This is a genomic window from Aliivibrio sp. S2TY2 (assembly GCF_028765525.1).
Classification (GTDB): Bacteria; Pseudomonadota; Gammaproteobacteria; order Enterobacterales; family Vibrionaceae; genus Aliivibrio; species Aliivibrio finisterrensis_A.
On record NZ_JARACS010000004.1, the window covers coordinates 115,344 to 173,014 of the forward strand.

Genomic DNA, 57,671 nt, shown 5'->3' on the forward strand with positions numbered 1-57,671 from the left:
GTGAGGTTCGCCAGCTTTCTATTTTTATTAATTTAGAAAATGACCCAACAGAAACATTGAAGATGAAGCCTGAACGTATGAATCAGACGGATGCGGATATTTTCAGTTGTGGTAGTGGGCAGAACAATTTGATCGGCAGTGTCGATTTAGTGTATCGCAACTCATGGCATGAAGTGAGAACGCTTAACTTTAGTGGTGAAACGGCCATTCTAGATGCGCTTAAAACCGTACTATGTAAAATGCACCAAGACGCAACACGTCCCGAATCGGTTGATGTTTTCTGCTATAGCAAACAGATGCGCGGTATTATTCGTAATAATATTTATCAATTGCTGGCTGAGTGTATCGAACTGCGTCTAAAACCAGTTGAAAATAACGAAAAACGTCGTCGTTTTAAAGGCATAAAGATTGGCTCGACCATGTATGGCTTATTCTTTGAGCGTCGTGGGGTTTCGATTCAAAAGCTGGAAGATTCGGTACAATTCTACTCGAGTATTTCAACCAATAAAGCGATTGGTTCAACGACTATTCCTCTTGGCGATAGCTGTGGTATCGTTATTCCAGAAGCGGTGGATTCGTTTGCAAGTGAAGGTTTAATTCAGTTTTTCTTTGATGACAGTCAGGATGAAGGCTTTAATATCTACGTCTTAGATGAAGAGAATAAGGTTGAGATTTACCATCAATGTTATGGCAGTAAAGATGACATGGTAAACAGCATTAACCATTATTACACCTCAAGCCGTAATAATGTCGATTTAGCGAATCCAGATAAAGTGAACTTCAATTTACCTCAATTTTATGAAGTGGTCTCTAATGGTGAGCAAGAGACCTCTATTTTGCCTTACCGTAGTGGGCAGCAGCAATGTAAGGCAAAACCGCTCTAAGCTTTCTTATAAACTAAAGCGAGGGTACATAAGCTAAGTCGAAGTCAGTCTTAGCTTTGCTCAATTAAAGGTAAATCCCCCCTCGGCGTTTGGGTCTCACTTCATTTCAGTATATACTTCACTCACATGTATAAATAACCAGTGTGATGTGATGGACGTTTCTTTTCTTCTTGATGGTCTTAATGACAAACAACGCGAAGCCGTAGCCGCTCCGTTAGAAAACATGCTTGTGCTTGCGGGTGCCGGTAGTGGTAAAACTCGAGTACTTGTGCATCGTATCGCATGGTTAATGCAAATCGAACAAGCGTCTCCTTTCTCAATCATGTCAGTAACCTTTACCAATAAAGCCGCCGCTGAAATGCGTGGTCGTATTGAAGAGTTAATGCATGGCAGCGCTGGCGGTATGTGGAATGGTACTTTCCACGGTATTTGCCACCGCATTCTTCGCGCTCATTATCTTGATGCAAAATTGCCTGAAGGCTTTCAAATTATCGATTCGGACGATCAACAACGTTTATTAAAACGCTTGATCAAAGCCCAGAATCTAGATGATAAGAACTGGCCAGCTCGCCAAGCTGCATGGTTTATTAATGGCAAAAAAGATGAAGGTTTGCGTCCGCATCAAATTAACACCTTTAATGATCCTATCGCTCAGACTTGGCTAAAAGTGTATACCGCTTATCAAGAAGCGTGTGATCGTGCTGGTTTAGTCGACTTTGCTGAAATTCTTCTTCGTGCTCATGAACTACTGCGTGATCACAAGCATATTCGTGAGCATTACCAAGCGCGCTTTAAGCATATTTTGGTCGACGAATTCCAAGATACCAACAACATTCAATATGCGTGGTTACGCATGATGGCGGGCTCTGATTGTAATGTGATGATCGTGGGTGATGACGACCAATCGATTTATGGTTGGCGTGGTGCGCAGATTGAAAACATTCAAAAATTCTTAGATGAATTTGTTGGTGCAAAAACCATTCGCTTAGAGCAAAACTACCGTTCAACTGCCAATATCCTAAATGCTGCCAATGAATTGATCAGTAACAACACTGAACGCATGGGCAAGAAATTATGGACTGAAGGCGTTGAAGGCGAGTTAATTTCTATTTATTCGGCGTATAACGAATTAGACGAAGCACGCTTTGCTGTGGGTAAGATTAAAGAGTGGCGTGATAACGGTGGAGCATTGGAAGACTCTGCTTTCCTATACCGTAATAACGCCCAGTCTCGTGTTCTTGAAGAAGCGTTAATTCAAGCAGGCTTACCGTACCGAATTTACGGAGGTATGCGATTCTTCGAACGACAAGAGATCAAAGATGCTTTGTCTTACTTACGTTTAATGAATAACCGTAATGACGATGCTGCGTTTGAGCGTGTTGTTAATACGCCAACGCGTGGTTTAGGTGATAAGACATTAGAGACGGTTCGTTTTGCTGCTCGTGAGCGTGGTGCAACCATGTGGCAAGCGAGTATCGCTTTAATTGAAGAGCAAGTATTACCGGGTCGTGCTGCTGGTGCATTAAGCCGTTTTATCGAGCTAATTAATGCACTAGAAGACGATACTCGTGACTGTCGTCTGCATGAACAAACTGACCAGGTGATTAAAAGCTCGGGTCTGTTTGCTATGTATGAGCAAGAGAAAGGTGAAAAATCAAAAGCACGTATTGAGAACTTGGAAGAGTTGGTAACCGCAACTCGTCAGTTTGATAAGCCAGAAGAAGCAGAAGAGATGACTGATCTCACTGCTTTCTTAACTCATGCAGCATTAGAAGCGGGTGAAGGTCAGGCGGATGAGTTTGAAGATGCCGTACAACTGATGACACTGCACAGTGCCAAAGGGCTAGAGTTCCCGCTTGTGTTTATGGTGGGTGTTGAGGAAGGCATGTTCCCAAGTCAAATGTCAGCAGAGGAAGCGGGGCGTTTAGAAGAAGAGCGTCGCCTTTGTTATGTTGGTATGACACGTGCAATGGAGAAGCTTTATATTACGTATGCAGAAATGCGTCGTTTGTATGGCCAAGATAAATACCATAAACCATCGCGCTTTATTAAAGAGATCCCAACGGAATGTGTTGAAGAAGTTCGCATGAAAGCGAAAGTTAGCCGTACCGGCTCATACGGTAGCTATGGCTCGCAGGGCGCGTCTTCAGACAGCCGTTTTGGTCAAAAAGCGGTGAATAATAACTTTAATGAAACGGGTTATGCGTTAGGTCAGCGAGTGAAGCATCCTAAATTTGGCGAAGGAACCATTATTAACTTTGAAGGTGCAGGTCCACAAGGTCGTGTTCAAGTTGCTTTTAATGGCGAAGGGATTAAGTGGTTAGTCACTCAATACGCTAAATTAGAATCGCTGTAATTTAAGTGATTTAAAAATAAAAAAAGAGAGCGAATTCGCTCTCTTTTTTATTAACGGAATATCAAACTAATGCCTGATCTTCTTCTTTTTCTTTCTGAATAAGATAGTATCGGTAGTAAATACAATCAGAGCCCCCCAAATAAAGACAAAGGTAATTGCCTTATCTGCACTGAACTCCTCTCCGTAAAGCCCTACCGCAAGAACAAACATTAAACTTGGTCCTATGTATTGGAAAAAACCTAATGTCGACAGTTTTAATCGTGTAGCAGCGCCGGTAAAGCAAAGCAGAGGTACCGTGGTAATAATGCCCGCAGCAATGAGTAATAAATTTAGAGTCATTGGGTTTGCTGCAAAGTTTGAGGTTGGGGAGTTTGCAATAAATAATAAATAAACAGCAGCAATAGGTAGCATGACTAAGGTTTCAATAAATAAGCCAGATTGTGCATCCATCGCTACTTTTTTACGTAATAAGCCATAAAAACCAAAACTACAAGCTAGTGCTAATGCAACGATAGGGATAGAGCCAAAAGTGACTAGCTGAATAACCACACCAATGACGGCAAAAGTAACCGCAAGCCACTGTAGTTTGCGTAGCCTCTCACCCAAGAAAACCATTCCTAGCATGACGTTAAAAATAGGGTTGATAAAGTACCCGAGACTGGCATCCAACATATGATCGGCGGTAACAGCCCAGATAAAGATGAGCCAGTTAGTCCCTATTAATAATCCTGTAGTTGCCAGATAAGCCATTTTTTTCTTATCTTTTAACGTGTTAGAAACGGTTTTCCAACCTTTAGATAGAAACAGTAATCCAGCCAGAAAAAAGAAAGACCAAATTACACGGTGGCTTAAAATCTCAAAAGGCGAAACTTCACTGATGGTTTTAAAATAAATAGGTGCAATGCCCCACATGGTGTAAGCACCAAGAGCAAAAAAAACACCCTGGCGAGTGCGCTGTTGTTCGAGTTCTGTGGCTGGCATAAGCAAATTCTTAATGAAGTATTGTAATAGATAAGGTGTTTTTATGATCACACCTTGTAGGCGTTATTATGCGACGAAGTATAGAGTGGAGTGTCGAATGTGCCTAGTATTTTCCTATTGCTCTTTTCCTCACCAATAACCATAGGTAGAATGAGCCTCCCATAGTATTGATGAGTTTTTTATGTCCAGCATTATCGCAGAGCAGTTAATGGAACAGGTATCGCCAAGTTATACGGTTTTAAAAGACGTGTTTGGCTACCAAGAATTCCGTGTTGGACAAGAAGAAGTCATTAATGCCGTCCTGGATGGTAAAGACAGCCTCGTTATTATGCCAACGGGTGGTGGTAAGTCGCTGTGTTATCAAATTCCCGCGTTGGTTTTTGACGGGCTAACCTTGGTTATTTCTCCTTTAATCTCATTGATGAAAGACCAAGTTGATCAGCTTAAAGCCAATGGGGTAAGAGCGGAGTGTTTAAACTCAACCATTGATCGCGAAGAACAAATAGCGATTTGGAATCGTGTGAATTCGGGTCAGGTGAAAATGCTGTATGTTTCTCCTGAGCGCGTGATGATGCGTGATTTTATGGATCGTTTAGAGTCCTTAAACCTATGTATGATCGCTGTTGATGAAGCGCACTGTATTTCACAATGGGGGCATGACTTCCGTCCAGAATACGCCTCTCTTGGCCAAATCAAACAACGCTTTCCTGCTGTTCCTATTATGGCCTTAACCGCGACAGCTGATGATGCTACGCGTAAAGACATTTTAAATCGTCTCTCTTTACCGAATCCTCATGAATATTTGGGCAGTTTTGACCGTCCAAATATCCGATATACGGTATTAGAAAAACATAAACCCGTAAGCCAAATTGTTCGTTATCTTGCCACACAGAAAAACCAGTGTGGTGTGATCTATTGTGGCAGTCGTAAAAAAGTAGAAATGCTGACGGAAAAGCTCTGCAACAATCATATTCGAGCGGCGGCTTATCATGCTGGTTTGGATTTGGATGAGCGCAACTACGTACAAGAAGCGTTTCAGCGAGACGATATTCAGATAGTAGTCGCTACGGTTGCTTTTGGTATGGGGATTAATAAATCAAACGTCCGTTTTGTCGCACACTTTGATATCCCTAAGAACATTGAATCTTACTACCAAGAGACAGGACGAGCTGGGCGTGATGGTTTGCCTGCTGAAGCGGTAATGTTATACGATCCTGCCGATATTGTATGGCTAAGAAAGTTGGTAGAAGAGAAGCCTGAAGGTCCTCAAAAATTGGTAGAAAGCCATAAACTGAATGCCATGACCGCTTTTGCTGAAGCCCAAACTTGCCGTCGCCAAGTACTATTAAACTACTTTGGAGAATACAGCGCTAAGCCTTGCGGTAACTGTGATGTATGTTTAGATCCACCAAAACAATTTGATGGTACAGAAGCGGCACAAAAAGCATTATCTTGCGTATATCGAGTAAACCAAGGTTTTGGTGTTGGCTATGTGGTGGAAGTATTACGAGGGCTAAAGATCGCCCGTATTCGTGAACATGGTCATGATAAGTTATCGACTTATGGCATTGGTAAAGAACACAGCCATGAGTATTGGGTGAGTATCATTCGTCAGCTGATCCATAAAGGATTATTAGCGCAGAATATTACGCGAAACTCGACGCTTCAATTAACCGAAGAAGCGCGCCCTATTTTAAAAGGGCAAGAAGCCTTAGAGCTTGCTGTTCCACGATTAGATATTGCGGCGAAAACAGCAAAATCAGAGAAACTCAATAACCGTAATTACGATAAGCAACTCTTTGCCAAGCTGCGTAAATTGAGGAAATCGATTGCAGATCGCGATGACTTACCACCTTATGTGGTCTTCAGTGACGCGACCTTAATGGACATGGCTGATATCACACCGACATCCTATGGTGAAATGCTTGCCGTAAATGGCGTAGGTCAGAAGAAGTTAGAGAAATACGCCGATCCATTCTTGGATCTGATTGAAATGCACATTACCGGACAAGGATAAGTCATGAGCTTATTTTCTGTGATTGAGTTTGATAAAGACGCCGGGCGGATCATTTTTTCTATTCCAGAGTTTGATTTTGATTCGTTTGAAATGATAGGTAAGCAGCTAGTGAGTGCCATGGATGCTACAATTACAGAGCAGCAAATGGATGCGGATTTACATTCTTGGTTAATCGACTTTGAAGGCGCACAATTTATGCTGCGTGCTGAGCATTACTCTAATTCAGTTTGGCTAGAAGCCTTAGCTCGTACCGAGAATCAAGAAGAGTTAGCGTTTATCGCAGGTTTGTTTTAAGCGCCTCTTGTGATCAAAAGCGGTTAATGTATAATCACCGCCCTGAAAATTGGCTAGAGTTATTACGTAAATAAACGGTAATTTTAGCTTTGTGTTTAATTTGGGTTCCCTCGCCCCCAATGACAAAAAGGTACTTATATGAGTACATTTACGCCCGCGCAACAGCGCAACGCTTTATCCTTCCTTGTAGTGTTCCACCTTGTAATTATTGCATCAAGTAACTATTTGGTTCAGTTACCCTTTACTATTTTTGGGTTTCATACCACTTGGGGTGCATTTACCTTTCCTTTCATTTTCTTAGCGACAGATTTAACGGTTCGTATTTTTGGTGCCAAAATGGCAAGAAGCATTATCTTCTTTGTTATGTTGCCAGCATTAGCGGTATCGTATTTCTTATCTGTTGTCTTTTTTGAAGGCCAGTATCAAGGTTTTTCCCAGCTTGGCGAGTTTAATTTATTCGTTGCGCGTATTGCGATAGCAAGCTTTATGGCTTACCTACTTGGGCAAATTTTAGATGTGCACGTATTTAATCGTCTACGTCAGCTAAAACAGTGGTGGGTCGCTCCGACGTGCTCGACATTGTTTGGTAACGCATTAGATACGCTTGCTTTCTTTAGCATTGCTTTCTATCAAAGCCCAGATGCTTTCATGGCAGAGCATTGGACAGAGATCGCATTGGTTGATTATGGCTTTAAATTGGTGATCAGTTTAGGTCTATTTGTACCAATGTATGGCATGTTATTGAATTATTTAACTCGTAAGTTAACTTCTGAAGGCCATCAATTAGCAACGCAGCCTTCACAGGTTTCATAGTTGCTTGTGTTTTAAGAAGAAGAAGGTCAGCATTTTGCTGACCTTTTTTATATCTAATCTATTGAAAATAATAGAATTAATAATTTTGTTGAGATCTTTTCTCATTTAACTATTGCAATTCAAATGAGAATGGTTATTATTAACTTGTCTTCAGGGAGCTACGCACTATGGTTTACCCCGTATTGCTCCAAGAAGGCACGACATTGCTCACATTGCTTCCAGTGTAAATCAGCTCCATGAGTAGTGGTGACGTTTCTAAGTTAACGGTTATCATTATTCTCTTTTGCTGAGCGGCGCTTCTTTTCGAAGACGCCGCTTTTTTTTGTTTATTTTTTGACATGTTATTCAGATTTTTAATCAATTTTCAGGGTTATAAATTGAGTGTTTTTTCGCAAAAAAAGAGCGGATTTAATATTATTGTCCACAAAGCATGATCAAGTAAGGATCTCTTTTGGGATCGCCGTATGTGATCTAAGTTTTTGATTTTTTAGTTTTAAATGTACTTATTTTGAATTGATAAAATAGTTATTAATTAAGCAAAAAATAATTACAAACAGACTTATCCACAGAAAGAGTGCTTGTGTGAATTGCGGTTTTTTCTCAAAAGATGGAGAAAAGCACGATCTATTTGTAGAAGATAACGAAGCAATTATCGTGGAAGCTAGCATCTTGAAGTTACTTGGGTATAAAATGAAACTTACAGTTCATCAAATCTCTGGATAATACCGACTATGGCAAACATTCCTGATAACCCATTTATTTTAGTGGATGGATCTTCATACCTTTTCCGCGCTTATCATGCGGCACCTAACTTTACTAATGGCGATGGCCAACCAACAGGGGCGGTGTATGGTGTTATCAATATGCTGCGTAGTCTGTTAAAGCAATTTGAAACCGATCGTATTGCGGTTATTTTCGATGCAAAAGGAAAAACCTTCCGTAACGATATGTACCCAGAGTACAAAGCAAATCGTCCGCCAATGCCGGATGATCTGCGTTGCCAAATTGAACCACTGCATAAACTAATTAAAGCAATGGGTTTACCTTTAATTTCAATTCCGGGCGTAGAAGCGGATGATGTTATTGGTACATTGGCATCTCAAGCGTCAAAAGCGGGTATCCCAGTACTGATTAGTACGGGTGATAAAGACATGGCACAGTTAGTTGATGAAAACGTCACGCTAATTAATACCATGACCAATGTTGTTATGGGGCCTGAAGGCGTTGTTGAGAAGTTTGGCATTGGCCCTGAGCTTATTATTGATTACCTAGCACTGATGGGCGATAAGGTCGACAACATTCCGGGTGTTCCTGGCGTGGGTGATAAAACTGCGACAGCATTATTACAAGGCATTGGTGGTTTAGATGCGCTTTACGCTAATCTTGATGATATTGCACCCCTTGGTTTCCGTGGTTCAAAAACCATGGCGAAGAAGCTGATTGATAATAAAGAAGGGGCTTACCTTTCTTATGAATTAGCAACCATTAAACTTGATGTTGAATTAGATCAACGTCCAGAAGAATTAGTGAAACAAGAACCAAATGTGGATGAACTGATCCAAATGTTTGGTCAAATGAATTTTAAACGTTGGTTAACAGAAGTGTTAGACGGCGGTGACGGTAAGATCGTTTCACATGAAACATCGGCAAACCGTGCTACCAAAAATACAGCAAAAGAAAGTACTGATCCTGAAGATGTGATTATTGCCGCTCAGGTTGATCGTTCAAAATACGAAACGATTTTAACCAAAGACGCATTTAACGTGTGGCTAGAGAAACTTACTAATGCGGATGTTGCTGCATTTGATACTGAAACCGATAGCCTAGATTACATGGTGGCTAATTTAATCGGTTTATCTTTTGCTGTTGAAGAAGGTGAAGCTGCTTATGTACCTGTTGCTCACGATTATCTTGATGCACCAGAGCAACTTGATCGCGATTGGGTTCTAGAGCAACTAAAGCCGTATTTAGAAGACGACAGCAAACCAAAAGTAGGTCAAAACTTAAAATACGATGCAAGTGTATTAGCGCGTTACGATATCGAAATGAAAGGCATTAAATTCGATACAATGCTTGAGTCTTATGTGTATAACAGTGTTGCTGGTAAACACAATATGGATAGCCTAGCGCTGCGTTACCTTCAACATAACACCATTTCATTTGAAGAAATTGCGGGTAAAGGTAAAAAACAATTAACCTTTAACCAAATCGCGTTAGATGAAGCGGCCCCTTATGCTGCTGAAGATGCAGATATCACATTACGCCTACACCATGTATTAAACGCTAAGCTAGAAGCTGATGAGAAACTAAAATCAGTATTTACTGATATTGAATTACCTCTTGTTTCAGTGCTTTCTCGTATGGAAAGAAAGGGCGTATATATTGATGATATGCTGCTGTCTGCACAGTCGCTTGAAATTGGTCAACGCCTTGATGAGCTAGAAAAAGCGGCGTATGAAGTAGCAGGTCAAGAGTTCAATATGAACTCACCAAAACAGCTTCAAGCGATTCTATTTGAAAAAATGGAACTGCCAGTCATTAAGAAAACCCCATCAGGTGCGGCATCAACTAACGAAGAAGTACTGCAAGAGCTAGCATTAGATTATGAATTGCCTAAGCTGATCTTAGAGTATCGTGGCTTAGCTAAATTGAAATCCACTTACACTGATAAGTTACCTAAGATGATTAACCCATCTACGGGGCGTGTACATACCTCTTATCATCAAGCAGTAACGGCGACAGGTCGTTTATCATCGACCGATCCAAACTTACAGAATATTCCAATTCGTAATGAAGAAGGTCGTCGTATTCGCCAAGCGTTTGTGGCTCCTCATGGTTGGAAAATCTTAGCTGTCGATTACTCTCAAATTGAGCTACGTATCATGGCGCACTTATCTCAAGATAAAGCGTTACTAGAAGCTTTCTCAGCAGGTAAAGATATTCACTCAGCAACAGCAGCAGAAGTGAAGGGCGTATCTATTGAAGAAGTGACCTCTGAAGATCGTCGTCGTGCAAAAGCGATCAACTTCGGGTTAATTTATGGCATGAGTGCCTTTGGTCTTGCGAAGCAAATTGGTATTTCTCGTGGTGAAGCGCAAGATTACATGAATGTGTATTTTGAGCGTTATCCTGGCGTTATGCAGTACATGGAAGAGACTCGTTTACTAGCAACAGAACAAGGCTATGTTGAGACGCTATATGGACGTCGTCTGCATTTACCTGAAATTAATGCTCGAAATGGCATGCGTCGTAAAGCGGCAGAACGTGCGGCTATTAACGCCCCAATGCAAGGCACAGCGGCTGATATTATCAAAAAAGCTATGATCCTAGTGGATAACTGGATTGAAGCGGAAGGTAATGGTCGAGTTAACTTGTTAATGCAAGTACACGATGAATTGGTATTTGAAGTGCAAGAAGATGCACTCGATGAAATCACCAATAAGGTGAAGGCATTGATGGAATCGGCCGTTGAACTCGATGTTCCATTAGTCGCAGAAGCTGATGCGGGCAACAATTGGGATGAAGCACACTAATTGTGATGTACTATGCATCATTTGATGTAACTGATTAAGTTGTAATTTAGTTACATTGAAAATAAAAACTATGAGCCAGCGCACGCGTTGGCTTTTTTTTATCTAAAATAAAGTGAAGTTTGTCAGGTATTTGTTGTGTTTTTTGATACGAAACTGAAAAAAAATTACAAATAAAGGTTTTCAAAACTGCTCGTTTGTTGTACATTTATCTGCGTAGGGTACAGAGGTAAAGATGTTCTATCTTTCAGACCTTTTGTTTCACGTTATTGAATTTGGCTAAATTCAGCCGCCTCAGTCAACCTTTTTGACTGGGGCGTTTTTTCTTTCTGGGCCTTATAAAACTCATTCCCCTCTCTTTTTCTGTGTTTTTCTCTATATCTTCTTATCTTTCATTCTATGTAATTTTACTACAAGTTATTTTATTGATAATTAATTCACATAAATATCTTAAGTTATTGTTTTTTAATTGTTTAATTGTGTATTGAATGGTTTTTAAGGTGAATTTTTTGCTTTGAAGGGGATTCGTAATTTTAATTGGCAGTATTGGCTTTGTGGCGGTTTGTTTACAGCGAGGGTTTGTAGCATGATGCGCAGCAGAAAAATAATAACACCTCTTTATCTCTCCCATTTCCCCACCTGTTACGGTGGGGTTATTTTTTGTCACAGGCTGAAGCTGAATCACTCTATACGGATAGTGTTTATATAGATTGATATTAGATGTGATTACTCTGCATCTAATTCTTCAATGAATTCGTCATCGATTTCAAAAGCCGGTGCAAACCATGTGTCTAATTTAGCGCGAAGAATATCCACACCAATGCCTTTTAATGAAGAGAAGGCATCAACTACGACTTCACCACCAAAATCGACAGCAGCTTCACGTACTTTTAGCACTTGAGCTTTACGCGCGCCACTTTTCAGCTTGTCAGCTTTGGTTAACAAGATTTGTACTGGAATATTTTGGTCAACAGCCCAAAACACAAGTTGCTGGTCAATGTCTTTTAGTGGGTGACGAATATCCATTAATACCACTAAGCCTTTTAAGCACTGGCGCTTCTGTAGGTATTCACCTAAAGATTTCTGCCACTTCTTTTTCATCTCAATCGGTACTTGAGCAAAGCCGTATCCTGGTAAATCCACGATATGGCAGTTTTCATCCACTTTGAATAAGTTAATTAATTGCGTACGGCCAGGAGTCTTAGACGTTTTCGCTAAGCCTCTTTGGTTTGTTAAGCGGTTTAATGCGCTTGATTTACCCGCATTCGAACGGCCAGCGAAGGCAACTTCAATACCTTCATCCTCAGGTAGATGGCGAATATCTGGTGCACTCGTAATAAAGTGCGTATTTTGGTAGTGAATAGTTTTGCTCACTGTTAACTCCGTCTCGAAGGAAACCAAGCTGTAGATAATGATCCAAGTAGGATTATTGTAGTCAGCTGATTACTTTTTTGTGAAAATGTGTAAAATAACCGCATCAAGGTTGTCACAATATTTTTTATAGTGTCAAACTTGGCATAAACGGTAAAGGTCGCTCATTGTACCATGCTGTAGCCAATTTAGAGCGGTACTGGAAGCTTAATATCCAACACAATGTAAATAAATCCTATTAAAAAGGATAACTCATTGTGGGGGAACGATAATAATAAATGGAATGTCATGAAAAAATTAGCGCTGATATTAACTCTCCTAGCTAGTTGCTCAACATGGGCTCAAGGAGATATCGAGGCTGGAAAGCAAAAATCGGTAACGTGCACAGCTTGTCATGGGCAAGATGGTAACAGTGCGTTAACACAATACCCAAACCTAGCTGGTCAACATGCAGGTTATCTTGAGAAGCAGCTTCATGACCTAAAATTAGGTATGGAAACGCAAGGTAAACAAGGTCGTATGGACCCTGTAATGAGTGCAATGGCAATGCCACTAAGTGAGCAAGATATCAAAGATATTTCTGCTTACTATGCGTCATTACCTATGGCTAATAATACGACGCCAGAAAATGTAATCCCTGAAGGTAAAGCATTATACCTAGCTGGTGATATGGAGCGCGGTATTACGGCTTGTATCGCTTGCCATGGTCCTCGTGGTAATGGTACTTCATTATCTGGTTTTCCTAAGATTTCAGGTCAACATGCAGATTACGTGAAAGCGCAATTAGAGAAATTTCGTTCAAGTGATCGTAATAACGACATGAACGGCATGATGCGTGATATTGCGAAAAAACTGACAGATGAAGACATTGCTACCTTGTCTCAATATGTTGGTGGATTACATTAATTCGTAATGTAATTGCTGTTGCTTAACGACACAATTTGAAGAAGCAGCTCTCGTAGCTGCTTTTTTTTATCAAAAAGACGTTAAAACGATTATCTTTGCACCAGTATCAGGTATACTTCCCGCCCTAGAATTTTCAGGTAGTGGAGTGAGCGTATATGCAATCTTGCCCTTTGTGTCAGCATTCACACGCTGATGACTTCCATCAAGATAAGCGTCGACGTTATTACCGTTGTCAGCAATGTCACCTTGTTTATGTGGATAAGGCGGATCATTTAGACTCTGATACAGAGAAAGCTCACTATGATCTCCATGAAAATAATCTTGAGGATGAAGGGTATCGAACCTTCCTATCACGATTTGCAGAGCCGTTGTTGCAGCGTGTTGGTGAGACACCTCAACAAGGACTAGACTTTGGATGTGGCCCTGGACCATTGCTTGCTCATATGATGAGAGAAGCGGGTCACCATGTCGAACTCTATGATATTTATTACGCCCCAGATAAGCACGTGCTTACTAAGCAGTATGACTTCGTCAGTTGTACAGAAGCGATAGAGCATTTTTATCAACCTCAAAACGAATTGGAATTGTTATTGAGTTTGGTGAAACCTGGTGGTTGGTTAGGTATCATGACGAAACTAGCCAGGGACGAAAGCGCGTTTGCCACTTGGCATTACAAGAATGATTTAACCCATGTCAGCTTTTTCAGCAAAGAAACGTTTGAGTTTGTAGCAAAGCGTTACCAACTTGAGCTCGAATTTGTTGGGAATGATGTCATCTTACTGAGGAAAACCCAGTAATGAGCCGTATTAAAAAAGCCCGTAAGCCGGGAATGGCGAGTGAGCCAGTTGTTGTTACACGTAACCGTACAGATCGTGATGTTGATAGTCGTGAAATTAAGCGTAAGAGAAAGCGTAAAGGCCTAAAAGCGGGCGCTCGTAATGCTGAAAGTAACGCAGAGCAAAACCGTCGTTTCGCACAGAAAAAAGATCCACGTATCGGCAGTAAAAAACCAATTCAACTTGTTGTTGAAGCGAAAGTGAAGTCAACGAAACAAGAGCGTCGTTTAACCAACGAACAAGAATTAGCAATGCTAGAAAATGATGCACAGCTAATGGTTCTTCTAGATCGTCTCGACAATGGTGAAAAGCTAGGTACCGGCCTTCAGAAATACGTTGATGAGAAATTAGCACGTATCGAACACTTAATGGGTCGTTTAGGCTTATTAGATGATGAAGAAACAGAATCAGAAGAAGAAATTGCTGAATTCCCTGAGTTCGCAGAGCGCAAAGCGAAAAGCGATGATGATCTGTTAGCTGAATTCGATGACTTCAACATGGATGACTTTAAGTAATTATGTCTACAGTAACTCTGTTAGCACTGCTTGGCGGTGCAATTATTCTTGCGTTAGCTGGTTATGCTGGCAGCTTACTGATGAAGTTAAAGAAGCAGAAGGAACTGCAAGAACAACACAGAAAATTGGCGATACAGAAACGTAACGCCAATATTTTTGAGAATGTGGTATTGCTATGCCAAGCAGGAATGCAAGAGCAGTGTGATCACTCAGAATTAGCGATTCGCTTATACTGCATCATGGATTATCTGCAAGAAGATGATCGTATTGATGTAGAGAAAGACTATCCAGCGCTTTCTGAGCTTTATCATGTGGTTAAAGACATGCCGCGTGGTGATGAAAGGCAAGAACTCGCAAAGCAAGATCGAATGAAAGACAATTTGATTCGAACTAAAGCGGAAGCTCGCCTACAAGATGCAATTAAAGAAGAGATTCAACAATTGCATGATCGCATCAAGCCACAGAATCAAAAAATTGATATTAAAATGATCTGATCGACACTTCTATTTACCACTGCATTGAAGTCATCGGCTTTATGAAGCAAATGTTTTATGATGCAGGAATAGTGTCAATGCAGATATAAAGAGATGGAAGTAAGTCATGTCAAATCAACAAATAGTATGGGACCAAGAGATCATTGAGAAGTATAACTACTCAGGTCCGCGTTATACCTCTTACCCAACCGCTTTAGAGTTCCACGAAGCTTATACTCCTGCTGAATTCGATATGGCGTGTACTCAGTATCCTGAGCGCCCACTGTCTCTTTATATTCATATCCCATTCTGCCACAAGCTATGCTACTTCTGTGGCTGTAATAAGGTGATCACGCGTCATCATCATAAAGCAGATATCTATTTAGATTCACTAGAGCTTGAGATCCGCCAACGTGCAGCGCTATTTACTGAACGTAAAGTGACACAACTGCATTTTGGTGGTGGTACTCCAACCTTCCTAACTAAAATTCAATTTACTCGCTTAATGACGTTATTACGTGGTGAATTCAATTTTGAAGAAGGTGCAGAGATCAGCATTGAAGTTGACCCGCGTGAAATTGAATTGGATATGCTTGATCACCTACGTGATGAAGGCTTCAATCGACTAAGTATCGGTGTTCAAGATTTTAATAAAGAAGTTCAGCAACTGGTTAATCGCGATCAAGACGAAGACTTTATTATTTCCATGGTGCAGCGAGCAAAAGAGTTAGGCTTCCGCTCAACAAACCTAGATTTAATTTACGGTTTACCAAAGCAATCTGCAGAATCTTTAGCGTTAACCATTAAGCGTGTGCTTGAGATGGAACCGGGCCGTTTGTCTGTATTTAACTACGCTCACATGCCAACTCTGTTCGCTGCTCAGCGTAAGATTAAAGACGCTGATTTACCAGTACCCGCTGAGAAGTTAGTGATGCTGCAAGAAACCATCGAGAACTTAACGGGCGCAGGCTACCAGTTTATTGGTATGGATCACTTTGCATTGCCTGATGATGAGTTAGCCGTTGCACAACGTGAAGGCATTCTTCACCGTAATTTCCAAGGTTACACTACTCAAGGTGAGTGTGACTTATTGGGCATGGGCGTATCAGCCATCTCAATGATTGGCGACAGCTACGCACAGAACAAAAAAGACTTAAAAGAATACTACGCTCAAGTTGATGAAAAACGTCATGCTTTGTGGCGTGGTGTAGCGCTTGACCAAGATGATTTAATTCGTCGTGAAGTGATTAAACAGCTTATCTGTAATTTCACATTAGATACTAAAGCGATTGAAGTTGAATTTAATTTAGACTTTGATAAGTACTTTGCTGAAGACATTAAACTTCTACAAACGTTTATTAACGATGAGTTAGTAACAATGCATGAAGGGCGTATTGATGTTGAACTGCGTGGTCGTTTATTGATCCGTAATATCTGTATGTGTTTTGATAAGTACTTACGAGATCGTGCGCGTCAGCAGCAGTTTTCTAGAGTTATCTAAAAAGCGTTGTGATCTTTTTGAACATTTGAAACCGTAGGTGTTAATGCACCTGCGGTTTTTTTTGAGAGCAAGGTTTCAGGGCGCTTCGCTTGCAGGTTTCAGGATTTGTTATTTTTTGTTTTTGTGCTGTGATTACAGCGAGCACCTCTGAATCCTTTAAGGGAGCTTGCGACCGATCTGAACCCTGCTCTTAAGGTTTCACATTCCTACTGATCGGGTTCTGCAACGAGATCAGCGTCTCCGTCGATTGAACCTCCTCAATCGCTTGCAGCTTATCAATCAATACAAACTGCAGTTCATGAATATTTTTACACATTAACTTAACGAAAATATTGTAAGCTCCGGTGGTGTAATACGCCTCAACCACCTCCTCTAACGCATCTAATTTAGCTAGGGCAGAGTGATAATCACGAGCTGCATACAAATTAATACCGATAAAACAGCAAACATCGTAACCCAAGGTTTTTGGATTCACGATAACCTCGGTGCCTTCAATAATCTTGGCTGACTTCATCTTCTCAATGCGAACATGGATAGTCGCAGGGCTGACATTAAAGCGCTTTGCTAATTCAGCATAAGGAGTGCGAGCATCATTCATCAGCGCTTGTAAAATATCGCGGTCGAGATCGTCGAGTTTATTGGATTGATTCATGATGCGTCCCTAGCGTAGTGAGTATTTTATTATCCAATCTTTAAATTACCTCAAGATACTCAGTACAGCGAGCACTTTATCTAGTCGTTTTTATCAATATCCATTACCATAGACGCTTGCTGTTCCTAATTGATTAAGCTTGTTGGAGTACCCTGTGCAAATAGCGTTATTGTGTGAAGACCCAAATCGTCAACCTGAGTTAGAGGCCATTGCCACTCGCTGGGGATTAACGCATGACCAAGATAATGTCTTTGCTTTGGTGCTAACGACTGAGAAGCTAGAGCTGCGTAAGCGTGATGAACCCAAATTAGGCGCAATCTTTGTTGATTTGGTTTCAGGCGCCGTTGCTCATCGTCGTAAATTCGGTGGTGGTAAAGGCCAGTCTATTGCTAAAGCGGTTGGCTTAAATAAAGGGGCAACCCCAGTAGTCCTTGATGGCACGGCAGGGCTAGGGCGAGATGCGTTTGTATTAGCATCGTTAGGCTGTAAAGTTCAAATGGTAGAACGTCATCCAGTGGTTGCCGCTTTACTTGATGATGGCTTAGCGCGTGCAAAACAAGATCTAGAAATTGGTGGATGGGTATCAGATCGTATGTCACTGCTTCACGCTTCAAGTCATGATGCGTTAGCGCAATTGATGGAACAAGATGATTTTGAGCAGCCTGATGTGGTTTATCTTGACCCTATGTACCCGCATCCAGAAAATAAAAAGAAAAGTGCGTTAGTTAAAAAAGAAATGCGTGTTTTCCAATCTTTAGTCGGTGCAGACAATGATGCCGATGCATTATTAGCACCGGCATTAATCATGGCAAAGAAACGAGTTGTGGTAAAACGTCCAGATTACGCAGAGTGGCTTGATAACCAAAAACCATCAATGGCAATTGAAACCAAAAAGAACCGTTTTGATGTCTACGTCAATGCGGCTATGTAATTTAGCCACAACGTGTTTACTCGTAAATAACTAAGCTTTATTCGTCTTTAAATGGCACCACAAGAACATCAATTGGGCAGGTGTTGATCACTTGTCTGGTTGATGACAGTAACTTACTCCAGAAGTCTTGGTGATGACCACAAACGACGAGGTCAACATCAAGATTTTCAATCGCCTCACACAGCTCATTACTCAAATCACCACTGCTTACTAATGTTTTATGGATTGGGTACTCTGCAAACGCCACTAAATGCTTCATGGCTTCTTTTGAGGCTTCCATTGCCTGATGCTGCGTTTCTGCAAGATTGATATCAATTAAGCCTGTGTAAAGCTCAGCATAGCTTACATCGATATGAATAAAAGAAACTTTAGCATCTAGAGCTTTTGCTAGCCCAGCAGCTTTAGTAACCAAAGATTTACTCTCTTCTGTTAAATCGACAGCAACAAGAATATGTTGGTAACTCATGATGTTTCTCCTATTAATCCAATATTAAATCTGTTCATAAATATAGATTAGCACCAGATCTGTTCTTTTTTTGTCGTCTAGATCTCGTTCTGATTGATGATTATTGAATAAGTTATTGGCTAGCGAGATATGATAGAATTGTTATCATTTTTGAAGAATACTGCTCATAAAGGAACGTGAATATGTTAGCTAAAACGATGGTTGATCATCTAAATGCACAAATTAACCTAGAATTTTTCTCATCTAATCTATACTTACAGATGAGTGCTTGGTGTGAAGATAAAGGTTTTGATGGTGCGGCGGAGTTTTTCCGAGCTCATGCTGCCGAAGAAATGGAACATATGCAGCGTTTATTTACTTATGTAAGTGAGACGGGCGCAATGCCAATTTTAGGTGCGATTGAGGCTCCACAATCAGAGTTTTCTGGTCTAGGTGATGTATTTCGTACTACGCTTGAACATGAGCAAATGATCACGCAAGAGATCAATAAATTGGCGCATGTGGCATTCACTTCACAAGATTACTCAACGTTTAATTTCCTTCAGTGGTATGTAGCTGAACAGCACGAAGAAGAGAAATTATTTAAAGGTATTTTAGATAAAATTGATTTAGTAGGTGAAGACGGTAAGGCATTATTCTTTATCGATAAAGATTTAGCAGTATTAGCGAAATCTGGTTCTACATCTATTATGGATAGCACTGCTGGATAAATATCAATCTTTGCAATGTAGTTGTATACAGGTAATGTAAGTACACCAAGGGTCGTTATTTATCAGGCACACAGACAAGCATGTCGAGGTGATTATGATAAGTGGCGACCTTATATTATTAGCGTTATTCTCAGTAACGGGCATCAACATTATCCGTTATTTAAGTACATTAAAAACCCTTCTTTTTGTGATGAAAGAAGCGCATCCTCTGCTTTACCAACAAGTGGATGGTCGCGGATTTTTTACAACCCACGGTAACATTGGTAAGCAAACCAAACTCTTTCAATATTTATGGCAAGAAGAATACCTTGACCATTACGACACTCTTTTTGTTTTTAAATGTGAAAAAGCTCGTTATCTATTTATGCTCTCTAGCGCGTTATTGCTTGTGAGTGTGGCGGTGTTTTTCTTCGTAATTAGTTTGGGCATCTAGCGCTGATAATAGTACACTCCCTGCCAATTGAATTTGGGGTAGAGTGACATGAAAAAAGTAGATGTAGTGGTTATCGGTGCCGGTGCTGCCGGACTAATGTGTGCAGCAGAAGCGGGTAAGCGAGGCCGTAGCGTGTTAGTGGTTGATCATGCTAAAAAGCCAGGCCGAAAAATCCTGATTTCTGGTGGTGGTCGCTGTAATTTCACTAACTATGATGTGACGGCTAATAACTATGTGTGCAAGAACCCTCACTTTGTTAAGTCTGCATTATCTCAATATACCAATTGGGATTTTATCTCAATGATATCTAAATATGGTATTGAGTTTGAAGAGCGCGATCATGGACAACTATTTTGTGTTGATTCAGCCAAAGAGATTGTCGATATGCTGCTTAAAGAATGTGAATTGGCCGGTGTTAATTACCGTTATCGTTGCGCTATCTCTGAAGTTACTAAACAAGACTCTGGTTTCTCTCTTAAATTAGATTCTGACATTATTGAATGTGAATCCCTAGTTGTTGCAACGGGGGGGCTCTCAATGCCAAAACTTGGCGCTACACCATTTGGCTACCAATTAGCCGAGCAATTTGGTCTCTCTATGGTTCAAACTACTGCGGGTCTTGTGCCGTTTACGCTACATAAGGAAGATAAAGAAGCGTTTTCTGAGTTATCAGGCATTGCGATACCTGTGGTGGTTGAGTCAGAAAGTGGCGATAACTTTAAAGAGAATTTATTGTTCACACATCGCGGTTTGTCGGGCCCATCTATTCTACAAATTTCATCATATTGGAACGCAGGTCAAAAAGTAATGATAGATCTATTACCTAATGACGACTTGTCTGAAGAATTAGATAAGATGCGTGAAGCTCATCCAAATCAAAGTGTTAAGAACTCACTTGCGAAGTTTTTACCTAAGAGAGTGGTAGAGACCTTATTAAATAATACTATTTTTAATGATCGTTCTCTAAAACAAGTCAATCATAAAGAGCAAGAGCAGTTATGCTCTCTGATCCATCAATGGAAGGTGTTACCTAACGGCACGGAAGGATACCGTACTGCTGAGGTCACATTAGGTGGAGTTAATACGGATGAGCTATCTTCTAAAACAATGGAGTCAAAAAAAGTCTCTGGTTTATATTTTGTTGGTGAAGTAATGGATGTCAGTGGTTGGCTAGGCGGCTATAACTTTCAATGGGCATGGTCAAGTGGCTATGTGGCAGGAATAAATGCGTAATATTCGCTGATTCGTTATTTGCTTAATGGCCAACTCAATTAGCTAGAGTTGGCTATGTTGTTATTCCAAACTTTGTCATGGGAAGATATATTTTTAGCGAAAGCTATACTTTGTTTAATAAAAATCATAAGGCTTAATGAATAATGAAAACCCTCTCGATCAGTGTGCAAAGTGTTGTTCAACTTCAAGAAGAGTGTGATTTATTATCCATAAAATCGGGTGTTTCTTGTTTAATTCAACTTTTTTCATCTCAAAGTAAAGAAGACGTTGAAGCCTATTATGATGTATTAAATAAGCACTTTCCAAATGCTGAGATTATCGGTCTTAGTGTTATTCACGCAAGTATTAACTCGGCTATTTATTCACAATCCACAGTGATTTCAATCTCTACATTTGAGTCGAGCCAAATTACTTCTGCCAATGTTTTCCATTGTGTTGATGAGAAAACAGTCGGTCATCAATTGCTAAGAAAACTGTCGATGAATCAAGCAACTAAGAGTGTGATCGCTTTTGGGTGTTATGGCTCGGCAAGTAACTATCCTCTATTTGAAGCCTTCTCAGAATCTCCCTATGGCGTACCCGTTTCGGGTGGTGTTGCTGCCGATGCTGGGCATGAGATTTGGGTATTTTTAAATGGACAGTTTTACAAAGACTGCATTGTTGCTGTTGCATTGCATGGCGAGAACTTGAAAACATGGTATGAAGCTTTTGTAGAATGGAATCCAATTGGCAAGCGATTTCGAATTACGTCATCAGAAGGTCGAGTTGTAAAAACCATCGACCATATACCGGCGTATGAGTTTTATTGCAAATACTTAGCAGATAATAAAAATTTACCTTTGAGCCAAATTCAAGCATTTCCCCTCATGCTTGAAGAAGACACTGCACGAATTATCAACCCGGTAGAGTCGATAACAGAAGAAGGGTATTTACAGTTTACGTTAGAAGTCCCGCTGGGAGATGAAGTACGATTCTCTTATTACCATCCTTCATTAACTCAAGAGCAAGTGAATCAAGGGGCGTTGATGCTTGCTAAAAAGTGCCCTGAATCTATTTTTATTTATAACTGTGAATCTCGTATCGAAAGCAGTTCTGAGTCAACGGAATTACAAAGCTTTTCTGATATAGGTCCATGCCAAGGGATGTATGGTATGGGGGAGTTTTTCCGTTCAGCGAATCAACAAATTCTTCATCATAGCTTAACCTACCTAGCATTGAGTGAATCATCTGATTCTATTGTTATTGATGCCTCCATTTCACACTTACCACGCACACATAATTTAACGCCGCTGTTCTCACTGATTAAAAATTCAATTCAAGACCTGGATACCATGACGTCTGAAATGGAAAAAAAGATCAGCGAGCAGTCGATGCGGCTAATTCAAACGTATCGTATTGATAGAAGAACTGGTTTATTAAATCGTACGGTATTAAAAGAGCGTTTATCCCATATCGCGTGCACTGATCATTTGCTCTCTTTTAAGTTAACCAATTTAAGTCAGGTAAATGAGAAATATGGCTACCAAGTTGGTGATAAATTACTGCAAGATATTAGTCTTTATATTAATGCACATTTAGGTCAAAAAATAGAGACAAATATCGAGCTGTACAGCATTGGTATTGCTGAATGGGGGGTTATTTTTCACAGTGATAAAAATAGTGAGTTTTTACGAAAATGCATTACTGACTTTATTGAAGACTTAGAGCATGAAAACTTTGAACCATATGGACTCAGTGATGTGGATTATCTGAGTGTCGCTATCTCTGGCGGTATTATTAGTCGTCGTGATTTTGCTCATGTTGCCGTGGAAGATTTAATATTAAAAACGGTAGAAGCTCGTCGAATCGCGATGCGCCGTAATCGCCATTTGTGCAATGCCCGCGATCTTCTGAATGAGGAGCGTTCACGCCAAAGTCAGCTTGATTGGTTAACTTGTGTGAATAGAGCGGTCTCGCAACAAGGGGTGTTAGTGTATGGTCAACCTATTTTTGAATCACATACACGCCAACTTGCCTCTACGGAATGTCTAATGCGGATCCGTGAGGATGACCAAATATTTGCTCCTGGGCAGTTTTTACCCGCTGTTGAGGGGACTCATTTATATACTCGATTAAGCCGTGAAATGATCTCTCGCTCGTTTGAGATTATGCAAAATAATGATCTGAAGTTTTCAATTAACCTATCACCACAAGATTTAATGAGTGATAGAACTCTCGACTTGTTAGAAACATCAATTCTACGTTTAGATAATCCTTTTAGAGTGGGGTTTGAAGTGCTTGAAACTGAGCAAATTCAAGATTATGACCGCATGATAGAAGTGTGTAATTATTTTAGACGTTTAGGGGCTCGTATTATCATTGATGATTTTGGTTCTGGATATTCAAACATCGATGAAATCATGAAACTAGAGCCCCAAGTGATTAAGTTAGATGGGTCTATTATTAAAAATGTACACCAAGATAAACGTCAGCGTTTGATCTCTCAACAAATGGTACAACTGTGCCATGCCCTTGATGCCAAAGTCGTGGCTGAATTTGTTCATAACCAAGAGGTGTGTACCATTGTTGAAGACATGGGTGTTGATTACTTACAAGGCTACTTTTTAGGTGCACCTAAAGCATTAGAGTTGTAACTGTGACCGCTGCGTTCGGCCTGAAACACCGTTAAAAATTGATCGTAATACTTAAAAAGAGCTTGAGCATTCTCAGGCTCTTTTACCATATCTAATACCTCTATTCCCGCCTCACAAGTACAGAGATTTCCTTGGCTTTGATTACGACGTAAATGGTAACGAGAGATCTCAGATGGACTTAGTTCTAGACAAGGAAGCGCCTTTAACCAAGGGCTTTTATTTACCATTTTTTTGGCTTCTTGCCATGTTGCATCTAACAGAATAAAGAGCTGTTTTTTGCTTGGATCTCTACTCGTTAAATATTCAGAACTTAAAGTTGGAGCATCACTAGGAAACAGCAACCACGCTTCTATATCCTCTTGATGTATTTTATTGATGAGCGCTTCTGGCTGAACTTTTCTTTGCCATAAATAGCTTTTGGCTTTAGGTAGGCCATTTAGTAATAGCCTGCCAGTATTGGTGAGTTTATCTAACTCGTTTTCATGGTAAAGCAAAGCAAATTCAACCTGGGATTCTAAGTTAGGTTGATGATCGCAAATGCAATTATGAATGAAACCACAAACAGAGCATGCGTAAGAAGGTGTTGTCATTAAGTTATTTATTATCCATTGAATAAAGTGTCAGCCCTGATTGAATAGGGAATAGTACGCCATTAACTTGCTCTTCTTTGGCTGAAATCTTTTCCCCCTGCTTAGAGAACACGCGTTCAGAAATCATGTATTGGCGTTGGTGGCGGCTCATAAGAACATATAGTTTGTTGTCTCCGGTTGCTTGCCATACACCAGTTTCAACCAATTGAGGTTCGTCAGTATTGTAATCGTAAGTCGTTATTGCTGAGTGATCAGCATTTAATGTTAATCCAATGGTTAATCCTGAAGCACCAACTGGACTGGTGCCTTGATAAGTATTCACCCAATTAAGCGTCGTATCTTGGGCGGCTAATGTGGCGCAGCCTTGGTACTTTTTATCATTAATAGTGACTTCAGAGTTCCATCCATAGATAGACTCAACCATGGTATCTTTGCAGATCCCTTTAGTCATAGTAAGGGAGAAATCACGACTTTGATATACTCGTTTATTGATATCAAATTGTTGTTCTGTGATGGTTTGCGCCTGTTTTTGTTTCCCAATTTCAGAGAAAATCAATTCACCATTGACCACTTGTAAATTCCAAAATGGTTCAGAGCCAAAAGCCTTGGTTGGCTGAATACTTCGCTGACAAGATGCGCCTTCACCGGCGACTAGAGTGTTAATTTGAGAGACGACAAAACGAGCAGGATAATCATTGGCAAAGCCGCCTTTTGGTGGTGCTTCAAAGTGGCCAATAAGCTCACCATACATAGGTTGATAAGGGGAGGATTGGATATCATTCCCTGACTGCCATTGTTTTGGAGATAGGTTTATCCAGTATTGCTGATCACTGCCGCAAGGTTGAATGCTTTGAGATTCATGGCCAATAATTACAGTGCCACGCAACATAAACGTATGAGGTGTTCTTATCTCGTTTAAGTGTTTTTTTTGAGATGCGTCTTTTGATGAATTAGTCGCATTGTGTTGACTGCATCCTGATAAAAACAACAAGGCGCCTAGCGCGAGTAATGATGTTCTCATTTACTTCCCTTATATATGATTAGCCTAAATACCAGTATGCCATAGGACAGTAAAAATGCGTGAGAATTCACCTTTATCAGAGCTATTGAAATAAAATTAGCGTAAAATACCGCCGTCAATTTAAATGAGTAAAGAGAGCTATAAGAATATGAGTTGGAACCTTTCGCCTTCAGACGTATTTAGTGCATCACCAGTTGTCCCTGTAATGGTTATTGAGCAATTGGAAGATGCAGTACCAATGGCTCAAGCCCTAGCTGCGGGTGGTATTAATGTTTTTGAAATTACATTGCGAACAGCTGTTGCTCTAGAAGCAATTACTGCGATCCGCAAAGCAATGCCGACGGCATTAGTTGGTGCAGGAACCGTCATTAGCACTCAGCAGTATGATCAAGCGGTAGAAGCGGGAGCTCAATTTATTATTTCACCTGGATTTACACCCAGCTTATTAGCACACGCTAAAACTGCGGATGTTCCATTAATTCCAGGAGTAGCTACGCCATCAGAAGTGATCCGTGCGATTGAATTAGGTTACGCTCATCTAAAATTCTTCCCAGCAAGTGCGTTTGGTGGCCCATCAGTATTAAAAGCAATGGCAGCACCGCTACCACAAGTTCAGTTCTGCCCGACAGGTGGCATTAATCCACAAAACGTAAATGACTACACGGCATTAGATTGTGTGGCGACAGTTGGTGGTTCTTGGATGTTACCGAAAGACGCAATTGCAGCAAAAGATTGGGATAAAGTGACGAGACTTGCGAAAGAAGCGGTCGAGTTGATTAAGTAAAAAAGAATAGAATAGAAAGAATACGCTCCACTTCTATAAGAGTAAAAGAATATTGTTTTTACTCTTATAGAAGTGGAGCGTTTTTATTTTAGATTTTTACTTTCTGTACCCAAGAATCAATGGCTCGGTTCAGAGTATTAAATAAAAGGGCAAATGCCTCTCTAGGTTGTTGAATAGGATCGACAACTTCCCCTTGACCTATCCAGTACCCTATTAGCATGGTCTTGCTTCTTGCTTGAGGGGATAATTGAGCCACTTCATCGATCTGTTCATGCGCCATCACTAATATTAAATCAAATTCAGCACAAAGCTCAGGGGTAAGTTGACGTGCCCTGTGTTGTGAAATATCGATACCATGTTCATGGCAGACTTGCTGTGAAAATGGGTGAGCATGAGCATCATGTAATGTATTTTTAGTTACTGAAATGCCTGCGGATTCGACGGTATGGGTTGGTAGTTGAGCTTGTAATAACGCTTCAGCAATAGGTGATCGGCAAATATTACCAGTACATACAATAAGAATACGCTTAAACATGAGGGCTCTCACTTTGTAAATGAAGAGGCTCGTTTGATTGACTATCTAACCTACCTATAGCAGGCAGTACTGCCGTTGCGTTGGCTAGGAATAATATTAAGATAAATGTCATCGCGTTTGCCATCGGTTGAAGATTAAAATCCACGCTAATATGAATCAACATTCCTATCACTGACATAATGCAACCCAATGCAATTCCCTTCATCGTTCTACTATGTCGAGTTCTTATCACGGTTAATGCACGCCAAAAAGAATACAGGATAATTGAACCAAGAAGCAGTGTGGCAGGAATACCTGCTTCGACCATAAATTGAATATAGTCGTTATGGGCATAATCATAAAATCCAATATCGTCTTGTGAATACATTGGGAAAACAGTGTAAAAACTGCCCATTCCCGTGCCAGTCCAAGGAAAGTCTCGAATGATATCAAGCGACCAAATGACCACTTGATCGCGAGATTCTGCACCTAATGAGGTATCAACTAATCGCTGTTTTACCTTTTCAAGACCAAACCAAGCCCCAACAATAATGGTATCAATGGCAATGACACTACCAACTAACGCGGTTAATGCGCGTGGTTTGTTCTTGTAGAAAAGCAGCGCGATTATCCCACCAATGGTCGTTGCGGCAAAAAAGGCCGTATTCCCCATACGAGATCGAGTCATGACCAATGCGATAACCATAATGATAAGGCATAAGCGGATGTACATTTTTCGGCTGAGGACGCCCTCTAGAAGTCGCTTTATAAATACAAACCGTGAGTTTGATGGGCTGGTGTGTAGATGAGTCACAATTAAACCAATTCCCATGCAGAGGGTCATCATAAGATAGTTAGCTAAATGATTTTTATATACAAATGAACCGGTTGCTATCCCTTTTTCTGAAAAACCGAAAACTGGGCTCTCTGTGATATTGAGCAGTACCATCATAGCAGCGTAAAAGGCTTGTATCGTTCCACTAATTACGATGATTAACACCACTTGCTTAATACGCTTACTGGAATTAATTAAAAATATGGCATTGAAGATCAGTAGAGTATAAGTCAGACCTTTTAAAAAGGACGTTAATGTCATGCGTGAATCAAGGGAAATGAATCCTTCTGATGCACCAACAAGCTGGTATATCTCAGCGCTTTTACTAGATAAAAAAGAGAGCGGCCCCCAAGAAAGAGGAAGGGTTTGGAAAAGCACCCAAAGCTGAAATAAAGCTAGGCCACATAGTAGGTATTTATAGTGTTTTATTAGCGTAAAGGGTAACTGGCCACGATAGGCGATGATAAGGCTTATAGATTGTAGAGCGATCCATATTTCAGCAATTGCCCAAGCCCAATCTCTATTGCTGCCAAGTGGGATGGGCAACCAAATGATAAGGATGAGTAATGAGTAAAATGAATATTTTTCTAGGGTAGTCATGCTGTAGCTCAGTAAAATAGAACAATAAAAAACCCAACAGATGCTGGGTTTTCATGAGATAACGTTAAAAACAGTAGGGTATTAAGCATTCATAACGATAAGTTTAGCTTGGTGATACCACACCACTACCGCCACCGCCTTGGCCACCGACTGAAGGAGCTGATGGTGGTGAAACTGGAGAAATTGGTGTTACTGGTGTATTCGTTGGAATACCCGCAGCAGATGCCTCCGCGACTTGTGTTGGGTCTATACCAGCGAGTAGAGCTGCGGAAGTGATATCTTCGTTACTTACTTCAGCATCACGAGCAATTTGTGCAATTTCTAATACTTTATCGGGTGCTGCGAGGATTGCTGCTTCAATTGCTTTTTGAGAATCAATACCGTCTTGCTTAAGTAATATCGATAAAAACTCTGGGGCAAACTCGGGATAAGCCTGTAGGATATTTTTATATATTAGTTCGCTTGGATTATTACTTAGTTGCGATTCAATCATGTCGCGTTGCTCTTGATTTTCAATAGCAAAGGTTAGTGATGAGAAAGCAATAGAAAGTATGCTCAATATAGTTACGGAAGTTTTCATAATATTCCTTTTTTAATGAGTACTATTTCAGTGAATAAAAAGGGGGTGTTATAGATATACAGAAAAAGTGTAAAGTTAACTGTATAAATTTTCAATGTTATGAACATAATATGTTGATATTTGATCTGAGCCGTAAAATACCATTCATAATATAGGTTCCAGCCAGTATACCACATGCGTTAACCAGCATATCTAGCCAAGAGAATTGCCGTAAAGGAATAAAGAACTGAAGAGATTCATCTATTATTACCAATAGAAGTATGAAAATAGATGTAATAGGTAAGCCTAGACATAGGTTACGCCTTGTCGCGAGTCGGCAAAAAATACCTAAGAGCAAAGAGGCGCATAAATGCAGATAAATAGAGCCATGCATTGTGGCTTCAATATCGCGGATCTGATCGATCAATACACCAGAAGATTTAAGAAAAGAAGCTCCACCAAATAGAAGCACTGAAGCGATCAGTATGATAAAAGGAATTTTAGCTATTTTACCCACAAGTTGGCACCTTCAATTTATTGAGTATATATATTATAAATACGCGTCGCATTTTTCTAAGGTTTTGTTAATGATATAGAATTAAAAAAATCTGGTATTTTTATGGGTATTCCTCGTTGAGGTGTAATTATTTGATGAATGAATAATTATATCTTCGTGAATATCAAACATACTTTGGCGCTGGCCAGTGACTGTGTGGAAATATTATTTAAAATGGTTAAATATGAGCATAACTAAATTTGTTCGTTAAATCGATCCTTGATATGGACTAAAAAACAGTCACGATATCGCCCTATTATACAGCCTTATTATTGCTTGCATGAGCTTTTGATTCAATCAGATGTGTTGTACAACTTAGCGTAAAACAGGTAGTTAAAATACTAATATCAAACACCAATAATATATCTAGAATAGCGACCTAATATTTTTTTAGCTATTATGCAAAAAAGTAATGATAAGAATATGCTTATCAATGTATAAATAATAGAAATTGGTATAATTAATAATTTTGAAGTATGGAATAATATATACAATCCATCTGATGATATTTTCAATAATACTAAATTTACAATAGTATGGGTGAAAAACAAAGAGAAACTATATTTTGCAAATAAATTTAAAACTTTAATATTTAAATGTTCTATTTTTTTAAAACCCAAAACCATAATACATAAAAGTGCCATTTTTTGAATGTAATGGGATGATTCATAAAAATTAAAAAAAATAAATTTAAAATCAATAGTTTTAGATAATATTATTAATATAGTTGAAATAAAAGTTGCTAAAAATAAAAGATAGATATTTTTTTCAACCCACTTAATGAATGAATCATAATTTGATGCTGCTATCATACCAAATATATAGATAGGAACAAAAAAAACATACTGACCTAAAGATATATTAGTTCCAGTTCGTGTGCCTAAAAGTGGTAAAAATAATAGTATAGGCAGGATTTTTTTCAGGGTTTCATTTCTTAGAGTTAATAGTAATGGGCTGATAATAAATACTATTGTTATAAATGGTATGTACCAGTAAGGTACTTGAGCCTTACCCATAATTATAAGCTTAAGGTATTCTATGGAAGATAAATCCCCTTTCCCTATCACAGCATATAAAATATAAACTAACGTGCTAAAAAAAACATAAGGTAATAAGATGCTTTTAAATTTGGATAAGTAGTATTGATATGGAGTTAATTTGTGGGATAAATATCTTAAAAAGAACCCAGATATAAAAACAAAATATATGGTACTATCATGGAATAATACAGCTCTAATTCCATTAATAATTTCAGGGTATATGGAACCATCTGGCACAGTCAGTTCTGGGATATACCAGATATGGACGATCATAATATTTAATATGGCAAAACCTCTTAAATAGTTCATGTTTTTTAAGAAATTTTTTTTCAAAATTTAGTTCTCTTTATTTTAAATGCATAGGAATGTACTTTATTAACAATATTTTCTTGAGATAAAAGTCTATTATCTATTTAGTTTTCATTCTATTTATGAGCCTCTGGTTAACCTAATTTAATATTTTAAATTTGTAGTAGAATAACGCTCTGATATTAAAAAAACTAGTATCTCTATGGGTATTCCTCGTTGAGGAGTAATAATTTGATGAATTAATAATCATATATGTGTTAGATTATATTTTCACTTACACTTAAATTCTATATTCAGTTTATGTATTATTGTAATAATCTGGCTTTTTGTTTTTTATTTAAAATAAAAAAGATAAATCATTAACACAACTAAACGCATGCGTTATTTAATGTTATTTTACTCAGGAAGTAATTATACACTCAATTTTTCCTAATAATTATTAGGAGTTGAATTACAAATCTTATACGACACGATAATAAATATCAGAAAATATTTTTACGCCTAAATACATATAAATAAAATAGCTAATTATAGGAACTGTCCTTTGTTAATTATCCGTTAACTACAATACCTTGATATCAAGGAGAGTGCATCAATTTTTTTAATTGAAAATTAAATTTTCTCTGTACTAATAATGTATGATGATTGGTGGTGATTTGAAAATTTCTACATATATTACTGTTTTTATACATGCATTAGCCCTGTTTACAATATAGATCCCAGTTACTACACCGCATATGTTAACTAGTATTTCTAGCCAAGAACATTACCGTAAAGGAATAAGGAACTGAGACATTTCTCTATTATTACTAGTAGAAGTACGAAAATATATGTTATAGGTATGCAGTAGTATAGGTTACGCCTCGTCGCGAGTCGGAAAAAATATCTAAGAGGCATATAAATGCAGATAAATAGCTCCATGCATTCTGACTTCAATAGTGCGGATCTGATCGCCCAATACACCAGAAGATTTAAAGGCAGAAGCACCACCAAATAGAAGCACTGAAGCGATCGGCATGATAAAAGGAATTTTAGCTATTTTACCCACAAGTTGGTACCTTCAATTTATTGAATGCTAGCATATTACAAATACGTTGTTTTCCTTTTGAATGAGAGATCATTTGGTTTAAAGAAGACCGATGACGCCAAATACGAGTCATTGCGAGCAAATGCTGCGACGCTTCCATTTGGAGTGATACCTGACTATTTTCCCAATGGGTAAATATAGTATCAATTAACAGTAAGCGGCTCGATGGTGAATATGGCCCAAATAGCATAGCGAGTTGCTGATATTGATTGGTTTTCTGTTGCTCTTTGGATAACTTAGACAATTCAACATAGGTATTTGGCCATGTAGGTCTAATGTGTGTGCTGGTGTTTAATAATGCTATCCAATTATTAGGTGTTGACTCTTCTTGATTAAGATAGGCTATCCATTGGTTTAATAATACAAAGCTATTTAATAAATGGGCTGATTTTGTGAGCGTATTAGGGTCGGTTTCAGCTAATTTTTTGTCATTCGGACGTACAGCCGGATTTGAATTACTAGTAAAGTAGGTCAACCTCGATTCAATTGCATTTGTTATTAGTGCATTTTGTAAAGACAGGTAGCCAGAACACAGTAAAAACAAAGCAAAGAAGAACGACAGTATACTGAGTAAATTTATTTTCATTTTTGAGCCAGTTTTACTTAACTAGGGAAATACCAGTTTGCGAAGGCATTATTTAGGAATTCAAAACAATACAGATGCTTTCATTTCCTATTGTATGTGCGGTGCGTTATATACATCAATAAAAAAGGGTTGAGTTTGGTATGCCATACCAAACTCAACACAAGCAGTTTATTTTAATGTACTTGAGCGATAAGAGTTATTTAAAAGCCAACTCGGTTTTTCAACTAAAGGAATTTTACCGTCTTGTGAAATATTAGTTTGGTGATATGAGTGTTGGTTCCAAATACGAGTAGCATTTTTCCATGGTTTGCCTACTGATGTAGAAGCAAAAACTCTTACCCCTTTATGGGTGTTCCACTTTGAGGAATAATCATTCGCTACAAAAATCAATTCTGCGTTATCATCACCCTCAAGATCGGCAACGACAGGGTACTCCCAAAGTGTTCCTGTAGAGTTTGCAGTCTCAAACAATGCCTTACCAGTTAGGGAATCCAAAATGGCTACTTTATTATGATCTTGATAAATGACTTCATCACGACCATCGCTATTGAAATCGAAAGCGGTGACACCAATTTTTCCACTCGAAGAATCATCGACTTTCGTTTCCCAAATGAGCTCCCCAAAAGTATTTAGCATAACTAACTTTTCATAACCAGCATAAGCAATACCAGGTTTATCTTTACTGAGGAAAGATCCAATTGCTTGCGCGCCGCCGCCGTTACCTTCAATATTTAATTTCTCCCATTTTACGGTGCCGTCGTGTTCCAATACCGCTAAGGTATGGGATGTAGAAGAAGATCCTGGAATTGAAATCACAACTTCTGGCTGAGGATCTTGGTCGAGATTTGCTATTGAAGAAAACCAAACAGTATCATGCCCCGCGTATGACCAAATAGCGTTGCCAAATGCATCATACAGAGTACCATTTACAAGAATATTTTGGATACCATCTCCATCGGAATCAAAAATGTTGTAATCAGGATTCCAACCGCCGATGCTATAAAGCAGACCTGATGAATAGTTATAAACAGATGTGCCTGCAAGTATCTCTGCGGTATTATCACCATCAATATCTGCAATAGTGATGTTACCAGCATAGTTGTCGTTTTGAATGATTGTCTTCTTTATATTGCCATCATTATCAATGATAAATAATTTCACAGAAGAATTGTTAGAAACAACAATATCGACCACTCCATCGCCGTCTAGATCCGCTATTGCTGGAGTAAATCGGGGATCAGCGAATACTCCGCCGTTTGAATAATCCCAAAGCTCTGTTCCATCAACACCACTGAGTGCTCTTACAAGTCCGGGTTTGGTGTATTGACTTCCTTTAAAAGTGACAACGATAACATCAGCAGTATCAAGACCATCTATAATGCCATCATTATTGTCATCATTCAGTTGTGCAACAAGAGGTGTACCCATTACTTGGTCATATTCTGGCATAAAATTACTGCCTTGCCAGTGCCACTTTAATTCAGCGTTAATAGGTTCTGGTTCTTTTTTCACCGGTAACTGACCGTTAAAGGGATGATAATCCAAAGACATCGATCCTTTCCAGCTGTTGGCAATAATACCAACATTAGAGGAGCCGGATGGAGCATTGATGTCCGCATTTGGCGCTAATACCATACCTTCAAGTTCGACACCAGAGATAGTTACTGACGTCGCTTCATATAAATTGAAAATGGTTTGTTGGCGATGAGGAGTGAAGTCCGCCAAACTAATATTGCTCAAAGGTTTAAAGTTTGGTTTGTCCCCGCTAATATTGACCACAACGGTGGCATTGTCGGGAACACAGCTAAGCGCTAGTGTGTGCGCTTTTTCCAGTTGATAACCATTTAGGTTAAATACTTGGGTATCGCTTTTACAGTCGCCACTCAAATATAATCCACCCCACTGATAGGTTATGGTTCCAACATTTTCTTCTTGGCTCAATAATAATGAGTAGTCAATACTGTCTTGTTTTAAATCATCAAAATTAATAGGTAATTCAGATGAGTTGTCTATTGTTGCGCCTTTAGTCAACCCTAACTTAACAGTTTTAGATATGTGGATATCACCTTGTGCAATGATACTACCTTGATATACACGTCCGCTTTTATATGATAAATCACCACCTACAATCAGTGAGTACTCATCTGCTGGAAAATCGATGTCATCATACATAATGCTATAGCCTGATAGCTTGGCATCATGACCAACAGCTAATGACCCCATGCTTGCTGAATGAGGGGACTTGAAATCACCAAAAACTAGCGCACTGTATTGCGTGGTTAAAGCCATTGCATTAGCACTGAATAATACCAAGCTAAGGCTGAGAATTTTTTTCATAATATTGGCCCTCCGTGGACTGATTTAATAGATTTAAAACATAATAAGAATAACCGAATAAACTGTATTATAATCTACGGCTATTTAATTTTTTTCTCACTAATAATAATGCGAACTTAGAGTTAGTAACCAAGTAGCGTTTCCACATACGACGAGGCTCTTGAATAACACGATATAACCATTCTAAGCCTGCATTTTGCATCCACTTTGGTGCGCGATTTACTTTTCCGGCAACCACATCAAAGGTTCCACCTACGCCCATAACAAAATCCACGCCTAATTTGTCTTGCCATTTATTAATGAAGTTTTCTTTCTTTGGTGAAGTTATGGCAACAAACAGCAATTTAGCCCCAGACTCGCGTATTTTATTTACTACGGCTTCTTCATCATCCCAAAAATAACCATCATTAAAACCAGCAATGGTTAAGTTAGGGTTTTGCTCTTGTACTTTTTTAGCAGTTTTAGTTACAACTTCTTCCGTCGCACCTAAAAGAAATATAGGAAAATCACGTTTCGCACTCATTTTTAATAATTCATGAAAAAGGTCAACACCCGCAACACGTTCTGGTACATCAAAACCAAGAAAACGAGCACCAAAGACAACGCCCATGCCATCAATATTAATCACATCACAGGCTTTTACAGATTCGGCCAATATAGGATCTTTCTGCATGTTGACGATTTTCGCTACATTGACGACAACGTGTTGCACAAAGTGTCCTTGTGCGACCTTATCTTCAATATGAGAGACTGTCTCATCCATTGTTGCTATATCCATTGGTATATCAAGGAATTCAATACGGTCCATTTATTTTTGCACCTAGAGTGAAGAGTTAATTTGTAAATTTCGGAAATAAATATGATTTTTGTTCGTTATTTTTGGGTGTCTATATAAGCCAATTTTCAAATAGTGCTGATATTCATTGTGCATATTAGGACCTTGAAAATAAAAATTACTGTGGTCGTTAATACGTAAACTTAAGGAACCATTATGAGTATTTGACCAATTAAAATGAAAATTAAGTTTATTCCAACTTCCAATCTTTAGAGGTATAGGGACAAAATCGTTGTTATAGGAAATTCCGAAAACGAGTTTGCCATCTAAATATTTGTCATATAGAGCAACCAATGGACTTCTTCCTGGGAAGTTTTGCCATGACTCACCTAAATTTGGGTTGGGTTGGTCATGCCACTGTGTTATGACAGACCATCGACCTTCAGAATCCGGCGTGTACGAAGGTGGAATAAAAACCTCAAACTGATAAATGACTTCATCACCAACATTAAATGGATAATCGATTGCTAACTCAGACCGTCTTCCATTATTTATTTTCTTTTGATTACCTGTTATGTAAAAAACCAACTTATCATCTTCACTTACTATAGTTTCACTATAGATCGATTCAATTACCATTAAATCAGCTAAATCAGTGGCATTGAGTGACTTTGCTACTTCTTGAATTTGATACTTATTGTCTTTAGCATAACTGTTTAAGGTAACGAGTGTTAAGATGAAAAACAGTATTATTCTAGGGTTAACTATAACTTTCATAAATAGACTCCCACTTTGGTAATATGACATCCGAAGTAAAGTTGTCTTTGTATAGTGTGTAACCATTCTCAACTATACTTTCTAGTTGTTTCGGTGAAGAAAGTACGTAATTAAGTTTATTCACTATTTGGTATATTGAACCTGGTTCAACAAGATATCCCGTTTTACCATCAACGATTACTTCAGGTATCGCACCGACTGGCGTAGTAATAACAGGGATCTTACAACCCAAAGATTCGATTAAAGTCATAGGTAAGCCTTCGTTATACGATGGCAGTATCATTACACTACATTTACTTAATAGTTCCGTTTTGGTTGTAGTATCTACCCAACCGTGAAACGTAACACTTTCAGATATGCCTAAATCATCTACTAGTTGTTCTACGCTTTTATTCTCTCCCGAACCGCATAAATGGAGGTGATAAGGTATATCGAGTTGCGAACAAGCCTCAATAAGATCATAAATGCCTTTTCTTTGTATGAATGCGCCAAGAAATAAAATGTGTCCTTTTTCACGAGGCACTAGTTTTTTGCTGATGTCAACATAGTTATTTATAGAAGTAACTGTTCTACCGGAGATTTCTTCAATATAATCTTTCCAGCTATCAGAAAGAACTACGAACTCGTCTACATTGCGAATCAGCCATACAATAAGTCGTTTGGTAATATGGCTGCGAGAAGAATAATATTGCTTAAACTCAGAACCGTGCAGGTGTATGAGTGTACTAACACCAAATAGCTTGGCAATCATGATAAAGGTAAGCTTTCGCCAAAAGCTTCCTTTGTAGGACATGTGGCAATGTAAGATTTTCACATTGTCTTTGATACAAATACCAATTAAAATTAGTGTCGCTCTGAAAAAAAGCCACAAGTCTTGTAGTTTAGATACGCCCTTATGACTGATAATTCGTAAGTGAGAATAATTTTTAAAAAGCCCATTTATTTCGTAGCCTTTAATAACAGAGTCGATACCACCATTTGCTGCAGTTCCTATAGTTACAATGCGCTGTTTCATTTATCTAAACTCCATTTATTAACCAAAGTACCTTCTGACCCATTGAACGAAACAATTTTTGCAGGATTACCGACTACTACAGCATTGTCGGGAACGTCTTTAGTTACTGTTGCATTTGCTCCAATTACTGAATTCTTCCCAATAACTATTCCACCAAGTATACAAGCACCTGGACCTATATATACATTGTCCATAATTGTTGGAAAATTATTTTTTTTCCTTCCTAATGTTACACCATGGAGTATAGTAACATTGCTACCGATAATTACGTCTTTGTCCCAAGCAGTTCCGAACACATGGTACATTGAAAATCCAGGTCCAATCTGAGTACGATAGTTGGCATCTGAAGAATAGGCACGTTTATAGTAAATGAAAAATAGTTTTGGAAAAAAACCAACAATTGGTATATTTGAAAAGTGATTGGCCGCTCTTAACCAAAAAACGAACTTGAAGCCCTTACGGAATAAAATATCTTTAAGGAATATGAGTAGACTAACCTTTCCATTCTGTCGATAAAGGTCAGATTTTACTAAGTAAATAAAACTATATTTCTTCATTTAACGTTCTTTTTATAGTATTTAAATATTGAGATGCAATTTTTGATTCTGAAAAATCCGTAGATCTGATAATTAACTGAGATTTATCAACTAGCGGGCTTTGTGATTCTCTGATAATTGCCTTCGCCATTTCAGTGCTGTTAGAAACAGGTACGAGACGGCCGTAACGACCATTTTCAAGTATCTCAGCAGGACCATAATTACAATCAGTCGATATTACGGGCAGTCCGAAAGCCATGGCTTCTACGATCACATTACCAAATCCCTCCCATGCAGAGCTGAGAACAAAAATATTTGCTGATGAATAATAACTATGAACGTCGTTACTAAAACCGGCAAATGTTATACAATTTTCGATATTTAAATCGGATATTAACTTTTTAAGTTTTTCTGCTTCATTATTGCAAAAAACACCCCCGACAATGGTTAAATGTACTGGAATTGTTTTTGAAACAAGCTGAACGGCTTTGATTAATGTAGAGTAGTCTTTTTGTTCACTTATCCTGCCCACTGCAACTAATCGTAAAGTTTCGTTATCTGTCTTGCATGAAGTTAGTTTTTTTTTGGGTTTAAACCTAACTGGGTTATAGATGGTTTCGATAGGAGCCTTAGCTTTAAGTAAAGATGAAACTTGATTGTTTAAACCATTTGAGACACAAATTACCTTATCTGCTAAACGATAGATATATGACACATAGAAGGTTAATAATAATCTTTTTAATTTGGATTTTTTAGCCCAGTGTTCATGCAAAGACGCATGCTCACTTACGATAACTTTACATTTGAATGATGATAAAAAAGAAGATAGTAAACATGCAGCATTTGTATCGGTATAAGCCGATATAATTACATCTGGTCGTTCTTCTTCGATGATTCTTTTTAATGGGAAAATGGATTTCATCGTACGACTGGCTTCTAAAATAATTACTTTAAATCCATTATTTTTAGCGGTAATTATGTTCTCTCCAATGTTGCTATCTACGACAAAAATAATTTCAATTTTTTTGTTTGAATAGAGCTCCTTAGCGACTGAAAGAAAAACTTGTTCTGCACCACCAAAGCCTAACTTTGAAATTCTAAATAGTATTTTCATTTATTAACTGCTTTTTTTAATATTCGATATGTATTTGGAAAACCCAAAATTAGCTTTTTCCTAATATTTAACTTTGAGTCAAAAAGGTATTTTACAAATAATTTTGCAAACGTAATTCTAACTGATATAGGCAAAGATTTACCGTAGTAACATCGGTAAAGTAGATAAGATAAATGTATTTTTAAATAGTCAGAGGTCCGGTTTTTATTGCTAGGAAGTAATAGTAAGAAGTTTAATATATTATCGAAATAATCTGGTTTTATATTTAGTGTTGCGCCATCTTCGTTGATGCGATAGGCGTATAGTGATTTTTTTATATGATAAACAACTTCGATTTCAGAATATATATTTGTTAAAAGCATCATGTCTTCACAAAAATTAACTCCTATTGGAAACTCTTTGTTATCGAATAATGTTGACTTGAATGCTCTAATACATGGGTACCATATTGAACTTAAAAATACATCGTCCTCAACATCTTTAAAATTTATAAGTCCAAACTTATCGTATACAAACCTTTTTTTTGACTCATTAATCTCTTTTTTATTTGAAAACATTGTAAAACCAAACTCGACAACATCTGGTTTGTGTAGATCAATAGCCTTTAGAATGCTTGATGTGTATTGTTCTTGAAGGATGTCATCACTGTCTAAAAATGTTATGTAATCACCTTTGGAAATACACAACGCTGCATTACGCGCAGAACTTACACCTGAATTTTCCTGCCTTTGTAGAACTAGATGTCCAGTTTCGATATAGCATTTATAATTATTTGATATAATATCATAGGTGCCATCTGTAGAGCCGTCATCGATAACGATAACTTCTACTTCAGAATTAAATTGTTGAAAGTATGAGTCTAAAGCTTCCAGAATGTACTTTTCACCGTTGTACACAGGAACGATTATAGATAGGCGCATTATTTAGATCCTATTGTATTTAAAGCATATTTCAAGGCTTTATTGGGGCTGGATACCAACGTTAGATATGCGGTAATTGCATGTTTGAATATGTGTCGAGTTTCTTTAAATAGGGCATAAATTAAGAAGTCGGCTAGGAAATAAGAAAGAATGGATACAATTGCTGCGCCTGTTATACCAAATCTTTCAATAAAAAAATAATTCATGCTTATGCTAAACGTGGCTATGAATAGTGATTTTATAAACTCATACTTAGCAAGGTTTTGGAGTACTAGCATTCTTGAGAACAACGCTGCTGGAAAAATAAACATCCAATTCCAACATAGTATTTCTAGTATGTTTTCAGCTCCGGTGAATTTATAACCATATAATGTCCTAATAATAATATCTGAAAACGCGTATACAGAGATTGATAGTCCAAAACCAAGTGTAAAAAGTATTATAATAATACCTACTACGAATTCTTCATAATCGCTTTGTTGTTGAAAATATTTATTAGACAGTGTTAAGTAGAACGTCATTGTAATAATGTGTCCGATAAATATAAATTGTGTTATCAACCTTGAAGCAGAGCTATAAATACCTGTGTTGGTATCATCAAGTATTGCGGATATAAGTAATATATCTCCCTGCATAAAAATTGGAAAAAGCATTGAAGATCCAATGAGTGGCAATGCTTCTTTCAGGATACACTTAGCTTTTATCGTATCAAATTGCCATTTGTGGTGTTTTAAATTATTAAATTTAATAAACTGCAATAAAAGTATTAGGAACTGGATAAAAGACTGTATAGGAATGAAAATTATTACTAAGTGATAGTCAAAGTTGAAATTTAAAGCATATGCTAAATATATAAGTGCTGATGCTCTCGATATAATTGCTGATATCGCTATTTTTCTTGGTTGATTCACGGCCTGAAAAAATAGCTTAACAACGGTTGCTCTTGAAAAATAGGTTGCTATTAATACAGAGATTGAAATATAGATCAAGCTTATATCGATTGAACCACCATTTATAATCCATATAGATAATAATACAATGGAAGAATATATTATCCAACCAGAACTTTGAACAATTATAGTGGTAAAAATCAGGTTATAGTCGGTGTTATTTTTAGCTAATTCTCTAACGATGATGTGATCTAATCCAAGAACAACTAAAAATATTGCTGTTGCTGATATGGCTTGTATAAAACTCAATTTTCCTAGGTTTTCTGGGCCAAATATACGTGCGACGATAATGACGCTGATTAAGCCAAAAACAATTGCAGTAACGTTTTCTACTGCATACCATGCAGCATTAAGAACGTTCGATAATTTTGACATCTATAGTACTCAAATTCTTTTCTTCGTTATATCTTAAAAATGAAATTAATATTGTAATATACCATAAAATATTGGTAGACAGCAGAAATGATGTTTCTGTGATATTATGGAGAGTTACAAATAAAAATAAGCTGAACATTACTGGAAAGTACCTTGAACTCTTAATGTATATTAAAGAAATCAATGTGCTAATAATGAAATAAATAAATATAGAACAGCCAACTATACCTAATGATAATATCAGGTCGACATATCCGCTATCTGAGGCTGCTAGTTCTTTTACCCATATTGGGTCAGATTCAAAAAGTGGTGAAAAATATATTTCCGAAAATTCTGATTTTCCCCAGACGGAGTTAAATCCAAATCCATATATGATCTTATCTTCAGCGTGTAATAACATGTTTAGCCATAATTTACCTCTGCTCGTCATAAAACTTTCATCTATGTGGTAGTATAAATAATCGAGTATTTCATATCTGTTTGTTATTACAATTAGAGATAGCGCTATTAATATACCAATTAATGCTATTTTCGTGGAAATAATGGTATGTTTAGCAAATTTTACAGGTGATGTTGATATGGATATAGCTAACGTTATGACTAATAAATATAGTAGTATAGATGTCTTCGATGTTGATAAAAAAAGTAAGAAAAACCCAACAATACAAAAATAAAAAGTGATTTTGGAACGTGATTCAATATAATCAAAAGTAAGAACAATTAAACAAAGAGCTATCACTAAACCAAAGTGATTTTTGTGTCCATAAATACCCATCATACCTGAATCTCCAAATGCGCTTCCAAGTAATATAGGAAGTGCAATGAGATTTATAGCAATTATAAAATATGTGCTTTTTCTAAATATATCAAATATGGTTTTAGTCGAATATTTATTTGCTACCATCATGCATGTTAGAACTAGCATAAGTTGAATCATTGATTCTTCTAAACTTTGGTAAGCCCAATATGACCAGGTTGCACTCACTATACAATAAGCAATAATAATAAACAGTACGTGATTGTTTACCATTCTTATAAATAGATCTGGAATTAATTTAAGATTAAATAATAGTAGAATGCTGAAATTCAAAAACAGTATTTTTCTATCGTATAGATTGTGGCCAATTAATAAGAATACTAAAGATAGGAATAACATTGCATTAAGAACACTGGAATGCCTAATATTTAAACTACTCATATACTGATTCTAATTTTACGTTAACAGAGTTGAGGATATAACAATTTGAGCATTTTTTTGAGATACATTTAGCCGGGTTATCTGCAAATGTAGTATTTGATAGAACATCTATTGTTACGACAGAACCTATGCCCATTAATGCTTTGTTACTAATATGTATGTGTTCTTCCAAGCAAACGTTAGGTTCAATATAGGCCTTATTTCCAATGTTCTCTGCTTCACCATGGTTTGAACCGATCTTAGCCGATCTATTGATGGCTATAGATGTTGCATTTTTTATGTATAACCCTGGTCCAATTCTACAATCTTCAGGTACTTGTAGTGAATACTTTATTGAAAGAAGCCTATGGGAAAAGGCTACTAATAGTCTAACAATTAGACTATGACTTAGTAAGAAAGTGTATTTAAATGAACGGTTAGTTATCAAATTCTTTAAAGTTAGCCATATCTTTACTTTTTCAGTGTAGCGATAAAAATCTAACTTAATCAGGTCTATTGGTTTCATTGTAAATACACCTTGCAATTATACGCTTAAATAATGCCGCGAGTATCAATGACAACTTTTGTCGCAAATTGAATTTTATCTGCTGCTTTAAATTGTTTATGATCGACAAGAACCACAATGATGTTGGCTTTTTCTAGTGCGGTTTCAAGTGTAACCTGCTCAACACCTGCATGCACTAAACCTTCAGGCAGGGAATCAACATTCGGCTCGACAGCAAAGATCTGACCAATATTTTTTCCAGCCAATTCTTCGACGATTTGCAGCGCAGGGCTTTCACGTAAATCATCAATATCTGCTTTAAATGCCAAGCCTAAACAAGCAATCACAGGGCGCTTAAACTCGTCTGCTGCTTTTTCGATTTGATCAATCACATAGTGAGGTTTTGCATCATTGGTTAAGCGAGCTTGACGAATAATCTTCGCATCATCTGGGCAACTGTCTACGATGAACCAAGGGTCAACGGCGATACAGTGGCCGCCAACACCAGGTCCTGGGTTTAGAATATTAACCCTTGGGTGACGGTTTGCTAGTTTGATTAGCTCCCATACGTTAATTTTTAGTTTGTCACTGATAACAGAAAGCTCATTGGCGAAAGCGATGTTTACATCACGAAATGAGTTTTCTGTTAGTTTTGCCATTTCTGCAGTACGAGCATTGGTGATAATGCACTCGCCACGAACAAAGGTTTGGTATAACTCAACCGCTCTTTCACTACAGGCTTTTGACATACCTCCAATAACACGGTCATTAGCGATAAGTTCTTGTAAAACATACCCAGGAAGAACTCGTTCAGGACAGTGTGCAACCTTGATGTCTGCGCTGTCGCCTGTATCTTGTGGAAAGCTTAAATCTGGACGAGCTTCTTTTAGCCAAGCTGACAGTTTTTCTGTTGCGCCAACTGGAGAGGTAGACTCAAGAATAATTAAGTTGCCTTTTTCCAATACGGGTGCAATTGCTTTTGCTGCGGCTTCAATGTATTTAAGATCTGGGGCATTACCTTCTTTAAATGGGGTAGGTACCGCAATCATGAAGGCTTCTGCTGGTTCCGGAGTAGTCGTTGCACGTAAATTTCCAGTGGTAACAACACCACGAACGACAATATCTAAATCCGGTTCTACAATGTGAATGTTACCTTGGTTAATGGTATCAACAGCATGTTGGTTCACATCAACACCGATGACTTCAATACCACGAGAGGCGATGACTGCTGCTGTTGGTAACCCAATATAGCCTAGACCAATGACGGAGATTTTTTTAAATGACATGGTTGTTCCTTAACAATGTAATGTCGTTACGATATTTATAATTTTAAGTTTGAAAAGTGTTGTTTAATGCTGTCAATGATACGGTCACACGCTTGACCGTCGCCATATGGGTTATGCGCTCTACTCATTTTTTCATAGTCTGCTTGGTTAGTAAGCAAGTTTTCCACAGCATCGATAATGGCTTGTTTATTTGTTCCGACGAGTTTTACTGTACCCGCTTCAACCGCTTCGGGGCGTTCTGTTGTATCACGCATTACTAATACAGGCTTGCCCAGAGATGGGGCTTCTTCTTGAATACCACCTGAATCAGTCAAGATAATGTGTGCTTGGTTCATTAAGTAGACAAATGGTAAATAGTCCTGTGGTTCAATAAGGTGGACGTTATCGACCCCTTTAAGGATGCGGTTGACAGGCTCTCGTACATTTGGGTTCAGGTGCACAGGATAAAGAACTTGGGTGTCAGGGTGTTTCTGCGCAATCTCAACAAGGGCTTCACAAATACGCTCGAACCCGCCCCCAAAGCTTTCACGACGATGTCCTGTTACAAGAATAAGTTTTTTCGCTGGATCTAACTCTGAAAAATGAGCCGCTAACGTTGCATTGAGATCTTGATCTTGTTCCAGTTTTTTTCTTATGAGAAAGAGTGCATCAATAACGGTATTTCCTGTGGTCGAAATACTGTTGTTATCTATACCTTCGTTCAATAAGTTTTGTTGTGAAGTACTTGTCGGAGCAAAATGGAGTGTCGCTATCGCACCAGTGAGTTTTCGGTTGCCTTCTTCTGGCCACGGAGAATAAATATTTCCCGTGCGTAGGCCTGCTTCAACATGACCGACAGCAATTTGCTGATAGTAAGCGGCTAAACTGGTTGAAAGTGTGGTCGCAGTATCACCGTGAACAAGTACAATGTTAGGTTGAAATTCTTCTAATACGGGTTTAAGTCCCATGAGTATATTTGATGTTACGTCATATAAAGATTGACCAGGTTTCATGATATTTAGATCAAAATCAGGTGTAATATCAAATAAGTTAAGTACTTGATCGAGCATTTCACGGTGCTGTGCAGTAACACATACCTTACTTTCGATACCTTGAGCTTCGCTCAGTTTATGTACCAGTGGCGCCATTTTAATTGCTTCTGGGCGAGTACCAAAAACAGAAAGCACTCTAATTTGTGTCTTCATGGTTATTCCTTAACCTTTATTAGCGTGAGCGTATTGTGAATATTCAGAATAGGTATGTGTGCCTTTCTTGGGTAGCAGAACTCGGTTTAGCACTACGCCATCAATCGTAATTTGGTGCTTTGTAAATAGTGTCATTGTATGTTTATAAACCGATTTACTGGTGCTGTTCACTTTGACGACAAGTAAAATTCCTTGAGTTAATTTACCCACAATAAATGCATCTTTTACCGGTAAGATAGGTGGGGTATCTAAAATAATGCGGTCGTATTTATTTGTTAAATCAGCAATTAATTCTTCAAAAGCAGTACTGCTGAGTAACTCTTGTGGATTTGGGGTAAACATTCCAGCGCTTAACACATCTAAATTAGAGTTATTAACGGACGTAATGCACTCTTCTAGCGGGGTATTCATTAATAAAATATTGCTTAAACCAGGGTGACTATGTGGCAATCCAAAGCGTTCACCAACAGATGGTTTTCGTAAATCACAATCAATAATCAATACTTTTTCTAGTTGAGAGAAAGAGTGGGCAAGGCTTATTGCTGTAGTTGTTTTTCCTTCTCCTGGAACGGATGATGAAATCGCCAATAGTTTCCTTTCTGATTTTGGAAGAATTAAATATAACGAAGTTCGTATTGAATCGATCGATTCTTGAAACAGCGTAAATTTATTATTATTGAATACGTTTGCATCAATCGGAGATTTTTTGTATTTCTTATCTTTAATTACCGGAATTGTTCCCGTTGGTAATAAACCTAGTTTATTTTCAAAATCACGCGCTGAGGTTATTGTGTTATTAAACGCATCGAGACAAATTACTAGTACAACAGCAAAACTGGCACTGGCAATAAATGCAAGTACGACAATCAGTTTACGATTTGGTTTACTAGGAAACTCAGGCACTAAAGCATAATCACTGAAGCGAGCATTAGCAGCACTAAAATCACTGGTTGCTGAGGTTTCTTTTTGGCGAGTTAAAAATAAATCGTACAGTTTTGCGTTACTGTTTACTTCACGTTTGAGCGCATCATATTCACTTTTTACAACGCTTAAGGCTTGGAATTCTCCTTTTTTACTTAATAACTCATTCTTAAGTACGCGTTCTTGTTCTTTGGCGCTAGCAAGCTCTTTTTTGATGCCACTAACCAGTTTCGCGGTTAAAACTTTTATACGGCTTTGAATTGATTGTAATTGTGCATTCGCTTGGATCATTTTGTCGTGCTTAGGACCATAGCGCTTAGATAACTCACTTACTTCTTTTTCTGCATTCGATTCAGCAAGCCTAATATCACGTATTTGAGGGTGGTTAGATATTAAAGAGTTTGCACCAATTGATGAGCTACCTTTGTTGTTATTTAGAGCATTATATAGAGCTTGTGCTTCGATTCGTTTATCCGTTGCTTCTGCAATACGAGTGGTTAAGCTAGATAGCTCCGAACTGGTTAGTGCTTCGATCCCACTATTATCAATTAATTTCTGTTGCTGTAAAAATTGCAGCAGAGTTTGTTCTGAATTATTTAGATTTTGTTTTAGTTCACTGAGTCTTTGGTTTATCCATCCCGTTGCTTGTTCTGTTGCAACTAGTTTTGACTCTAAATTATTTTCTATAAAAGCAAGACCTACTGCATTTGCTATTTTTGCTGCTAATTTAGGATCTTGAGATTCAAAAGAAATGTTAACGAGTTGGGTTTTTCTGATCGGCGAAATGGTCAAACGAGATTTAAATGTTTTTAGTACAACACGATTAATGGCTTCTTGTTTATCCAAAAAATCAATATCGTTACTGGTATCTTTGGAAAAATGCGCTTCTATCAATGGGTGGGACAGTAACTCATATTTTATATTTTCAATAAATCCAGGTTCAGTAACGGTAAGGCTTGGGTTGAACTCTTCGACTTGGTTTAGTTCTAATTTTTCAATAACACGCTGTGCGACTTGGTTGGATTTTAAAATTTCAAATTGAGTGAGATAATATTCTTTTGCGCTAGTATCAATACCAACAACTTCTTCAATTGAGATGGCCCTTTGCTGAGAGGATTCAATTAAAAGTGTAGCGGTGGCACGGTACATTGGGGTAATAGATAATGCGATTAACGCCGCAATAGCCGTACATAATAAGGAAAATAGAGAAATAGAAACCCAACGCTTTTTTATAAGATGGAAATAATATCCAAAATCAATCAATTGTTCTTGTTGTAATGAATCATTCTTAAGGCTAGCCAACATTATTCAGTCCGTTGTTAAATTGCAGAGAGTGGGGTATTAAAAAAAGCTTTGTTCGATAACAATAATGTCACCCGGAGATACGGAAGAAGAGAGCTTAACTTTATTTTTAAGATCATCTTTTCCTGCTTGTGCTATATACACATTTTTACGTGCTGCTCGATCAGTAAAGCCTCCCGCAAGTGCAATCGCTTTATCTACGGTTAGACCTGGTTGGTATTCATAACCACCTGGTTTTTTTACTTCACCATTCACATAGATGCTTCTGAACCCAATAATACTGATACGTACCTTAGGGGAGATCAGGTAGTCACCTTTTAATCCATTAATTATTTCGTTCTGTAGTTGCTCGGTGGTCTTGTTTAATGGCCTCAATTGGCCGAGGTATGGGTATTCAAATGTTCCACTATTGTCGATGTATAGCTCATCAATAGAGAGGTTTTCTTCACCATAAACCGATATTTGGATTTTATCACCAGCCCCAATCGTGTAATTATTATTTATGGCGATAGATTTAAATGAAATGGTCATAAGAAACATGAGCCATAAACTGATTGTAGAAATACGTGCCATTACGATATCCGTTTTGTTATAAATTTAAAAAATCAAACTAGTGGCGATATACCACACGTTTTGGGTGTAAGTATTTGTTGTTATAGAGGAGTCATTATCTTCGTAACGCCATCCCGCTGTAATTTCAGCGTAGTCTCTAAGCTCATACCCAAAAATGAGAGCGGTTTCTACGAGGTCATCTTGACGAGAGCTACTAGAATAATCATCGTTGATTAGTGCAACATTGATGCTGCTATAGAAGTGGGTTTGCCAATAATGCTTCCACGCACCATTAAAGCGCGTTTTGTTGATATAGTTCGCGCCTTGGTCTGGATTTTCTGCTCGTTGAGAGGCGGAAACATTAATCGTTGAGTAATCGAGTGGCTTCCAAGTGACATTGAGATCCCAGCTAAAACCGTTAAAATCTTCTGTGTTGTGATTTTTGTATTTTTTATTTTGCAAACCTAAACGTAATCGGCCTGATGTCTTTCCTGTAATATCCCATTTGGTACCAATAAGGTAATATGCATTTAAATCGTCTTGTGACTGCTTGTTGAAAGGATCACTTAGTCGGTAACGGCGATCAGCTAGATCAACCTCTAACAATAGTTCGGTTGCAGGTCTAATATTGTAATAAAAGGCCATACCACCACCAAACTCATCATAATCATTAAATTTTGAGCTAAATACATCGTTTGGAGAGGAGAGGTTTCGATAGTTTTGATACGTTTTTTTTTCATACTTTAAGTTAGATTCAATACGACCTTTCGCATTTTCTGCACCATAAACATGAGTTAGGTTGGCGTTGTGCAGTGAATACTCGACTGGCTTGCTTGCAATAGTAGAGAATTGATCTCCTGCAAATATACCTGTGCCTCGTTCTTCATGCTCATACAAATAGGTATAGTTAAAACCGATCCCTGAACGTTGATTTATTTGAACAAAATTGTTTGTCATAAACAGATGATCGAGGTAATCATCATCGTGGCTATTGAAGTAGCTGCCTGAATCCATTTGATAAAGGACTTGATATTGATTGCCATTTCTATCTGATTCAACCACTACGCCGGGCTTAACCCTTAGAATATCTGACGACTCAGGTTGTTGGGATGACGAATAGCGGCCAATGTTATCGTTATTCTCTAATGCCATTTCAAATAGAGGGGTAATTTTAAGACCTGATTCGGTAATATACCCATGACTTTTTTCATTGGCATAAACACCACTACTTGCACTTAATAGCGTGGTGGTTATCAGTGCTTTTGTTAATGTCTTCATTACTCGTCCTTTAGTAAGCAGTTTTCCCTGAAAAGCCTTTGAATATGGTTAAGAAAATAATTTTCACATCTAACCAAGTTGACCATGATTGGATGTATTTAAGGTCAAATTCAACACGTTTTTGCATCTTATCAAGCGTATCCGTTTCTCCACGAAATCCTTTGATTTGAGCAAGTCCGGTAATCCCAGGCTTTACTTTGTGTCGTAACATATAGCGCTCAACAATGGTTCGGTATTCTTCATTATGGGCGACTGCGTGAGGGCGTGGGCCGACAATCGACATACGGCCTTGCAATACATTGAAAAATTGTGGAAGTTCATCAAGAGACGTTTTGCGTATAAATGCGCCAAAAGGTGTGATTCTTGGATCGTTCTTTGTCGCTTGTTTAACGATATTACCGTTATCCATTGTACTCATTGAGCGAAATTTCCATACTTTGATTCGGCGTCCATCTAGGCCATAACGGAATTGTTTAAAAATAATTGGGCCAGGTGACGAGAGTTTTACCCCAATCGCAACGCCAATCAGAACTGGGCTGATAAGTAAAATAATGGCGCTTGCAACGACAATGTCTTGTGCTCTTTTTAGCCAACTACTTGAACCATAAAATGGAGTGTCATGGATACTAATGGTCGGAATGTTGCCAATAGCACTGAGTCGTGATTGCATTAAATTATAAATAAAAAAATCAGGGATAAGATAGGTGTTAGCTGTGGTGTCAGAGAAAATACTTAGGTATTGTTTAATGCGCTCACTGGCCTTCATTGGCATCGATATGTAAACATGTTGCACAATACCATTTTGGGAAAGCTTCAACCCTTCAGATACGGTTCCCTGGTAAGGTGCGGGTAAATTATCGAGTGCTAATCGTTCTTTTTCTCGATCATCATAGAAACCGATAACATTAATTCCTAATTCTGGTTGATGTTTAAGTTGATTGGCAAGTTGAATACCGCTGTCAGTGACTCCGATAATAATGGCATCTTTTCGATTATAGCCATAGTTATTCAATGTTCTTAGCACTTGCTTAGCGGCATATCGCCATATGGTGAGTAATATAGGGGTGAGAGTTAACCAAATACCACCAACGACACGAGAGTAGTCAGCACTAACTTTGGAGAAAAATGCGATAACAATTAGTGTGAGAAAGGTAATGAACCAGATCTTACTTAAGCTGAAGACTTCGTCAATAAAACGGTAAACACGCCATGATCGATAGAGGTCATCTCTCTCAGCTACGAACAGATAGGTTAGCATTCCATAAGTAACTATCATTAAGTAGTCTTTATGAAATTCACCAGTATAAAAAATGGAAGAGAAGTATAGAGTAGAAAATATGATAACAGAATCGATTGTTCTGTATATTAGGCCAAGACCTTGATTGTTTTGATGTAATTTAAGATTAGTATCCATACTATAGCCAACAAATAGTTGATTCATCTTTGAGGGGTTAGGGTTATTTAAAAACGCTACCGCCCATGAGTTTCCGGCTCCCAATATGCCATCGTTTTTTTAAAGATTTATGATGTTATAACTTTATAATATGTATTTGGCGTCAAACATCTGACGCCAATATACATGCTAACTTTAATGTGTCAATGTTTCACACGATTTGATTACATTCTTTTTGAAAAACTCGACGCAGAACTCTCTTAGTGGTGGTGTTTTACTGCTATTTGCATTCTTTATGTGCTGTATATTTGTAACTTATTGTTTTTTAGGTTAATAATTTGAGGGGCTTTGTTTTTTAGGGGGAGAGGTGAGCTTGATATAAACCTCAATTTCTTGAGGTTTATCGAATTGATGAGGGAATTCTAACGCTTAGCGGCCATATCACGCAGTGCTTGTTTCTCGGTGTTGCTTAGGAAAGCTAAATCCAATCCGTTGATTTGAATTTGACGCAGCTGTTCTTGAGTTAAACCTACTTTTGGTGCAGCAACTTCATATTCATAAGGAAGTTCAATACCCTCAACAGCAGGATCATCCGTATTAAGACAAACTTTAACACCATAGTTAAGGAAAGTTTTGATAGGGTGCGATTCAAACGAAGCAACCGTACTTGTTTGGATATTTGATGTTAAGCAAGACTCAATACCAATGTTGTTTTTCGCTAAGTATTCCATTAGCTTTGGATCTTCAATCGCTTTTACACCGTGACCGATGCGCACTGCACCAAGCTCGTTGATTGCTTGCCACATACTTTCTGCACCCGCTGCTTCACCGGCGTGAACCGTTACTCGAAGCCCTGCATCACGAACTTGTTTAAAGTGGCTTACAAAGCGATCGCCTGGTTGGCCTAATTCATCACCAGCAAGATCGATAGCAACCAATTTGTTCTTTTGAGTTAGAAGACCATCAAGTTCTTGCTGACAAGCATCTTGACCAAAAGTACGACTCATAATGCCAATTAGGTTTGCTTTTACCCCAAAATCTTTACAGCCAGCTTCAACGCCATCCACTACGGCTTCAACAACGCCTGCAATCGGTAAATTGTGTTTCATTGCCATGTAGTATGGAGAAAAGCGTAATTCAGCGTAATCAATTTGTGCATTCATAGCGTCTTGAACATTTTCGTAAGCTACGCGGCGACATGCTTCTAAATCACCAAGAACCGCCACACCCCAATCAAGTTTAGATAAGAAGGCAACAAGGCTTGGCTCTGCTTCTACGATTTGTACGTGAGGGCGCAATGCTTCAAGATCATAAGCTGGTAATTCTAAGCCAAATTTTTGGCCTAAATCTAAGATAGTTTCAATTCGAATGTTGCCATCAAGGTGGCGATGTAAATCAGTAAGAGGGAGTGTTTTAGTTATCATTATTAACAGTTCCTACAAAAAAGATGTGAATGCGTATAAATATTAAGACTGAGTATAGAGAGACATTATTATGATGTCAGTAGCCGATTGGCTAAAAGCAGCGCAATTTGATGGATTGCGCTTTGATGTTAACTTATTCTGTTGAGGCTGTTCTTTAAAGTATATTATTCAATCTCTTTTAATTTTCGAGTTAAGGTGTTTCTTCCCCAACCAAGCAATTTTGCTGCTTCTTGTTTATGCCCATGAGTATGATTAAGGGCCTTTTCTAATAATATGCGTTCAACATTTGGGATAACTTTATTTAGGATATCCATTTCCCCTTGCTGCAACTGTTTTTCAACCCAATCACTTAATTGCGCTTGCCAATCCTCATTGATGCTTTGTATCGGTGAGCTTGACGTTGCAAATAATTCTTGTGGTAGATCGGCTGAAAGCACTTCTTGGCTGCTTGCCATTACCGTTAACCAGCGACAGGTGTTCTCAAGTTGTCTGACATTACCTGGCCAATCACATTGACTGAGGGCTTTGCTTGCTTCGTTGCTTAGAGTTTTACATTCTATACCAAGCTCTTTGGAAGCGAGGTGCAAGAAATGCTCAGCAAGTTTAGCAATGTCTTCTCGACGCTCCCTTAGTGCAGGAATATGCACGCGAATAACGTTTAGTCGATGAAACAGATCTTCACGGAAGCCTCCATCGGCGACCAGTTTCTCTAAATTTTGATGAGTTGCTGCAATAATTCTGACATCTACTTGCACCGGTGAGTGTCCACCAACACGATAGAATTGCCCATCAGCAAGCACTCGAAGTAGGCGAGTTTGAATATCTAATGGCATATCTCCAATTTCATCAAGAAATAAGGTGCCTCCATTAGCTTGCTCAAATCGTCCCTTTCGAACCGCATTGGCTCCAGTAAAGGCGCCTTTCTCGTGTCCAAAGAGCTCAGATTCAATTAAATCTTTTGGGATTGCCGCCATATTAAGGGCGATAAACTCACTATTTGCTCTTGGGCTGTGACGATGAAGAGCATGGGCAACGAGTTCTTTACCTGTGCCTGATTCTCCGTTGATGAGCACAGAGATAGAGGACCGAGACAAGCGACCAATGGCACGAAACACCTCCTGCATTGCAGGCGCTTCACCAATGATTTCAGGAACATGGTGGGCTTTATTTGGTTTGTTCCCATTTTGTTTCTTCTGCTCTTGGCTGTGAGCGAGTGCGCGCTCAACGAGTGTTAGGGCTTCATCAATATCAAAGGGCTTTGGTAGATACTCAAATGCCCCTTTTTGATAGGCACTAACGGCTGCATCTAAATCCGAATGCGCGGTCATTATAATGACAGGCAGTTCAGGGTAATTTTCTTGAACGTGGTTAAGTAAAGATAGGCCATCCATTCCCGGCATACGAATATCCGATATGAGCACATCTGGCACATTACGCTCTAGGGCTTGAATGACACTTTCAGCATCACCAAAACTTTCACACATCATGTTTGTACTGGTTAAGGTTTTCTCTAATACCCAGCGAATCGAGCTGTCATCATCGACAACCCAAATATATCCTTTGCTCATAAATTGTACTCCGTAGCCACTTAAGTGTGTTATTGGTTATGGTTATTTAAGTGGAAGATAAATAGTAAATACGGTCTTTCCAGGCCAGCTTGTGACGTCAATTTTTCCGTTATGTTGATCGATAAGGTTTTGCGAGATCGAGAGCCCAAGCCCTGTGCCTCCTTCTCGTGCACTGACCATGGGATAGAATAAAGTGTCTTGAATATGGCTAGGTATGCCAGGTCCATTGTCAGTAATATCAATTTTGACAGCAAGGCGATGGCGCTGACCATAAATATTGGTTTGAAAATCAGTACGAGTACGTAAAGTGATAGTGCCATCGGGTTGGTCTTTGAGTACTTCAGCTGCGTTACTAACAATATTGAGGATGGCCTGTTCTATTTGCTCTGCATCCATATCAAAATCGGGCAAGCTAGGGTCATAATCTCGAATGATTCGTACCTGATAACTGGAGTTAAGCTCAATCAGTTGGCGGACTTTTTCAATGACAGCGTGTAGGTTTTCTGGTTTTTTGTGGCCTAATTTTTGAGGCCCTAATAGGCGATCAACTAAGTTTCGCAGTCGGTCTGCTTGCTCAATAATGATTTGAGTGTACTCATGTAATTCAGGTTTTGGCAGCATTCGTTCGAGCAGTTGTGCTGCGCCACGTAACCCCCCTAATGGGTTTTTAATTTCATGAGCCAAACTACGAACCAAGACTTTAGCGGCTTGTTGTTGAGCATGTTGATTAATCTCTTGAGACAAACGGCGTTGTTGTTCGATTTGGCGAATTTCAACCAATAGGTAAAGTGATTTTTCGATCTCAATGGGGCTTGATGTGACTTCAATATAAAGTGATCGGTCATCAATCATGATTTGAACATCACTATCCGTCACGCTCTGGCCTGTTGTTAGCGGTTGCATTAAGGTGGAGAGATCAAATTTAGAGTGGTGAAATAGCTCATCAAAACGATGTTGAGCCATTCGCTGCGCGCTTTGAGAAAAGAGTTGCTCTGCTGCTGGATTGGCATAATGAATAGTACGGTGATCATCCAGTAATAAAATCGCCGTTACTTGGTGCTCAAGCAGCTGTGTTGAAAAGTCCATCGTTAACATCATCGTCCTTGTATCGCAAAACCCATCTTGCACCATTGTAGTGCATTGCACCTTGCTTGTCAGACAGGAACTGAAGCGGTTCCTTTAGTTTGTTGATGGGCGATGCAAAAAAACAGTAATAATAGGTGATGATGCAATTCTCTTGCCGTCTTTCAGAGCAATAACGGTAATGAGGTGGGTTCCTCTATTTATGTTTTTTAGTTTCCACTCGGTGGATGTTTGTGGCGGACCATAAGGTGCACCATCGAGCAGTAACTGTAATTTTTCATTAATGCTGAGCTTACGTGTGAGTTCAGTTAATACGGTGATATGACCTCGAGAACTGCGGATTGTTTCTTCTTGTTGTAAGTTAGTCACTGAGATAGCGAGTGGCTTGAGTTTCTTTTTCATTGGCTTGGTTGTGGGTGCTGTTTTTTTCGAATGTTCAGGCACTGCTGGCGAGGTTTCAAGGCTAGTAGTAGGTGACAAAGAGATCGTTGTTACAGGCCCCTTACTAAGAGGTGCGCTATCACTAAAATGGCGAACGCCCTTACTGTCTTCCCAGGTGTAAATCGTATTAGCGAAAATAGATGCTGAGAGTAAGCTAAAAAGGATGAAAAAAATATAACGCATAATGTCACCATGGTATTGATGTCATAACGATACTGCAGAAATGAAATCTAGGTAAGTGTGAGCCTATTAGAATTACTGTTAAAAGAGAAATTGCCAACATAAAAAAGGCTCGCTTGTGAAGCGAGCCTAAAAATAGCAATTTGATTTCAAACTGTTGCGTCAGAATTAAACTGAGTAATACATTTCAAACTCAAGTGGGTGAACCGCTGTGTTGATTGCTTCAACATCTTGAGACTTAAGTTTGATGTAAGAATCAATAAAGTCATCAGAGAACACGCCGCCAGAGGTTAAGAATTCACGGTCAGTATCTAGCGCTTGTAGAGCAACATCTAGAGACTCAGCTACTGTTGGGATTTCTGCCGCTTCTTCCGCAGGAAGGTCGTACAGATCCTTATCCATAGCTTCACCTGGGTGGATCTTGTTCTTAATTCCGTCAAGACCAGCCATTAGCATTGCTGAGTAGCATAGGTATGGGTTAGCCGCTGGGTCACCAAAACGAACTTCGATACGACGTGCTTTCGGGCTTGGTACCACAGGGATACGGATAGAAGCAGAACGGTTACGTGCAGAGTATGCAAGCATAACAGGTGCTTCAAATCCAGGAACAAGACGCTTGTATGAGTTTGTTGATGGGTTAGCAAATGCGTTGATTGCACGAGCATGCTTGATGATGCCGCCAATGTAGTAGATAGCCATTTCAGATAGGCCGCCGTACTTATCACCAGCAAACAGGTTTACACCGTCTTTTGCTAGAGATTGGTGAACGTGCATACCAGAACCGTTATCGCCAACCAGTGGTTTAGGCATGAAAGTCGCTGTTTTACCGTAAGCGTGCGCTACGTTATGAACAACGTACTTATAGATTTGAGTCTCATCTGCTTTTGTTGTTAGTGTGTTGAAGCGTGTTGCGATCTCATTTTGACCAGCAGTTGCTACTTCATGGTGGTGTGCTTCAACAACAAGGCCCATTTCTTCCATGATTAAACACATAGCAGAACGGATATCTTGAGAAGAATCAACAGGAGCTACTGGGAAGTAACCGCCTTTAACACCTGGACGGTGGCCTTTATTGCCGCCTTCGTATTCAGTACCTGAGTTCCAAGCTGCTTCGATATCGTCAATTTTGAAGAAAGAACCAGACATGTCAGTGTTGAAACGAACATCATCAAATAGGAAGAATTCTGGCTCAGGACCGATTAGCACAGTGTCAGCGATACCTGTTGAACGCATGTATTCTTCAGAACGCTTAGCGATAGAGCGTGGGTCACGATCGTAACCTTGCAGTGTTGCTGGTTCAAGAATGTCACAACGAATGTTTAGTGTTGGATCCGCTGTGAATGGGTCAAGTACCGCACTTGCTGCATCTGGCATCATTACCATGTCAGATTCGTTAATGCCTTTCCAGCCTGCAACTGAAGAACCATCGAACATTTTACCTTCTTCAAAGAAGTCGGCGTCAACTTGATGAGAAGGAATTGAGATATGTTGCTCTTTACCTTTTGTATCGGTAAAGCGTAAATCAATAAATTTTACTTCGTTCTCTTGAATTAGAGCTAATACGTTTTCTACTGACATGTAGGATAACCTCCAGTGTTATAATATAAATATTGGCCAGCTAAGCTGTTATTTACTATGTAGCTAGAACTGTGCCAAAAGTAATAATCCTTTATTATTAATGACTTGCGTTTTTAATTTACTAAAACCCATCTTTAACTGCACTAATTTGATCCCTGTTTGCACCATTATTGTGCGTTGCAATAGGAAAGTGCAGATAAAAATAAATTGTCATTAATTACTTCTATCCGCTATTCAGCAGTGAAATGGAAAATTTGTCAATCTAATTCCAACATAAAATTAAATTATTAGTAACAATGCTGCTCTTAAGGTATTGATAAATATATCCTTTAGTTTTTTGGTAAAGATAATAAAGTTATTAGCTAGATTGCATAAACCTCGCTAGAGTTGGTCGTTTTTACAGCGTTTTTTGGGGCTGTATTAAATTAATTTAAAAATAATTGTGTCTTTAATCACATATTTCGTGGGTTTTGCGCTAAAATCTGTTAAATTATTGACCGTTTTTAAACCAAGTAGTGCCAATGGTGGCTCTACATGCTCTGAGTGAATTTGAATCCATGTCTACTCCACAGATTGATAAACTAAGAAATATCGCAATTATTGCGCACGTTGACCACGGTAAAACAACCTTGGTTGATAAGCTATTACAACAATCAGGCACACTAGAATCATCTCGTGGTGAGACTGAAGAACGCGTAATGGACTCGAACGACATCGAGAAAGAGCGTGGTATTACGATCCTTGCTAAAAATACAGCAATTAACTGGAACGATTACCGCATCAACATCGTAGATACTCCTGGACACGCCGATTTCGGTGGTGAAGTTGAGCGTATCATGTCTATGGTTGATTCTGTTCTTCTTATCGTAGATGCTGTTGACGGCCCAATGCCTCAAACGCGTTTCGTTACACAAAAAGCATTCTCACACGGTCTTAAGCCAATCGTTGTAATCAACAAGATTGACCGTCCTGGTGCTCGTCCTG

53 protein-coding genes (2 of these 53 cut by a window edge) are annotated in these 57,671 nt (G+C 38.6%); 19 read left to right on the forward strand and 34 right to left on the reverse strand.

Going from position 1 to position 57,671, the window contains the following annotated elements:
• Together PVK63_RS08695 and uvrD are read left to right on the forward strand one after the other, a co-directional pair.
• Positions 1–884, forward strand: the 3' end of a protein-coding gene (locus PVK63_RS08695; protein ID WP_274440323.1) for a class I adenylate cyclase. Its footprint begins 1,633 nt before the window's first position; the window shows 884 of its 2,517 coding nt (coding positions 1,634–2,517); the start codon falls outside the window, past its left edge; its stop codon occupies positions 882–884.
• A gap of 151 nt (positions 885–1,035) precedes the next feature.
• On the forward strand, positions 1,036–3,240 hold the full coding sequence (gene uvrD / locus PVK63_RS08700; RefSeq protein WP_130087426.1) for a DNA helicase II: 2,205 nt from the start codon (positions 1,036–1,038) through the stop codon (positions 3,238–3,240).
• A gap of 66 nt (positions 3,241–3,306) precedes the next feature.
• Here the strand turns inward: uvrD and rarD are convergent, their stop codons facing one another.
• Positions 3,307–4,221, reverse strand: a complete 915-nt coding sequence (gene rarD / locus PVK63_RS08705; protein ID WP_274440322.1) for an EamA family transporter RarD — start codon at positions 4,219–4,221, stop codon at positions 3,307–3,309.
• 181 nt (positions 4,222–4,402) lie between these two features.
• On the opposite strand from rarD, the gene recQ reads away from it, so the two are divergent.
• The 5 genes from recQ to PVK63_RS20040 all read left to right on the forward strand — a co-directional run bounded on the left by recQ (position 4,403) and on the right by PVK63_RS20040 (position 11,158).
• Positions 4,403–6,238 carry an ATP-dependent DNA helicase RecQ gene (gene recQ / locus PVK63_RS08710; protein ID WP_130046383.1) on the forward strand — a complete coding sequence of 612 codons (1,836 nt, stop codon included), beginning with the start codon at positions 4,403–4,405 and terminating at the stop codon, positions 6,236–6,238.
• A 3-nt stretch (positions 6,239–6,241) separates the two neighbouring features.
• Positions 6,242–6,532, forward strand: coding sequence for a DUF3630 family protein (locus tag PVK63_RS08715; protein WP_130046384.1), 291 nt, complete (start codon positions 6,242–6,244; stop codon positions 6,530–6,532).
• A gap of 138 nt (positions 6,533–6,670) precedes the next feature.
• Complete coding sequence (locus PVK63_RS08720) at positions 6,671–7,345, forward strand: 7-cyano-7-deazaguanine/7-aminomethyl-7-deazaguanine transporter (RefSeq protein ID WP_130046385.1); 675 nt, start codon at positions 6,671–6,673, stop codon at positions 7,343–7,345.
• Between the two features lie 731 nt (positions 7,346–8,076).
• Positions 8,077–10,878, forward strand: coding sequence for a DNA polymerase I (gene polA / locus PVK63_RS08725; RefSeq protein WP_274440321.1), 2,802 nt, complete (start codon positions 8,077–8,079; stop codon positions 10,876–10,878).
• A gap of 232 nt (positions 10,879–11,110) precedes the next feature.
• Positions 11,111–11,158, forward strand: coding sequence for a hypothetical protein (locus PVK63_RS20040; protein ID WP_439903470.1), 48 nt, complete (start codon positions 11,111–11,113; stop codon positions 11,156–11,158).
• A gap of 443 nt (positions 11,159–11,601) precedes the next feature.
• Here the strand turns inward: PVK63_RS20040 and yihA are convergent, their stop codons facing one another.
• Complete coding sequence (gene yihA, locus PVK63_RS08730; protein WP_130045179.1) at positions 11,602–12,249, reverse strand: ribosome biogenesis GTP-binding protein YihA/YsxC; 648 nt, start codon at positions 12,247–12,249, stop codon at positions 11,602–11,604.
• A gap of 285 nt (positions 12,250–12,534) precedes the next feature.
• On the opposite strand from yihA, the gene PVK63_RS08735 reads away from it, so the two are divergent.
• From PVK63_RS08735 to hemN, 5 genes are all read left to right on the forward strand, one after another.
• The gene (locus tag PVK63_RS08735) at positions 12,535–13,152 is read left to right on the forward strand and encodes a c-type cytochrome (protein ID WP_274440320.1); all 618 of its coding nucleotides are present in this window, start codon (positions 12,535–12,537) and stop codon (positions 13,150–13,152) included.
• Between the two features lie 155 nt (positions 13,153–13,307).
• Positions 13,308–13,949: a class I SAM-dependent methyltransferase gene (locus PVK63_RS08740; protein ID WP_130048011.1), complete on the forward strand. Its 642-nt coding sequence runs from the start codon at positions 13,308–13,310 to the stop codon at positions 13,947–13,949.
• On the forward strand, positions 13,949–14,503 hold the full coding sequence (gene yihI, locus PVK63_RS08745) for a Der GTPase-activating protein YihI (protein ID WP_130045176.1): 555 nt from the start codon (positions 13,949–13,951) through the stop codon (positions 14,501–14,503). The genes PVK63_RS08740 and yihI overlap by 1 nt, the downstream gene beginning before the upstream one ends.
• Positions 14,504–14,505: 2 nt before the next feature.
• Complete coding sequence (locus tag PVK63_RS08750; RefSeq protein WP_130048009.1) at positions 14,506–14,997, forward strand: DUF2489 domain-containing protein; 492 nt, start codon at positions 14,506–14,508, stop codon at positions 14,995–14,997.
• A 106-nt stretch (positions 14,998–15,103) separates the two neighbouring features.
• The gene (gene hemN, locus PVK63_RS08755) at positions 15,104–16,477 is read left to right on the forward strand and encodes an oxygen-independent coproporphyrinogen III oxidase (RefSeq protein ID WP_274440319.1); all 1,374 of its coding nucleotides are present in this window, start codon (positions 15,104–15,106) and stop codon (positions 16,475–16,477) included.
• A 190-nt stretch (positions 16,478–16,667) separates the two neighbouring features.
• Here the strand turns inward: hemN and asnC are convergent, their stop codons facing one another.
• Complete coding sequence (gene asnC, locus PVK63_RS08760) at positions 16,668–17,129, reverse strand: transcriptional regulator AsnC (protein WP_130045173.1); 462 nt, start codon at positions 17,127–17,129, stop codon at positions 16,668–16,670.
• Between the two features lie 154 nt (positions 17,130–17,283).
• On the opposite strand from asnC, the gene PVK63_RS08765 reads away from it, so the two are divergent.
• Entirely contained in the window at positions 17,284–18,060 is a 777-nt protein-coding gene (locus tag PVK63_RS08765) for a class I SAM-dependent methyltransferase (RefSeq protein WP_274440318.1), read from the forward strand.
• Positions 18,061–18,097: 37 nt separating this feature from the next.
• Here PVK63_RS08765 and PVK63_RS08770 read toward each other — a convergent pair whose 3' ends face one another.
• Positions 18,098–18,526, reverse strand: a complete 429-nt coding sequence (locus tag PVK63_RS08770; protein WP_130048006.1) for a universal stress protein — start codon at positions 18,524–18,526, stop codon at positions 18,098–18,100.
• A gap of 182 nt (positions 18,527–18,708) precedes the next feature.
• On the opposite strand from PVK63_RS08770, the gene ftnA reads away from it, so the two are divergent.
• From ftnA to PVK63_RS08790, 4 genes are all read left to right on the forward strand, one after another.
• Positions 18,709–19,236 (forward strand): non-heme ferritin, encoded by a 528-nt coding sequence (gene ftnA / locus PVK63_RS08775; RefSeq protein WP_130045168.1) that lies wholly within the window; start codon positions 18,709–18,711, stop codon positions 19,234–19,236.
• 94 nt (positions 19,237–19,330) lie between these two features.
• Positions 19,331–19,669: a universal stress protein UspB gene (gene uspB, locus PVK63_RS08780; protein ID WP_130045166.1), complete on the forward strand. Its 339-nt coding sequence runs from the start codon at positions 19,331–19,333 to the stop codon at positions 19,667–19,669.
• Between the two features lie 48 nt (positions 19,670–19,717).
• Positions 19,718–20,902, forward strand: a complete 1,185-nt coding sequence (locus PVK63_RS08785; RefSeq protein ID WP_274440317.1) for an NAD(P)/FAD-dependent oxidoreductase — start codon at positions 19,718–19,720, stop codon at positions 20,900–20,902.
• A 143-nt stretch (positions 20,903–21,045) separates the two neighbouring features.
• The gene (locus tag PVK63_RS08790; protein WP_274440316.1) at positions 21,046–23,535 is read left to right on the forward strand and encodes a bifunctional diguanylate cyclase/phosphodiesterase; all 2,490 of its coding nucleotides are present in this window, start codon (positions 21,046–21,048) and stop codon (positions 23,533–23,535) included.
• On the opposite strand, the gene PVK63_RS08795 is transcribed toward PVK63_RS08790, so the two are convergent.
• Together PVK63_RS08795 and PVK63_RS08800 are read right to left on the reverse strand one after the other, a co-directional pair.
• A complete protein-coding gene (locus tag PVK63_RS08795; protein ID WP_274440315.1) occupies positions 23,499–24,125 on the reverse strand; it encodes a tRNA-uridine aminocarboxypropyltransferase in 627 nt (208 codons plus the stop codon). The genes PVK63_RS08790 and PVK63_RS08795 overlap by 37 nt on opposite strands.
• A gap of 4 nt (positions 24,126–24,129) precedes the next feature.
• Positions 24,130–25,146 carry a hypothetical protein gene (locus PVK63_RS08800; RefSeq protein ID WP_274440314.1) on the reverse strand — a complete coding sequence of 339 codons (1,017 nt, stop codon included), beginning with the start codon at positions 25,144–25,146 and terminating at the stop codon, positions 24,130–24,132.
• Positions 25,147–25,294: 148 nt separating this feature from the next.
• On the opposite strand from PVK63_RS08800, the gene PVK63_RS08805 reads away from it, so the two are divergent.
• Complete coding sequence (locus tag PVK63_RS08805; RefSeq protein WP_130045157.1) at positions 25,295–25,930, forward strand: bifunctional 4-hydroxy-2-oxoglutarate aldolase/2-dehydro-3-deoxy-phosphogluconate aldolase; 636 nt, start codon at positions 25,295–25,297, stop codon at positions 25,928–25,930.
• Between the two features lie 88 nt (positions 25,931–26,018).
• On the opposite strand, the gene PVK63_RS08810 is transcribed toward PVK63_RS08805, so the two are convergent.
• From PVK63_RS08810 to glnA, 28 genes are all read right to left on the reverse strand, one after another.
• A complete protein-coding gene (locus PVK63_RS08810; RefSeq protein ID WP_274440313.1) occupies positions 26,019–26,465 on the reverse strand; it encodes a low molecular weight protein-tyrosine-phosphatase in 447 nt (148 codons plus the stop codon).
• Positions 26,458–27,879: an O-antigen ligase family protein gene (locus tag PVK63_RS08815; RefSeq protein WP_274440312.1), complete on the reverse strand. Its 1,422-nt coding sequence runs from the start codon at positions 27,877–27,879 to the stop codon at positions 26,458–26,460. Before PVK63_RS08815 ends, PVK63_RS08810 begins: the two co-directional genes overlap by 8 nt.
• A gap of 103 nt (positions 27,880–27,982) precedes the next feature.
• Positions 27,983–28,459: a hypothetical protein gene (locus tag PVK63_RS08820; protein WP_274440311.1), complete on the reverse strand. Its 477-nt coding sequence runs from the start codon at positions 28,457–28,459 to the stop codon at positions 27,983–27,985.
• A gap of 97 nt (positions 28,460–28,556) precedes the next feature.
• Positions 28,557–28,955, reverse strand: coding sequence for a VanZ family protein (locus PVK63_RS08825; RefSeq protein ID WP_274440310.1), 399 nt, complete (start codon positions 28,953–28,955; stop codon positions 28,557–28,559).
• A gap of 386 nt (positions 28,956–29,341) precedes the next feature.
• Positions 29,342–30,367: an acyltransferase family protein gene (locus PVK63_RS08830; RefSeq protein WP_274440309.1), complete on the reverse strand. Its 1,026-nt coding sequence runs from the start codon at positions 30,365–30,367 to the stop codon at positions 29,342–29,344.
• 862 nt (positions 30,368–31,229) lie between these two features.
• Positions 31,230–31,391, reverse strand: a complete 162-nt coding sequence (locus PVK63_RS08835; protein WP_274440308.1) for a hypothetical protein — start codon at positions 31,389–31,391, stop codon at positions 31,230–31,232.
• Entirely contained in the window at positions 31,384–32,016 is a 633-nt protein-coding gene (locus tag PVK63_RS08840) for a hypothetical protein (protein ID WP_274440307.1), read from the reverse strand. The genes PVK63_RS08835 and PVK63_RS08840 overlap by 8 nt, the downstream gene beginning before the upstream one ends.
• Positions 32,017–32,184: 168 nt before the next feature.
• Positions 32,185–34,353, reverse strand: coding sequence for a choice-of-anchor A family protein (locus PVK63_RS08845; protein WP_274440306.1), 2,169 nt, complete (start codon positions 34,351–34,353; stop codon positions 32,185–32,187).
• 67 nt (positions 34,354–34,420) lie between these two features.
• A complete protein-coding gene (locus PVK63_RS08850) occupies positions 34,421–35,161 on the reverse strand; it encodes a WecB/TagA/CpsF family glycosyltransferase (RefSeq protein ID WP_274440305.1) in 741 nt (246 codons plus the stop codon).
• A gap of 12 nt (positions 35,162–35,173) precedes the next feature.
• A complete protein-coding gene (locus tag PVK63_RS08855; protein ID WP_274440304.1) occupies positions 35,174–35,905 on the reverse strand; it encodes a heparin lyase I family protein in 732 nt (243 codons plus the stop codon).
• Positions 35,889–36,920 (reverse strand): glycosyltransferase family 4 protein, encoded by a 1,032-nt coding sequence (locus PVK63_RS08860; RefSeq protein ID WP_274440303.1) that lies wholly within the window; start codon positions 36,918–36,920, stop codon positions 35,889–35,891. Before PVK63_RS08860 ends, PVK63_RS08855 begins: the two co-directional genes overlap by 17 nt.
• Positions 36,917–37,477: a serine O-acetyltransferase gene (locus PVK63_RS08865; protein ID WP_274440302.1), complete on the reverse strand. Its 561-nt coding sequence runs from the start codon at positions 37,475–37,477 to the stop codon at positions 36,917–36,919. The genes PVK63_RS08860 and PVK63_RS08865 overlap by 4 nt, the downstream gene beginning before the upstream one ends.
• Entirely contained in the window at positions 37,464–38,570 is a 1,107-nt protein-coding gene (locus PVK63_RS08870) for a glycosyltransferase (protein WP_274440301.1), read from the reverse strand. The genes PVK63_RS08865 and PVK63_RS08870 overlap by 14 nt, the downstream gene beginning before the upstream one ends.
• A complete protein-coding gene (locus PVK63_RS08875; RefSeq protein ID WP_274440300.1) occupies positions 38,567–39,490 on the reverse strand; it encodes a glycosyltransferase family 2 protein in 924 nt (307 codons plus the stop codon). Before PVK63_RS08875 ends, PVK63_RS08870 begins: the two co-directional genes overlap by 4 nt.
• Positions 39,490–40,815 (reverse strand): flippase, encoded by a 1,326-nt coding sequence (locus PVK63_RS08880; protein ID WP_274440299.1) that lies wholly within the window; start codon positions 40,813–40,815, stop codon positions 39,490–39,492. The genes PVK63_RS08875 and PVK63_RS08880 overlap by 1 nt, the downstream gene beginning before the upstream one ends.
• Positions 40,790–42,013, reverse strand: a complete 1,224-nt coding sequence (locus PVK63_RS08885; protein WP_274440298.1) for an O-antigen ligase family protein — start codon at positions 42,011–42,013, stop codon at positions 40,790–40,792. The genes PVK63_RS08880 and PVK63_RS08885 overlap by 26 nt, the downstream gene beginning before the upstream one ends.
• Complete coding sequence (locus PVK63_RS08890; protein WP_274440297.1) at positions 42,006–42,518, reverse strand: hypothetical protein; 513 nt, start codon at positions 42,516–42,518, stop codon at positions 42,006–42,008. The genes PVK63_RS08885 and PVK63_RS08890 overlap by 8 nt, the downstream gene beginning before the upstream one ends.
• Before the next feature lie 26 nt (positions 42,519–42,544).
• Positions 42,545–43,783 (reverse strand): UDP-N-acetyl-D-mannosamine dehydrogenase, encoded by a 1,239-nt coding sequence (gene wecC, locus PVK63_RS08895; protein ID WP_274440296.1) that lies wholly within the window; start codon positions 43,781–43,783, stop codon positions 42,545–42,547.
• A gap of 35 nt (positions 43,784–43,818) precedes the next feature.
• Complete coding sequence (gene wecB, locus PVK63_RS08900) at positions 43,819–44,967, reverse strand: non-hydrolyzing UDP-N-acetylglucosamine 2-epimerase (RefSeq protein WP_274440294.1); 1,149 nt, start codon at positions 44,965–44,967, stop codon at positions 43,819–43,821.
• A 9-nt stretch (positions 44,968–44,976) separates the two neighbouring features.
• On the reverse strand, positions 44,977–47,193 hold the full coding sequence (locus tag PVK63_RS08905; RefSeq protein ID WP_274440293.1) for a GumC family protein: 2,217 nt from the start codon (positions 47,191–47,193) through the stop codon (positions 44,977–44,979).
• 36 nt (positions 47,194–47,229) lie between these two features.
• Positions 47,230–47,730: a polysaccharide biosynthesis/export family protein gene (locus PVK63_RS08910; protein ID WP_443111686.1), complete on the reverse strand. Its 501-nt coding sequence runs from the start codon at positions 47,728–47,730 to the stop codon at positions 47,230–47,232.
• Positions 47,731–47,787: 57 nt separating this feature from the next.
• A complete protein-coding gene (locus PVK63_RS08915; protein ID WP_274440291.1) occupies positions 47,788–49,020 on the reverse strand; it encodes an outer membrane beta-barrel protein in 1,233 nt (410 codons plus the stop codon).
• A gap of 10 nt (positions 49,021–49,030) precedes the next feature.
• Complete coding sequence (locus tag PVK63_RS08920) at positions 49,031–50,434, reverse strand: undecaprenyl-phosphate glucose phosphotransferase (RefSeq protein WP_274440290.1); 1,404 nt, start codon at positions 50,432–50,434, stop codon at positions 49,031–49,033.
• A 401-nt stretch (positions 50,435–50,835) separates the two neighbouring features.
• Entirely contained in the window at positions 50,836–51,837 is a 1,002-nt protein-coding gene (add, locus tag PVK63_RS08925; protein ID WP_274440289.1) for an adenosine deaminase, read from the reverse strand.
• Between the two features lie 164 nt (positions 51,838–52,001).
• On the reverse strand, positions 52,002–53,405 hold the full coding sequence (gene glnG / locus PVK63_RS08930) for a nitrogen regulation protein NR(I) (RefSeq protein WP_274440288.1): 1,404 nt from the start codon (positions 53,403–53,405) through the stop codon (positions 52,002–52,004).
• Positions 53,406–53,447: 42 nt separating this feature from the next.
• Positions 53,448–54,503, reverse strand: a complete 1,056-nt coding sequence (gene glnL, locus PVK63_RS08935) for a nitrogen regulation protein NR(II) (RefSeq protein WP_130047977.1) — start codon at positions 54,501–54,503, stop codon at positions 53,448–53,450.
• Between the two features lie 81 nt (positions 54,504–54,584).
• On the reverse strand, positions 54,585–55,112 hold the full coding sequence (locus PVK63_RS08940) for a DUF4124 domain-containing protein (RefSeq protein WP_274440287.1): 528 nt from the start codon (positions 55,110–55,112) through the stop codon (positions 54,585–54,587).
• Positions 55,113–55,277: 165 nt separating this feature from the next.
• Positions 55,278–56,687 (reverse strand): glutamate--ammonia ligase, encoded by a 1,410-nt coding sequence (gene glnA / locus PVK63_RS08945; RefSeq protein ID WP_274440286.1) that lies wholly within the window; start codon positions 56,685–56,687, stop codon positions 55,278–55,280.
• A 557-nt stretch (positions 56,688–57,244) separates the two neighbouring features.
• Between glnA and typA the strand changes: the two genes are divergently transcribed.
• Positions 57,245–57,671, forward strand: the beginning of a protein-coding gene (gene typA, locus PVK63_RS08950; protein ID WP_151654919.1) for a translational GTPase TypA. It continues 1,409 nt past the right edge of the window; only the first 427 of its 1,836 coding nucleotides appear in the window; it begins with the start codon at positions 57,245–57,247; its stop codon lies beyond the right edge, outside the window.

Bases quoted from the DNA above. Each gene is read 5' to 3' on its own strand.
- uvrD (WP_130087426.1), top strand. From the start codon at position 1,036: ATGGACGTTTCTTTTCTTCTTGATGGTCTTAATGACAAACAACGCGAA.
- rarD (WP_274440322.1), bottom strand. From the start codon at position 4,221: ATGCCAGCCACAGAACTCGAACAACAGCGCACTCGCCAGGGTGTTTTT.
- recQ (WP_130046383.1), top strand. From the start codon at position 4,403: ATGTCCAGCATTATCGCAGAGCAGTTAATGGAACAGGTATCGCCAAGT.
- PVK63_RS08715 (WP_130046384.1), top strand. From the start codon at position 6,242: ATGAGCTTATTTTCTGTGATTGAGTTTGATAAAGACGCCGGGCGGATC.
- PVK63_RS08720 (WP_130046385.1), top strand. From the start codon at position 6,671: ATGAGTACATTTACGCCCGCGCAACAGCGCAACGCTTTATCCTTCCTT.
- polA (WP_274440321.1), top strand. From the start codon at position 8,077: ATGGCAAACATTCCTGATAACCCATTTATTTTAGTGGATGGATCTTCA.
- PVK63_RS08735 (WP_274440320.1), top strand. From the start codon at position 12,535: ATGAAAAAATTAGCGCTGATATTAACTCTCCTAGCTAGTTGCTCAACA.
- PVK63_RS08740 (WP_130048011.1), top strand. From the start codon at position 13,308: ATGCAATCTTGCCCTTTGTGTCAGCATTCACACGCTGATGACTTCCAT.
- yihI (WP_130045176.1), top strand. From the start codon at position 13,949: ATGAGCCGTATTAAAAAAGCCCGTAAGCCGGGAATGGCGAGTGAGCCA.
- PVK63_RS08750 (WP_130048009.1), top strand. From the start codon at position 14,506: ATGTCTACAGTAACTCTGTTAGCACTGCTTGGCGGTGCAATTATTCTT.
- hemN (WP_274440319.1), top strand. From the start codon at position 15,104: ATGTCAAATCAACAAATAGTATGGGACCAAGAGATCATTGAGAAGTAT.
- asnC (WP_130045173.1), bottom strand. From the start codon at position 17,129: ATGAATCAATCCAATAAACTCGACGATCTCGACCGCGATATTTTACAA.
- PVK63_RS08770 (WP_130048006.1), bottom strand. From the start codon at position 18,526: ATGAGTTACCAACATATTCTTGTTGCTGTCGATTTAACAGAAGAGAGT.
- ftnA (WP_130045168.1), top strand. From the start codon at position 18,709: ATGTTAGCTAAAACGATGGTTGATCATCTAAATGCACAAATTAACCTA.
- uspB (WP_130045166.1), top strand. From the start codon at position 19,331: ATGATAAGTGGCGACCTTATATTATTAGCGTTATTCTCAGTAACGGGC.
- PVK63_RS08785 (WP_274440317.1), top strand. From the start codon at position 19,718: ATGAAAAAAGTAGATGTAGTGGTTATCGGTGCCGGTGCTGCCGGACTA.
- PVK63_RS08790 (WP_274440316.1), top strand. From the start codon at position 21,046: ATGAAAACCCTCTCGATCAGTGTGCAAAGTGTTGTTCAACTTCAAGAA.
- PVK63_RS08795 (WP_274440315.1), bottom strand. From the start codon at position 24,125: ATGACAACACCTTCTTACGCATGCTCTGTTTGTGGTTTCATTCATAAT.
- PVK63_RS08800 (WP_274440314.1), bottom strand. From the start codon at position 25,146: ATGAGAACATCATTACTCGCGCTAGGCGCCTTGTTGTTTTTATCAGGA.
- PVK63_RS08805 (WP_130045157.1), top strand. From the start codon at position 25,295: ATGAGTTGGAACCTTTCGCCTTCAGACGTATTTAGTGCATCACCAGTT.
- PVK63_RS08810 (WP_274440313.1), bottom strand. From the start codon at position 26,465: ATGTTTAAGCGTATTCTTATTGTATGTACTGGTAATATTTGCCGATCA.
- PVK63_RS08815 (WP_274440312.1), bottom strand. From the start codon at position 27,879: ATGACTACCCTAGAAAAATATTCATTTTACTCATTACTCATCCTTATC.
- PVK63_RS08820 (WP_274440311.1), bottom strand. From the start codon at position 28,459: ATGAAAACTTCCGTAACTATATTGAGCATACTTTCTATTGCTTTCTCA.
- PVK63_RS08840 (WP_274440307.1), bottom strand. From the start codon at position 32,016: ATGAAAATAAATTTACTCAGTATACTGTCGTTCTTCTTTGCTTTGTTT.
- PVK63_RS08845 (WP_274440306.1), bottom strand. From the start codon at position 34,353: ATGAAAAAAATTCTCAGCCTTAGCTTGGTATTATTCAGTGCTAATGCA.
- PVK63_RS08850 (WP_274440305.1), bottom strand. From the start codon at position 35,161: ATGGACCGTATTGAATTCCTTGATATACCAATGGATATAGCAACAATG.
- PVK63_RS08855 (WP_274440304.1), bottom strand. From the start codon at position 35,905: ATGAAAGTTATAGTTAACCCTAGAATAATACTGTTTTTCATCTTAACA.
- PVK63_RS08860 (WP_274440303.1), bottom strand. From the start codon at position 36,920: ATGAAACAGCGCATTGTAACTATAGGAACTGCAGCAAATGGTGGTATC.
- PVK63_RS08865 (WP_274440302.1), bottom strand. From the start codon at position 37,477: ATGAAGAAATATAGTTTTATTTACTTAGTAAAATCTGACCTTTATCGA.
- PVK63_RS08870 (WP_274440301.1), bottom strand. From the start codon at position 38,570: ATGAAAATACTATTTAGAATTTCAAAGTTAGGCTTTGGTGGTGCAGAA.
- PVK63_RS08875 (WP_274440300.1), bottom strand. From the start codon at position 39,490: ATGCGCCTATCTATAATCGTTCCTGTGTACAACGGTGAAAAGTACATT.
- PVK63_RS08880 (WP_274440299.1), bottom strand. From the start codon at position 40,815: ATGTCAAAATTATCGAACGTTCTTAATGCTGCATGGTATGCAGTAGAA.
- PVK63_RS08885 (WP_274440298.1), bottom strand. From the start codon at position 42,013: ATGAGTAGTTTAAATATTAGGCATTCCAGTGTTCTTAATGCAATGTTA.
- PVK63_RS08890 (WP_274440297.1), bottom strand. From the start codon at position 42,518: ATGAAACCAATAGACCTGATTAAGTTAGATTTTTATCGCTACACTGAA.
- wecC (WP_274440296.1), bottom strand. From the start codon at position 43,783: ATGTCATTTAAAAAAATCTCCGTCATTGGTCTAGGCTATATTGGGTTA.
- wecB (WP_274440294.1), bottom strand. From the start codon at position 44,967: ATGAAGACACAAATTAGAGTGCTTTCTGTTTTTGGTACTCGCCCAGAA.
- PVK63_RS08905 (WP_274440293.1), bottom strand. From the start codon at position 47,193: ATGTTGGCTAGCCTTAAGAATGATTCATTACAACAAGAACAATTGATT.
- PVK63_RS08910 (WP_443111686.1), bottom strand. From the start codon at position 47,730: ATGTTTCTTATGACCATTTCATTTAAATCTATCGCCATAAATAATAAT.
- PVK63_RS08915 (WP_274440291.1), bottom strand. From the start codon at position 49,020: ATGAAGACATTAACAAAAGCACTGATAACCACCACGCTATTAAGTGCA.
- PVK63_RS08920 (WP_274440290.1), bottom strand. From the start codon at position 50,434: ATGGATACTAATCTTAAATTACATCAAAACAATCAAGGTCTTGGCCTA.
- add (WP_274440289.1), bottom strand. From the start codon at position 51,837: ATGATAACTAAAACACTCCCTCTTACTGATTTACATCGCCACCTTGAT.
- glnG (WP_274440288.1), bottom strand. From the start codon at position 53,405: ATGAGCAAAGGATATATTTGGGTTGTCGATGATGACAGCTCGATTCGC.
- glnL (WP_130047977.1), bottom strand. From the start codon at position 54,503: ATGATGTTAACGATGGACTTTTCAACACAGCTGCTTGAGCACCAAGTA.
- PVK63_RS08940 (WP_274440287.1), bottom strand. From the start codon at position 55,112: ATGCGTTATATTTTTTTCATCCTTTTTAGCTTACTCTCAGCATCTATT.
- glnA (WP_274440286.1), bottom strand. From the start codon at position 56,687: ATGTCAGTAGAAAACGTATTAGCTCTAATTCAAGAGAACGAAGTAAAA.